We start from the raw sequence: 57,671 nt of genomic DNA on the forward strand, positions 1-57,671 counted from the left end.
TCGACACCGGCATCGTGATCGACTGCGCCCATCCGGCCCTGCCCAGCCAGCGCGCGGTCGGCGCGGCGATGGCGCAGCCCAATCCCGGCCAGGCCTACGCCACGCGCGCGCGCCTGATGACCGAGGCCCGCCGCGCCTGCCGGCGCGAACACGCGGCGAATGTACGCCTGGTGCGCGAAGCGCCGCTGCCTGCACAACATCGCCTCGCCGGCAGCGTAAGCTATCCGTGAGCGGCGACGCGGGAGCGTCCTGCCGCGCTCGTGAGGCGGCGTGGCGAAAGCGACGGCGCCGCCGGACCTGGGGGACGACCGACGTGATCGAACCGACGAGCGACGTCGATGCGCCAGCGCCGCGCTCGGCCGACGCGATGTTCAGCGCCGTCTACGCGCGCCTGAAGGCGATGGCCGGGCGCCAGCTGGCGCGCGAGCCACGCGACGCGATGCTGGACACGACGATGCTGGTGCACGAGCTGTACCTGCGCGTGAACGCGAACCGCGAGCTCGCCTTCGAGCACGACGCGCAGTTCTTCTCCTACGCCGCGCGCGCGATGCGCCACCTGCTGCTCGATCGCGCGCGCGACCGCCTGCGCCTGCGCGCCGGCGGCCAGTGGCAGCGCGTGACCTTGACCGGTGGCGACGAAACGCTGGCGTTGGAAACCGCCGAGCAGGCGCTGGCGCTCGATTCCGCGCTGGAACGGCTCGCCGCCAACGACGCGCGCGCCGCGCGCGTGGTCGAGCTGCGCTACTTCGCCGGGCTGACCGCGGAACAGACGGCCGAGGTCCTGCAACTGGCCCGGCGCACGGTCGACCGCGACTGGCGCTTCGCCTGCGCCTTCCTGAAGTCGGAAATCCAGTAGCGCCGTTGTCGCATTCCGCGCCGAACCGGCGTTCTGCGACACAAGGGGCACGAGGGGCACATCATGGGAACGGCAGAAGTTCCGCCGACGTTGCGCGAGCTGTTCGAGCGGGCCGTGCCACTGGCGCCGGCCGAGCGCGCCGCCTTCCTCGCCGCCTGCGCGGACGCGAACCTGCGCGAGCGCCTGCGACGACTGCTCGACGCCGACGATCGCGGTGCGGGATCGCTCGGCAGCAACGTGGAGACCGTCGCCGACCGGCTCGGCGAGGCCGACTGCACGCCGGTCCTGCCGGCCGGCACGCGCATCGGCCCGTTCGAACTGCTCGACGTGCTCGGCGAAGGCGGTTCCTCGACCGTGTTCCGCGCCGCGCGCACGCAAGGCGGCGTGCGCCAGCAGGTCGCGCTGAAGCTGCTGCGGCGCGGACTCTACTCGCCCGACGCGCAGCGCCAGTTCCGCCGCGAACGCCTCGCGCTCGCGCAGCTGCAGCATCCCGGCATCGCGCGCCTGATCGAAGGCGGCGTCACCGAGTCGGGCCTGGCCTACATCGCGCTCGACCTCGTCGACGGCATGCCGATCACCGACTACGCGCGCGCGCGCCGCCTCGACCTGCGCGCGCGACTCGGGCTGTTCCTGCAGGTCTGCCGCGCCGTCGAGGCCGCGCATCGTGCCCTGATCGTGCATCGCGACCTGAAGCCTTCCAACGTGCTGGTGACCGCGGCCGGCGAGGTCAAACTGCTCGACTTCGGCATCGCCAAGCTGCTCGAAGGCGACGACGAGACGCAGACGCGCCTGCCCGCGTTCACGCCGGCCTATGCCGCGCCGGAGCAGAAGCGCGGCGATCTCGTCACCACCGCCACCGACGTCTACGCGCTCGGCGTGCTGCTCGGCGAACTGGTCACCGGCGAACGCCTCGGCGACGGCCGCACGCCGTCGGGACAGGTCGGCGACCGCAACGAGCCGGGTGCGCTGCCGGCCACGCCGCCGGTCACGCGCCGGCTGCTGCGCGGCGACCTGGACACCATCGTGCTGAAGGCGCTCGACGAAGATCCGGCGCGCCGCTACGCCTCGGCCGGCGCATTCGCCGACGACGTCGAACGCCTGCAAGGCGGCCGGCCGGTGCTCGCGCATCCGCCGTCGCGCTGGTATCGCACGCGCAAGTTCGTCGCGCGGCACAAGGGCGGCGTCGCGACCACCTTCGCCTTCCTGCTCGCCGTCCTCGCCGCGCTCGGCGTGGCGACGTGGCAGGCGCACGTCGCACGGCAGGAAGCGCTGCGCGCCAACACCGTGCGCGACTTCGTGCTCGGCGTGTTCGGCGCCGCTCGCGCGCGCCTGCCGCGCGAGCAGCGACCCACGCCCGAGCAGCTCGTCGACGAGGCGCAGCGTCGGCTCGCCGCGGCCTCGCTCGACGCTCCGACGCGCGCACAAGTGCTGCTGACGCTGGGCGAGGTCAACCTGTCGCTGTCCGATCACGCCCGCGCCGAGGCGCAGCTCGCGCAAGCGGCGACGCTGGCATCGCAGGGCGGCGACGACGCCGGCGCGCGCCGCGCACGCCTGCTGCGCGCCAGCGCATTGCAGCGTTCCGGACGCAACCGCGAAGCCTTGCAGGCCGCGCAGGCGGAGATGGCGACGCTGCGCGCGCAGCCGTCGCGCGAACGGCTGCTCGCGCTGGACGTGGCGGCGTCGGCGGAGATGGCGCTCGGCGCCGCCACCGAAGCGCTGGCGCATCGCAGCGAGGCCGTCGCGGCGGCGGCGAACCTGCCCGACGCGGAGCGCGAAGACGCCTTGCTGGCCGAACTGGAACTCGGCAACGCCCTCACCGAAGCGCAACGCTATCCCGCCGCGATCGCCCGGCTCGAAGCGTCGCTGGCGCGCTGGCGCGAAGCCGGCTTGCAGGAAGACAGCCGCTACGTCGCCGCGCTCGGCAATCTCGCCGTCGCCACCGACGGCATCGGCGAGACCGCGCGCAGCGAGGCGCGCCTGCGCGAGCTGCTGGCGCTGAAGCAGCGCATCTACTCCGCACCGCACGATTCGATCGCCACGACGCTGCGCGACCTGGCGCAGATCGTCGGCCGCGACGTCGCGCGCAGCGCGGAAGCCGACGACCTGCTCGAGCAGGCGCTGGCGATGCAGCGCACCGTGTTCGGCGACGACCACGAGGAAATCGCCAAGACGTACGACGCGCGCGGCGAGGTGCTGATCGCGCAGCGCCGTCTTGGTGAAGCCGAAGCGTCCTATCGCGAGGCGCTGGCGGTGTGCGCGCGCGCCGCGATCAAGAGCGAGGTCTGCCCGCGCGCGCGCAACAACCTCGGCATGGCGTTGTACCGGCAGGAACGGCTCGACGAAGCCGAGGCCGAAATGCGCCGGGCATTGGCCGAACGCCGCACCCTGTTCGGCGAGGACCACCCCACCGTCGCCTATTCGCTGTCCACGCTGTCCGCCGTCGCGATGAAGCGCAAGGATGCGGCGCAAGGCGTGGAGTTGGCGGCGCAGGCGCTGCGCGCGATCGAGCGCAGCGGCCACGACGGCTCGCGCGAAGCGGTGCTGATCCGCAACACCTACGCGGCCGCGCTCTGGCGTGCCGATCGCAACGCCGAGGCCTTGCCCGAGATCGAACGGACGCTGCAGGACTGGCAGCGCGTCGCGCCGGAGGCCAAGTCGCGCCGCGTGGCGATGCTGGTGCAGAAGGCGCAGATCCTCGACGAACTCGGCCGCAAGGAAGACGCGCGCCGGAGCGCCGAGGAAGGCATCGCGCTCGGCGTCGCCGGCGAGGTGCTGCAACCCCTGACCAAGCAGCTGCTGCGCAAGCTGAGCGGCCGCGACGACGTCTATCCGGAAGTGGCGGCCGCCGCCGCGAAGTAGATCGCTCGCCCGCCGGCGAGGGGCGAGCGAACGCGCCTTTTTCTTGCGGCACGACGACATCCATCGAATGGCACATTCCGGCGTCGGCCGGCGTTCCTCGTCGATGTCCGCTGCGGATACACGGGGAAACCGCCATGCATCGTCGTTCCAATCCACGCGCGCGCATCGCGCCGGCTGCCGGCATCGCGGCGGCGCTGACGTTCGCCACCGCGTTCGCCGACGCCGCCGTCTTCACCGTCGGCACACCGTCCGGACCGGGACAGCCGTGCACGCACGGCACGATCCAGTCGGCGATCAATGCCGCCAACAATTCGCCCGGCGCCGACACCATCCGTCTGACGCGCTCGCTGACCTACGAACCGGAAGCGAACACGATCGATACCGCGCAGGACGTCACCATCGAAGGCGGCTACGCCGATTGCAGCGCGAGCGCCGACAACACCAACACGATCGTCAGCGGCGCGGGCGGCGCGCAGGCGCCCGTGTTCACCATCAATGCCGGCACCGGCGCGTGGATTCACCTGCGCCGCCTGACCATCAGCGGCGGCGACGAGGACGGCACCGGCAAGGGCGGCGGCATCTATTTCAAGGGCGACGGCCTGCTGGAAGTCCGTGACAGTTTGATCACGCAGAACACTGCCGGCAGCGGCGGCGGCATCTACGCCGAAGGCACCGGCACGAACGCCGAGCTCGCCGTCGGCAACGACGTGGTCATCTCCAACAACACCGCACGCTACAACGGCGGCGGCATCGTGGCGGACGGGATCGAGATGTCGATGCTCGAGCCGAACAGCATCCTGCTCGGCAACCAGGCGCTGGGAACCGGCGGCAGCGGCGGCTACGGCGGCGGGCTGTACGTGTACTCGGGCGGGCTGTCGAGCTACGCCTCCATCGGCAGCGGGTCGCCCTTCTTCGGCGCCGTCTACAACAACCGCGCGCGCTACGGCGGCGGCGTGGCCGTGGGCGGCAGCGCCGCCGGCGGAAACCGCGCGGAGCTGAACGTGTACGCCACGGCGGACGGCGTTCCCGCGCGCATCGTCGCCAACTCCGCATCGGTCGCCGGCGGCGGCATCCACGTGCGCTCGGAGGACAGCGCCCTCGACGGCGACCTGTTCGCCAAGGCGCACCTGTTCAACGCCGCGCTGGAAGAGAACACCTCGCCCCAGGGCGCGGCGGTGCAGGTGCAGGGATCGGACACGATCGTGCTGGTCGAGAGCTTCGCCATGTTCACGTTCAACATCGGCGAATGGCCGGCGGGCGCGGTCCGCTGCACCGTCGGTGTCGCCTGCGGGCGCATCGCCGGCAACCTCGCCGTGGACGCCGCCAACCAGCCGACCCAAGGCGCCGTCCTCAACGCCGAACACGATGCCGTGCTGTGGCTGGGCAGCCTGGGCAGCGGCCTGGTCTTCGAGGGCAATCGCGGCGGCCGCCTGATCGACTCCGTCGACTCGGACGACTACAACCCGGTCGAGATCCGCAACGCGCTGATCACCGGCAACCAGGTCGGCCACGAGCTGGTGCGGTCGTCGGGCGGCGACGGATTGTCCGTCTTCGACTCCACCGTCGCCGGCAACACGGTCGGCGCGGGCAACCTGCTCGCGGCGACGGGCAAGGACGTGCAGCTTCGCCGCTCGATCCTCTGGCAACCCGGCCTCACCACGTTGGCGCGCAGCGGCGGCTCGCTCGCCGTGGAAAGCATGCTCGCCAGCGAAGTCGGCAGTTTCACCGGTGCGGTGGGCAGCGGCGTGCTGCCGATGATGGTCGATCCGCGCTTCGTCGATCCGCAGCACGGCGACTATCGCCTGCGCGCCGCCTCGCCGGCGGTCGATCTGGCCGCCGCCATCGCCGGCGACGATCGCGACGTGCTCGGCTTCCCGCACGACCAGGACCTGCCGGCGAAGGGGAACTTCGCCGGCGTGCGCGACATCGGCGCGTTCGAGCGTCAATCGCTGCAGCCGCTGGTGCTGAACGGCGATTTCGACTTCTCCGATCTGCGCCTGTGGACCTGGTTCGCCGGCCAGTGGGACGGCACCTTGAACGCGACCGGCGCGGCGAACTCGGGCTCGTGGAAGTTCTCCGATCCCGAGGCGCTGACGACGCAGCGCGAGGTCGGCCAGCAGTGCGTCCACCTGCCCGGACCGGGACGCTACCTGCTCAACGGCTGGGGCCAGGGCGGCGGCAATTCGATGCAGACGCGCGACAACGCGGTGCTGGTGTGGGAATTCCGCCGCCTCGGCGGCGAGGACTGCACCGCCGGCGCACCGGACCGCTCCGGCGAAATGTTCCTCGGCTCGGGCACGAGCTGGCAGCACCCCGCGCAGCCGACCGCCATCGACGTGCCGCCCGCCGATTTCTATTCGAGCAGTTCGATCACCGTGCGCCTGGTCGCGCGCCAAGGCGGCGTCACCGGCGCCGGGCCGCTCAGCGCCTGGTTCGACGGCATCACGCTCGACTTCGACGGCGATCGCATCTTCGCCGACGACTTCGACTGACCTCGAATGATGCTTCCCTCATCCACATCCGCCTCGGAGCCCCGCATGCGCGTCTTCGTGTCCTGCGCCATCCTGCTCGCCTTCGCCGGCACGGCGACGGCGCAGAACCTTCTCGTCAACGGCGAGTTCGACAGCGACCTGTCCGGTTGGCTGATCGACGCGGCGGCATCGCCCGCGCCGGTGTGGGAAGGCTTCGACGTCGACGATCCGGCGCGCTCGGGCGCCGTGCGCGTCGGCAACGCCTCGCCCGAAGCGATGAACCGCCTTTACCCGCTGGAGCAGTGCATTGCGCTGACCGCGCCCGGTCCGTACCGGATCGTGGCGCGGGGCTACATCCCGCCCGGTCAGGGCGCCGGCAAGCTGGTGGTGAGCTACTGGCTTTCGCTGGACAACCCCGACTGCCCGCAGTGGCAGGGCAGCCAGTCGGGCGGCGGAAATTACATCACCACGATCGGCGGCTGGGGACGCTACGAACAATCGATCACGGCGACGATGCCCTCGCCGATACCGCCGAACGCGCGCATCAAGATCTCGCTCGGCGTGGAGAAGGACGCGGCCGGCGGCGAGTTCTTCGGCTATTTCGATGCGATATCGGTGTTCGGCGACGCGGTCTTCGCCGACGGTTTCGATACACCGTGAGCGCAGTGCAGGCCTGTCGGCATCGAGTCACGTCGCGCGCGGATCCCAGCGGCATCCGTCGCGCCGCGGACCGCGTCGTGCGCGAACCCGCTCGGCGTTCCCGCGTTCCGATCGGCCTTCTGCTCGCGGCCTTCGCGTCCGCACCGCTGCTCGTCGCCGACGCCGCGGCGCAAAGCTGCGCCGCGCCGCTGAACATCGCACCGAACACGCCCTACGTCTTCGACACGTGCTCGGGCGACGTCGGCCTGAGCGTGGCCTGCGGGATGTTCGCGCTCACCGGTCCGGCCGGCATCGTGCATCTCAGCCTGCCGTATCCGGCCGGCACTCTTTTGGTCACACCGTTTTCCGCCACCTACGACCCGGCCCTGTTCCTGCTGCAAACGCGATGCGGCAGCGCGGCGTGGTGCGGCGCCGTCGTGGACGACGCGCCGCAGGGCGGCAGCGAATCGATGGCCCTCGGCGACGTCGACTCGGGCGAGTACTACCTCGCGATCAGCACCTGGTACGACCCGACGGCAGCGGCGTGCGGGCCGGTGATGATCTCCTACGAGCTCATGCCCGAGCAGCAGGCGCTGGCGAACGACGGCGTGTTCCGCAGCGGCATCACGGCGCTGCCCGACCCGTAGCGCGTCGCGCCGCGACCGCCGATGCGCCGGCGCCGGCGCCGCGCCAACATGACTGCGGATTCATGCAAAGCCGTGCCGGTCATGGCATTGTCATCGATTCGTCATGGAAATCGTCGCCGACATTCCTGCGCCGCCGCGGCGCCTCTACGTGCGCGAAACCGCGCGCGCGTTCGCCTGCGCGCTGGCGATCCTGTTCGCCGTCGGCCAGCTCGACCCGGGCATCGACCTGTATTCGCTGCCGCAGCACGACATCGTGCAGCGCCTGGTGCTGAACGCGCTGCCGGCGCTGACGCTGTTCGGTCTGCTGATCGCGATGACGCGGCGCGTGCTGCTGCCCTGCTGGCTCGTGCTGCTCGCGATCGGCGCGCTGTACGCGGCGAACAGCGCCAAGCTCGGCCGCCTGCAGGCGCCGCTGCTGCCGGGCGACCTGCGTTTCCTGACCGAGCCGGGACCGGCGCTGCGGCTGTTCTCGCAGTACCTGCACTTCGATGCGATCCATCTCCTCGTGCTCGCCGGCGCGCTCGCGCTGAGCTTCGCGCTCTGCCGCGAACGCCGTCTGCAATCGCTGTCCGGCTGGCGTGCGCCGCTGCTCGGCGCGCTGGCCCTGCTCAGCGGTCTGGGCCTGCTGGCCGGTTCGACGCCGTGGCGGCGCCTGTACCAGTCGACCGAGCTCGCCTTCCAGCCGTGGGCGCTGACCGAGAGCGTCGTGCGCACCGGCCTGATCGGCAGCCTGCTCGTCTACCACTGGGAAATCACCGGCAACGGCGTGCCCGCCGCCGACCGCGAGGCCGCGGTGGCGCTGCTGCGCCGGCACGCGCCGACGCTGCGCAGCGCACTCGCCGCGTCGACCTTCGAGCGGCCCGACATCGTCGTCGTGCAGAGCGAATCGCTGTTCGATCCGGCGCGCCTGCGCGGCGTGCTCAGCGGGCGCTATCTGCACGAGTACCGGCGGCTCGCACAGCGCGCGACCTACGGCGACATGGTCGTGCCGACCTACGCCGGCGGCACCATCCGCACCGAGTTCGAGGTGCTGACGGGAGCGCCGCTGCGCAGCCTCGGCGGCGTGCAGTACCCGTGGCTGGAACTCGACGGCGAAACCTACCCGGGTATCGCGCATACGCTCGCCGCGCAGGGCTATCGCACGCTGGCGATCCATCCGAACGCGGCCGCGTTCTGGAATCGCACGCAGGCCTACGAGGCGCTCGGCTTCGAGCGCTTCGTCGACGGCGCCGCATTCGCCGATGCCGCGATCGTCGGCCTGTTCACCGCCGATGCGGCGCTGACCGATCGCGTGCTGGCCGAACTCGCCGACGACGGCCCGCCGCAATTCGTCTTCGCGATCAGCATGGAGAACCACGGCCCGCACGACTGGCGTCCCGACCTCGACGCGCAGCGCCTCGCCGCGCTGCCGATGCCGGAAGGGCTCGACGCCGGCGCACGCGAATGGTTCGCGAACTACCTCTACCTGCTCGACGACGCCGACCGCGAACTCGGCCGTCTCGCCGACGCGCTGCTGCAGCGCCAGCGCCGCACCCTGCTGCTGTTCTACGGCGACCACCTGCCCGATCTGGCGCCGGTCTACGCCCAGCTCGGTTTCGACGACGGCCGCGAGGCGACGCGGCAACCGGTGCCGTGGCTGCTGCTCGACAGCGCGACCGAGCACATGCGCCATCTGGACGCGCGCAGCTGGTCGCTGCCGGCTCTGCTGCTCGACGCCGCCGGCGTCGCCGACGACGCCTACTTCGGCGTGCTCGCGGCCCTGCTCGACGACGAGGATTTCGATCCCGACAACGCCGACGCCTCGGCCGGCCTGGACGCGCTGGCGCGGCTGCACCTGCGCGGCGAGCTGGAGCCGGTGGTCGCCGAGGCGCTGGATTCGATCGACGCCGACGACATCGGCTGACGTCCGCGCATCACCCCGGATGCGGCCGGCCTCCTGCAAGGTCGCTCTTCGCGCCGATCCGTTGGATTCCTGCCCGCACGACGCCGGGCGCCGAGCGCGCCTCACGGCCGCGGCTACGGCCGTTCGCAGCAATAGCAACCGCGACGCGTGTCGACGGGTACCCAGCAACGGGCCCGTGCGTCAGTCGGTCACTGTCGCGAAGGCGGCGGCCGGCCGAGACTGCGCGGCTCGCGCCGGGCGCCATCGCGCACGGCCTCCCCGTCTCCAACCAGGTCGCCGATGCCGCGTCTCCATCCACTCGCCGCCGCCTTCGCGGTCCTGCCCCTGGCGGCGCCGGCCGAGGAATTGCCGCAGGTCGACCTCGAACGCGTCGTCGTCACCGCCTCGAAAGGCGACGCCGCCGGCCTCGCGCCGGACACGCCGGGCCCGGCGTTCGGCATCGACGCCGACGCGCTCGACGCGTTCAACGTGGCCAGCAGCGAGGATGCGCTGAAGTACGCGCCGAACCTCGCCGTGCGCCGACGCTTCGTCGGCGACAACAACGCGATCGTGTCGGTACGCAGCACCAGCTCGCGCCAGTCCGCACGCACCCTGGTCTATGCCGACGGCCTGCTGCTCAGCAACCTGCTCGGCTCGGACTTCGGCTTCGCGCCGCGCTGGTCGGCGGTCGCGCCGGCGGAGATCGGCCGCGTCGACGTGCTGTACGGCCCGTACTCGGCGGCGCTGCCGGGCAACTCGCTCGGCGCCAGCGTCTTGATCACCACGCGCATGCCGACGCAGTTCGAGGCCGACGCGAGCGCGCAGTGGCTGCGCCAGACGTTCGACCTGTTCCGTACGCGCGGCGACTACGACGGCTCGCACGAGAGCGCCTACGTCGGCAGCCGCAGCGGCGCCTGGTCGTACCTGCTCAGCGTCGATCACCTGAAGAATGCCGGGCAGCCGCTGAGCTTCTACACCGCGACGGCGTCGAGCACGCCGGCCGGCGACGGCGACGTCGCAGTGCGCGGCGCCTCGCCGTACGTCGACCAGTTCGGCCGCCGCGGCTACGCCTTCGGCGTCAACGGCGAAGGCGAGACGCGCATCGACAACACCCAGCTCAAGCTCAAGCTCGCCTACGACTTCGCACCGGCGACGCGGCTGTCGCTGAGCGTGGTCGACTGGCGCCAGGATTCGAGCAACCGCACCGGCAGCGACCTGCGCGACGCCGACGGGCGCGTCGTCAGCAGCGGCGCCGTCGCCGTCGACGGCCGGCACTACGTGCTGCCGGCGAATGCGTTCGCGCCCGGCGACGGCGACGGCGAGAGGCGCCTGTACGGCCTCTCGTTCTCGTCGCGGAACGACGGCGGCTGGCGCTACCAGGCGACCGCCTCGCTGTTCGACGTCGCGCGCGACGTGTCGGCGACCTCGGCCGGCGCCGGCGAAGGCGCGGGCCAGGTCACCTACGGCGACGGCAGCGGCTGGCGCACGTTCGATCTGCGCGTCGACCGCGTACGCGACGGTGACGCGCATGCGCTCGCGTTCGGCTATCACTACGACCGCTACGTGCAGGACAGCCGCACCTTCGATGCGACCGACTGGCGCGCGCGCAGCCTGACCGCGTTCGACAACGCATTCGCCGGCAAGACGCAGACCCAGGCGCTGTTCGCGCAGGACGCCTGGCGTTTCGCGCCGCGGTGGAAGCTCGTCGCGGGCGTGCGCGTCGAGCGCTGGCGCGCGTTCGACGGCCTGCGCGCGCAGGACGCGACGCGACTCGACTATGCCGGCCGCTCGGACACGTACTGGTCGCCGAAGCTGGCGCTCGAACGCGAACTCGACGCCGGCTGGAACGTGCGCCTCTCGCTCGGCCGCGCGGTGCGGCTGCCGACCGTCGGCGAACTGTTCCAGGGCCGCATCACCGGCGGCGCGCTGGTCAACAACGACCCGAACCTGGAACCGGAACGCTCCTTCTCCAAGGACCTCACCGTCGAGCGCGCGCTGGAAACGGGCACGCTGCGCTTCTCGCTGTACGAGGACGACGTGCGCGACGCGCTGTTCAGCCAGACCAACACGACCGTGTTCCCGACCGTGACCAACATCCAGAACGTCGACCGCGTGCGCACGCGCGGGCAGGAAATCGCCTGGGACGCGCGGGATCTCCTCGCCGGCTTCGACCTCGGCCTCAGCGCCGCGCACAACGACGCGCGCACGCTCGCCAACGCGAAGAACCCGGCCAGCGTCGGCAAGCGCTTCTACCGCATTCCCGAATGGCGCGCGGACGCGGTCGGCACGTACCGCTTCGGCGACGCGGTCGCGCTGACCCTGGCCGCGCGCTACTCCGGCCGGCAGTACAACACGCTCGACAATTCCGACGTGCATCCGGACACGTTCGGCGGCACCAGCGCCTACTTCCTCGTCGACGCCAAGCTGAAAGTGCGCCTCGGCGCGCAGGCCGAACTCGGCTTCGGCATCGACAACGCCACCGACCGGCGCATCTTCGTCTATCACCCGTATCCGGGCCGCACGTTCTACGCCGAAGGCAAGGTGTCGTACCGATGAGCGCGATCGGCGTCGACGCACGACCCGCGCGCGGACTGGACTACCGCACGGTCTGGCGCTGGCATTTCTACGCCGGCCTGTTCTGCATTCCGTTCGTGCTGTGGCTGGCCGCGACCGGTTCGATCTACCTGTTCAAGCCGCAGATCGAAGCCTGGCTCGACCGCCCCTACGACCATCTCGCCGTCGATGGCGCGCGCGCTGCGCCGCAGGCGATCGTCGCCGCGGCACTGGCCGCGGTGCCGGGTTCGGCGCTGAATGCGTACGAGCTGCCGCCGTCGCCGGACGCCGCGGTGCGCGTGCTGGTCGGCAGCGGCGAGCGGCTGGTGCGCGTCTACGTGCATCCGCAGACGCTGGCGGTCCTGAAGACCGTCGACGAGGACCAGCGCCCGATGCGTCTGATCTTCCGCCTGCACGGCGAGCTGATGCTCGGCGACCGCGGCTCGATGATCGTCGAGCTGGCCGCGTCGTGGGCGATCGTGATGCTGCTCAGCGGACTGTGGCTGTGGTGGCCGCGCGACGGCGCGGGCGCGGCCGGCGTGCTGTATCCGCGCCTGCGCGCGGGTGGGCGGCGCTTCTGGCGCGACCTGCACGCGGTGACCGGCGTGTGGGTGTCGCTGTTCGCCTTGTTCCTGCTGTTCTCGGGCCTGCCGTGGGCGAAGTCCTGGGGCGGCCTGCTGAAGGAAGTGCGCAGCCTCGGCAGTGCGACGGTGGTGCGGCAGGACTGGAGCACGGGCCGTTCCGGCGAACTGGCCGAGCGGCGCGCGGCGAACGCATCGACGGGCGGCGAGCACGCCGGGCATGGCGCGCATACGGACGCATCGCTGCCGCACGACTACGCCGCGCTCGATCGGCTGGTGCCGCTGGTCGAGGCGCAGCGCCTCGCCGCGCCGGTGCTGATCGCACCGCCGTCGCGGGCGAACGCGAACTGGAGCGCACGCTCCGACGCGCAGAACCGGCCGCTGCGCGCGAACCTGGCGCTCGACGGCGCGCGCGGCGCGATCGTGCAGCGCACCGACTTCGGTCAACGCGCCCTGCTCGACCGCGTCGTCGGCGTCGGCGTCGCCGCGCACGAGGGCCAATTGTTCGGCTGGCCGAACCAGGCGCTCGGCGTGTTCACCGCATTCGGCCTGATCGCCGTCAGCGTGAGCGCGATCGCGATGTGGTGGAAGCGCCGCCGCGCCGGCGTGCTCGGCGCGCCGCCGGCACACGCGGCGCGGCGGCTGTCGTGGCCGTTCCTCGGCCTCGTCGTCGTGTTCGCCATACTGCTGCCGCTGTTCGGCGCTTCGTTGCTGGTGGTGATCGCGCTCGAACGCTGGGCGCTGCGGCGCTCGGTGCGGCTGACGCACTTCCTCGGCTTGCGCACCGCGTGACGACGACGCGGGGTCCGGACCTGTCGATGCCGCTTCGAGCGGACCGCGCCGATAAGGTACGGCGCGGTCCGTTCGCTGCGGTCCTCAGTCGCCGTCGAAGCCGTCGATGAAGATCGCGTCGAGCTTCAGGCGGAACGCGCCGCGCCCGTGCGTGCAGGCGAGCAGAGTGCCGGTCGCGTGATTGGCGACGAGATCGAACACCGCGACGTTCGGCAGGCCGTTGGTGTACGGATTCCAGGTGGCGCCGCCGTCGACGGAGAGATACACACCGATGTCGGTGCCGGCCCAGAGCGTGTTCGGCGCGACCGGATCGAACGCGATCGCGCTGACCGGCACGTCGGGCAGGCCGATCGAGGCGTCCGTCCAGGTGCTGCCGCCGTCGACCGACTTGCGGATGTTGTGCGCCGGCATCGCGCCGCTGAAGCCGGCGCGCGACTGGAACACGATCTGCGGGTTGCGCGGATCGACCTTGATGTCGGAGACGAACAGTCCGATCACCGCCGGCAGCGCGTCGACTTCGACGAAGCTGGCGCCGCCGTCGGTCGAGCGGAACACGTGACCGTCGCTCGAACCGGTGAAGACGACCTGCGCGTCGAGGCCCGGCGCCGGATTGGCCACCGTTTCGATCGCACTGATCGCACCGCCGTCGCCCGCGCCGATCGTACCTCCGGTGAGATCCTGGCCGCCGGTGCCGGCGCCCAGCGCAGAGAAGATGCCGGGCTGGCCGTTGCCGTTCTGGTCCACCGTCTGCGCGAAGAACGCCGGCGCCTTCCACAGGCGGTTGGTGCCGAAGTACAGCGTGTCGGAATGGCCGCGGTCGAGATGGATCGGCGCGTAGAACAGCACGCGGTCGCCGAAATCGATACCGTTGCCGACGGATGGATTCGAATCCGCCGTCGAGGCGAAGTAGTTGCCCTGCGTCGTCGCGAAGCCGCTCGTCGTGAAACCGACGCCGATCAGGTAATTGCTCTGGTTGAAGTAGGTGTGCACCAGGTTCTGCGGATTGCCCTGGTCGATCTTGGCGTAGCCGCCGTCGCCGAAATCGAGGTGCGGCCAGCCGACGCTGCCGGCCCAGCCGTTGGTGCCGTTGTCCTGGGTGCCGCCGTAGGCGCCGTTCGGGTCGGTCGGGTGCAGGTCGCAGCCCTGGAACTGGGTGATCTGCAGCGTGGTGTTGAGATTGACCCAGTTGTCGCCGCCGTCGGTCGAGCGCCAGATGCCGCCGTCGTTGCCGACCCAGATCTCGTTCGGATGGCCGGGCCAGTTCTCGATCGCGTGCACGTCGGCGTGCAGCGCGGTGGTGCGGTCGGCGCTGCGGATCTTGCTGACGAAGGTGGTGCCGCCGTCGTCGGAGCGCATGAACATGCTCGGCACGTTCTCGACGCCGTCGTTGGTGCCGTCGCTGGTGCCGGCGTTGCCCGCGCCGCCGGTGTAGAGCACGTTCGGATCGGTCGGCTCGACCGCGAGCGCCAGGTCGTAGAAGCATTGGCCTTGGCAATAGCCGCGCGCCGCGGTCAGCTCGGTCCAGGTCGTGCCGCCGTCGGCGGATTTGAAGATCTTGCCGCCGCCGATGCCCGAATTCGCTTGCGAGTTGCCGATGTAGAGCACGGCGTCGTTGCTGTCGGGGTCGGTCGCGCCGGCGATCCACGCACGGCCCCAGCTCGCGTTCGCATCGAGCGGCGGCAGTCCGCCGGTGCCGGCGACCTGGGTCCAGGTCACGCCGCCGTCGTCGGAGCGCTGCACGCCGCCGGTCGTGGCGCTGACCGCGTAGCCGGCGGCCCAGAAGCGCGTCGAGACGGCCGGGTCCTGGATCAGGCGCGACATCGCGTCGTTGGTCGCCTGGGTGGTCATCTTAGTCCAGGTCACGCCGCCGTCGGTGGAGCGGAAAATGCCGCGCGGCGGCAAGGTCGGGCCGGTGACCGCGCCGCTGCCGAACACGCCGCTGCCGGTCACGGCGAGCACGTTGTTCGGATTGCTGCGGTCGACGACGATCGAATTCACGCTGCGGTTGGTGAACAGCGCCGAGCCGTATGGGCCGGACCAGGTACGGCCGGAATCGGTGGACTTGTAGACGCCGACGCCGGCGTACGAATCGGCGCTGTAGTTGCCTTCGCCGGTGCCGACGTACAACGTGGCCTGGTTGCGCGGATGGGTGCCCGGCGCGATCGCGATGGCGCCGATCGCGAGCGACGCCAGCTCGTCGGTGAGCGGGCGCCAGGTCGCGCCGAGATTGTCGCTGCGCCAGATGCCGCCTTGCGCGCCGCCGACGAAGACCACGTTGTCGGTGGCGTCGATCGCGATCGAACTGACGCGGCCGGACACCGGGCTCGCGATCCACGGACTGGTCGGTGTCTGACCGCCGACCAGCGGCGCCGGACCGATCGGTTCCCACGCCTCGGCGTGCTCGTAGGCCGCCGGCAAGCCATGGCCGCGATTCATCGCAGCGAGGCGCTGCTGCATTGCGGTCGCGCGCGCGGCGGCGGCGTTGAAGTCCGCGGTGGGCCCGCGCCGACGCGAGTCCATGTAGGCCAGACGGCCGGCGAGCGGCCCTTCTTCGGCGCGAAGCGCCTGTGCCGATTCCTGCGCGTCGGTGTCGGCGGCGAGAACGGGTTGAGGGGCGGCGAGACCGGCGACGACGGACAACCCCATCGCGGCCGCGAGCCGCGATGCCTGCTTACCAAGCTTCATTTGGACACTCCCGGATTGGATCCACCCCAGACGATGGCCCCAGTACTGCGCTTTCCGAAAAGAAGTCCGCTTGCACCCCGACAGGCAGGAATGGATCGCGCCGCGGCGAGCGAACGGGCGGCAATCTAGCAAATTCCGACCCGAAACTACGCCTGTAGACTGATCAATTCAGCGCATTTGTATCAGTCTACAGGCGGATATCTCAAGCGATTTCCGCGACGCCCCCATCGAACACGAGCAGGCCGCCCGGCCGCAGGTAGGATTCACCCCCGCATGAACGACCCGTCGCCGAGCCTGCTGCGCAACCTGGTCATGCTGCGCTGGCTCGCGGTCGGCGGGCAGGCCGTCGCGATCGTTCTGGCCGTGCATCTGCTCGGCATTCCGCTGCGCGCGGCGCCGCTGTGGGGCGGTGTCGCCGCGCTGGCCGCGTTCAATCTGTGGGCCGGCTGGCGCGCGCGGCGCAGCGCCGAGGTGGGCGCCGGCGAAATCGTCGCGCAAGTCGCCGTCGACATCGCCGTGCTGGCCTGGGTGATCGCCTGGAGCGGCGGCGCGATGAATCCGTTCGCGCCGCTGTTCCTGCTGCCGATCGCGCTGCTCGCCGTCGCGCTGCCGATGCCCTGGGTGCTGCTGACGGCGGTGCTGTGCGGCCTCGGCTACGCCGCCTCGGCGCTGTTCGGCGTGCCGCTGCCGCACGTGCACGGTGCCTTCGCCGATCCGTTCAACCTGCATCTGGCCGGCATGGCGGTGATGTTCGCGGTGTCGGCGCTGGTGGTGGTGTTCTTCCTGACGCGGCTGGCGCAGGCGCTGCGCGAGCGCGAACGCGAACTGGCGCGGCTGCGCGAGCAGTTCGCGCGCAACGAAGGCATCCTCGCCCTGGCGACGCATGCGGCGGCGGTCGCGCACGAACTCAACACGCCGCTGGCGACGCTGACGCTGATGCTCGAAGACCGCCTCGACCAGACACCGACCGGCGCCGATCGCGGCGAACTCGAAACGATGGCCGCGCTCGTCGACGCCTGCCGCGATCGCGTGCGCGAGCTGGCCGCGCCGGCCGATCGCGCGGGCGCCGACGAACGTCCGCTCGCCGCCGCGATCGAGGCGCTGATCGAGCGCTGGCGGCTGCTGCGGCCGGCGATCGAACTCGAACGCGAAGGCGACCTCGCCGATGCGCCGGCCGCGCGCCTCGCGCCCGGCGTCGGGCACCTGCTGATCGCGCTGCTGAACAACGCCGCCGACGCGAGCGAGGCCGCCGGCGAACGGCGCATCGCGCTGCATCTGGCCAGCGACGGCGTCGCGCTGCACGGCTCGGTGCGCGACTACGGCGACGGCATTTCCGAACAGGCCGCGCCCGGCGCGCTGTTCCGCAGCACCAAGCCGGACGGACTCGGCGTCGGCCTGGCGCTGTCGCATGCGACGGTCGAACGCCTCGGCGGCGAGCTGTCGCTGCAGGCGGCGCCGGGGCGCGGCACGCGCGTGTCGTTCCGCCTGCCGCTGCAGATGGAGACCGTCGCGTGAACGGGCTCCTGGTCGACGACGACGTGCTGTACGCGCAGACCCTGCAGCGTTCGCTCGCGCGCCGCGGCGTGGCGCTGCGCATCGCGCACGACGCCGCCTCGGCGCTGGCGCAGGCGCGCGAACGGATTCCGGATTTCGTGCTGCTCGATCTGAAGCTCGGCCACGAATCAGGCCTCGCCCTGATCGAACCGCTGCGCGAACTCGGCGAGCGGACGCGCATCGTGCTGATGACCGGCTACGCCAGCGTCGCCACCGCGGTCGACGCGATCAAGCGCGGCGCCGACGACTACCTGGCCAAGCCGGTCACCGCCGAGGCGCTGCTGCGCACGCTGCGCGGCGAGACGGTGCAGGCGCAGGCGGAAGCGACGATGACGCCGCTGGCGCGACTGGAGTGGGAGCACATCCAGCAGGCGCTGAAGGAAACCGACGGCAACATCGCCGCCGCCGCGCGCCTGCTCGGCATGCATCGACGCTCCCTGCAGCGCAAGCTCGCCAAGCGGCCGGGGCCGGAACGGCGCGCGCCGGAAACGCTCGGCGACTAGGCCGCCGCGGCGCGCCGGCCGAGAAGCGCCTGCGCCGCCGCCTCGCCGCTCTCGACACCGCCTTCCATGAAGCCCTGATTCTCCAGCGCGCAGTGCTCGCCGGCGAAATGCAGGTCGCCGACGCGCTCGCCGAGCGCGCCGCGCAGGCTCGTCCACTGGCCCGGCCGGAAGCAGGCGTAGCTGCCCTGCGCCCACGGAAAACTAGGCCAGTGGAAGCGCGCCTCGCGCGCGTCGGCACGCGCGGCGGCGATGCCGGGAAAGATCGCCTCGAGCTGGCTCGCGGCGAGATCGGCCTGCTGCCGCGGCGTGCCGCGGCCGATCTCCACGCCGTGACGGCCGCCGGTGAAATTGGTCAGCAGGCCGGCGCTGCCGGGCTGCCTGCGGCTGGTCTCCCAGGTCGTCTGCAGCGGCAGGTCGCTGTAGGTGCTACCGCTGCGTGCGTGACGGGTGTGCCAGACGCGTTCGCCGAAGCCGATCATCAGCTTCGCATTGGTGCCGTAGCCGAGCTCGGCGATCGCCCGCCGCTGCGCCGGCGGCAGTGGCGCATCGAGCCGCACGCGGCGCAGCGTGGTGAACGGCAGCGCCAGCACGACGCGACGCGCGCGCACCTCGAACGCGCCGGCGCCGCGCGCGAAGCTCAGCGTGTAGACGCCGTCGGCCGATTGCCGCAGCGCTTCCAGCACGGCGCCGCAGGTGATCGCATCGTCGAGCTTCGCGCCGAGCCGCTGCACGATCTGGTCGTTGCCGCCGTGCACGTGGAAGCGCTCGTCGCTGTCGCCGAACACGCGAAAGCGGTCGGTTCCCGGATCGATGAAGGTGAGGAAGTTCAGCGCGGACTGCTCCTCGCACTCCAGGCCCATTTCGGTCGTGAACGCGACTTCGATCAAGGTGCGCAGCCAGCCGGAAGCGCCGTTTCGATCGAGCCATTGCGCCATCGACTGCCGGTCGAGCGCCTCGGCGCCGCGCGGCGCGGCGGCGGTGATCTCGCCTCCGCCCAGGCGCTCGACGTCGCGGCGGATCGCTGCCGCGAGTGGCGCGAACTCGTGCAGGATCGCCGCTTCGTCGTAGCGGCGTCCGCCGCAGAACCAGACCTCGCCGTCGGCCGCGGTCGGATCGTCGGCGAGGTCGTCGAGCGCGAGGCAGAGTTCGGCGGCGAGCGCGCGCATGCGGGTGTGGCCGCTGTCGATCAATTCGCCGCCGAGTTCGCAGACCTGGCCGTCGGCGAAATGCCCGCGCAGGCTCCAGATGCGGCCGCCGACGCGCTCCTGCGCCTCGTACAGCCGCACGCCGACGCCGGCGCGACGCAACCGGTGCGCGCAGGTCAGGCCGGCAATGCCGGCGCCGACGACGACCACGTCCTCATCGGCGCTGCGCCGCAACGGCGGCGCGCACGCCGCGAGCAGCAGGCCGGCCGCGACGCCGGCACCCTGGCGCAGGAAACGCCGCCGCGCGCGGTCGATGCGCTGCGCGCGCTCGCGCTCGATCGCTTCGGCCAGTGGCTCGCCGGAAACACGTGCGCGCTCGGCCAACCCTGCCGAGCGACGCAACAGCTCGGCCAACGCAGTCCGCGCCATCGTCCCCTCCCCCGTCCGCCGCAGCGGTTCATGGAAAGAGAACGTCATTTCGCGCCGCTTCGCGACATTCGGCGCGAAGCGGTCCGCCCCGCGCCGGCTCGGGCCGGCGGCCTCGCAGCCGCCGGCGTCTACGCATGCCGATCGCCGGCGCGGACCTCGCCTCCGCTCAGTCGAATCCGTCGGCGAAGACGCGATCGGTCGGCGCGTCGCCGAGCAGGCGCAGCACGGCGAGATCGCCGAGCGGATCGCTGCGCTCGGCGCGGCCGGCGACGACCAGGCGGCCGTCGGGCTGCTGAACGAGGCAACCGGTTTCGCTGCCGGCGCCGTCGGGGGCAAGGTCGGCGATCAGCAGTCCGCCGTCGGCGAATCCGGTGTCGAGGCGGCCGTCGGCGCCGGCGCGCAGCACGAAGAACTGCTTCTTGGTCTGCTCGGCGAAATAGGTCACCGCCACCACCGGCTTGCCGTCGGGCTGGATCAGCAGGTCGGTCGCGTCGACGCCGAACGCGTCGGACAGGATCGCCGGCTTCAGATAGCCCGGCGAGGCGGTGTCGCCGAAGCCCGCATCGGTGGCGCCGTCGGCGGCGAGGCGGCCGAGCACGAGCGCGGCGCGGCCGGCCGCGTTGGTGTACTGGCCGGCGAAGACGATGCTGCCGTCGGCGGCGAGAGCGAGGCGTTCGACGCCGTTGCGCGGCGAGGCCGCGCCGGTGTCGTTGAAGCTGCGCCAGCCGCGCTCGGCGAAGCTGGTATCGAAACGGCCGTCGGCGGCGAGGCGCGCGATCGCGAAGTCGCTGTTCGGGCCGCCGGTGCTGTAGCGGCCGCCGACGACGATGCGGTCGTCGGCGGTCAGCGCGACGTCGTCGAGGCTGCCCGCGTGGGTGGCGTCGTCCCAGTCGATCGCGCGCACGCCGGCGTCGCCGAAGCCGGCGTCGAACGAACCGTCGGGCAGCAGGCGCACGACCGTCGCGATCGTGCGGCCGAAGTCCTCGACGTTGGTGCCGGCGACGACGATGCGGCCCTGGCTGTCGACCGCCAGCGCGTCGAATTCGGTGTACGGCAACACGGTCTTGCCCTGTGTGCCGAAGCCGGTGTCGAAGCTGCCGTCGGCGTGCAGCTTGAGCACGAAGCCGGTCGCCGGCGCTTCGGCGACCGCGGTGCCGGCGGCGAGGATCGAGCCGTCCTCCAGGCGATACATCGACTGGATCGACTGGATGCGCGTGTTCGGCACCAGATCCGGCAGCACGACCACGCCGGGGATCGAGGTGTTGCCGAAGCTAGTGTCGACGCTACCGTCGGCGTTCATGCGCGCGAGCATCGCGCGCAGCTTGAGCTCCCACGGCAGCTTCGGGTTGAACTGGCCGCGAAAGCCGCCGAACAGCAGCTTGCCGTCCGGCAGCACGGCGCTCGCGTACGGGTACAGCGTGCGTGCCTCGACGTCGTCCGGCGTGACGAAGGCGCGGCCGCCGTCGCCGAAAGAAGGATCGGGCGCGCCGTCGGCGGCGCGCGCAGGCAGGCAGAACGAAACGGCGAGACAGGCAGCGAGAAACAGGGATCGGTGCATCGACGGACTCCGGGAACGGGAGCCACGACCTTGCGTTCCGACCGGCCGGAGTGCATTCGAATCGTGTTCGGATCGCATCAAAACCGTCTCAGATCAACGCAGCGGCAAACAAAAAGCCCCGCATCGCTGCGGGGCTTTTCGTGTGAAACATCGGCGCTGGTGTTCCCTCGCCACACCGGCGAGGGAACGCTGCGGCGCGTCGGACTTCTTAGAAATCCATGCCGCCCATGCCACCCATGCCGCCACCGGCCGGGCCGTGGTTGTGGGCTTCTTCCTTCTTCGGCGCTTCGGCGACCATCGCCTCGGTCGTGATGACCAGGCCGGCGATCGACGCGGCGTTCTGCAGCGCGGTGCGCGTGACCTTGGTCGGGTCGAGGATGCCGAGCTCGACCATGTCGCCGTACTCGCCGCTGGCCGCGTTGTAGCCGAAGTTGCCCTTGCCCTCGGCGACCTTGTTCAGGATGACCGAAGCCTCTTCACCGGCATTGGTGACGATCTCGCGCAGCGGCGCTTCCATCGAGCGCTTGGCGATCTGGATGCCGTGGTTCTGGTCTTCGTTGTCGCCCTTGAGCTTGGACAGGCCGGCCAGCGCGCGGATCAGCGCGACGCCACCGCCCGGCACCACGCCTTCCTCGACCGCCGCACGCGTGGCGTGCAGGGCGTCTTCGACGCGCGCCTTCTTTTCCTTCATTTCCACTTCCGTCGCGGCGCCGACCTTGATCACCGCCACGCCGCCGGCCAGCTTGGCCACGCGCTCCTGCAGCTTCTCGCGGTCGTAGTCGGAGGAGGTCTCCTCGATCTGCGCCTTGATCTGCTTGATGCGCGACTGGATCGCCGCCGCTTCGCCGGCGCCGTCGATGATGGTGGTGTTCTCCTTGGAGATCAGCACCTTCTTCGCGCGGCCGAGGTCCTTCAGCGTGGCCTTCTCGAGCTGCAGGCCGACTTCCTCGGAGATGACCTGGCCGCCGGTCAGGATCGCCATGTCTTCCAGCATCGCCTTGCGGCGGTCACCGAAGCCCGGCGCCTTCACGGCCGCGACCTTGACGATGCCGCGGATGGTGTTGACGACCAGGGTCGCCAGCGCCTCGCCTTCGACTTCCTCGGCGACGATCAGGAGCGGCTTGCCGGCCTTGGCGACGCCTTCGAGCACGGGCAGCAGCTCGCGCACGTTGGAGATCTTCTTGTCGTACAGCAGCACGTACGGGTCGTCGAGCTCGACCTGCTGGCTCTGCTGGTTGTTGATGAAGTACGGCGACAGGTAGCCGCGGTCGAACTGCATGCCCTCGACCGTGTCGAGCTGGTTCTCGAGACCCGAACCTTCCTCGACCGTGATCACGCCTTCCTTGCCGACCTTGTCCATCGCCTCGGCGATCAGCTTGCCGATCGCGTCGTCGCCGTTGGCCGAGATCGCGCCGACCTGGGCGATCGACTTGGAGTCCGCCGACGGCTTGGACAGCTTCTTCAGCTCCTCGACCGCGGCGATCACGGCTTTGTCGATGCCGCGCTTGAGGTCCATCGGGTTCATGCCGGCGGCGACGGCCTTGAGGCCTTCGCGGATCAGCGCCTGGGCGAGAACGGTGGCGGTGGTGGTGCCGTCACCGGCGACGTCGGAGGTCTTGGAAGCGACTTCCTTGACCATCTGCGCGCCCATGTTCTCGAACTTGTCGGCCAGTTCGATCTCCTTGGCGACGGACACGCCGTCCTTGGTGATCGTCGGCGCGCCGAAGCTCTTCTCGAGCACGACGTTGCGGCCCTTCGGGCCGAGGGTGGCCTTGACCGCGTTGGCGAGGGTGTTCACGCCGCGCAGGATGCGCGCGCGGGCGTCTTCGGAGAAACGGATTTCTTTGGCTGCCATGGTGGAGCTCCGGGATTCGTGATTCGTGATGGGGGATTCGGAAAAAGCGGGAGCGGGACTTGAGGTGACGGGATCGGACTCGGAGCAGACTCGCTCTTACGAATCACCAATCCCCGATCACCAATCCCGGCCCTCTCACTTCTCGACGACGGCGATCAGGTCTTCTTCGCGCATGACCAGGAGCTCCTGGCCGTCGACCTTGACCTCGGTGCCGCTGTACTTGCCGAACAGCACGATGTCGCCGACCTTGACCGCCATCGGGCGGACCTTGCCGTCTTCCTGGATCTTGCCGGTACCGGCGGCGACGACTTCGCCCTTGATCGGCTTTTCGGCAGCGGCGTCGGGGATCACGATGCCGCCAGCCGACTTCGTTTCGGCTTCCAGACGCTTGATGATGACGCGGTCGTGCAACGGGCGAAGCTTCATTGGAGAGTCTCCGTCAACAGGTTGATGTGAAAGGGGTTTGGAAAGATTGTTAGCACTTGAATCTTGTGAGTGCCAAGTTTAGCGGCGAACGATTCCCGAAGAAAGGCTCCGCCGACCCGGAACGACAGATGCAGCCGGCGCCGGGGGTTTCAAGAGGTCCGTTTTCGCGCACCGGACGATGGCGGCGTCCCGCCGCGACATGCGCTCGTCACGGGCCACGGGCTAGACTTCGATCCGCGTCTACGCTCGGACGCCTGTTCCTGGGGAAAATCCGCATGTCCTTACACCGCGACGCCCTGCGGGCGTCCTTGTCTTTGCTTTTCCTCGCGGGCGCCGTGCCCGCGTCCGCCCAGTACGTCGCCCTGACCGGCACGCCGGCCACGCAGACGTTCGACTCGCTCGCCTCCAGCGGCACCGGTTCGACGCTGCCGGACGGCTGGTACTTCCTCGAGACCGGCAACAACGCCAACACCAGCTATGCCGCCGACGACGGCAGCTCCAATTCCGGCAACACCTACAGCTACGGCGCCGGCGGCAGCAGCGAACGCGCGCTCGGCCTGCTGCGCTCCGGCTCGTTGTCGCCGATGGTCGGCGCGCGCCTGCGCAACGAATCCGGCGCGGCGGTCAGCGAGATCGCGGTCAGCTACACCGGCGAGCAGTGGCGCCTCGGCGCCGCCGGCCGCGCCGACACGCTGCACGTGCAGTACAGCCTCGATGCGACCTCGCTCGGCGACGACGCGGCCTTCTGGACCGACGTGCCGGCGCTCGACTTCTCCTCGCCCGTCACCAGCGGCACCGCCGGCAAGCTCGATGGCAACCTCGCCGCGAACCGCACGGCGATTTCCGGCTCGATCACGGGTCTCGACCTCGCCCCGTCGGCGACGGTGTGGGTGCGCTGGCTCGACACCGACATCCCGGGGCCGGAAGACGGTCTCGCGCTCGACGACGTCATCTTCGCGATCGCCGGCGATCCGCCGGTCGACGTGCCGCCGACCGTGGTCGCCGTCGCGCCCGCCAACGGCGCGACCAACGTCGGCCTCGGCGCCGTGCTCAGCGTGACCTTCAGCGAAGCGGTCACGGTGACGGCGCCGTGGTTCACGATCGAGTGCGCGACCTCCGGCAGCCACACCGCCACGGTCAGCGGCGGCCCCGGCGCCTACGCGCTCACGCCCTCGCCGGCGTTCGCCGCGAACGAGAGCTGCACCTGGACGACCCTCGCCAGCGGCGTCGTCGACCGCGACGGCACGCCGGATGCGCTCGCCGCCGACTACGTCGTCACGTTCACCACCGCCGATCCGGCCAACACGCCGCCGACGGTGCTCTCGACGACGCCGGCCAACGGCGCGACCAACGTCGCGCTGGCCAGCGACGTGCGCGTGACCTTCAGCGAAGCCGTCACCACGACCAATGCGTTCGCGCTGGCCTGCGACGCAACGCCGATCGCACTCGCCGAGACCGGCAGCGGCGACTCGCGCACGCTGACCCCCGACACCGTGCTGCCCGCCGGCGCGACCTGCACCTTCACCGTCGATGCCGACGGCGTGCGCAACGTCGGCGGCATCGCGATGGCCGCCGACTACGCGGCGACCTTCCACGTCGCCACCGGCACCGTCGAGGGCTACTACGCGCAGGTCAACACCAGCAGCCCCGACCAGCTGCGCTGCTCGCTGCACGCGACGATCCGCGGCCACACCGCGTATCCGTACAGCGGCTCGGGCACCAACACCTGGACGATCCTCGAACTCGCGCAGGAAGACCCGAACAACGCCGGCAAGATCGTCGACGTGTACCGCAACCGCTCCTACACCAAGGTCAGCGACCGCGCCGGCACCGGTTCGGGCCTCACCTACAACCGCGAGCACACCTGGCCGAACTCGCTCGGCTTCCCCGGCGCGACCGGCAACCTCGGCAAGCCGAACGCGCCGTACACCGACACGCACATGCTGTGGCTGTCCGACACGCAGTGGAACTCCGACCGCGGCAACAAGCCGTTCGCCAACTGCGCGACCAATTGCGGCGAACGCACCACCGAGGCGAACGGCGGCGTCGGCGGCGGCAGCGGCATCTATCCCGGCAATTCGAACTGGGTGAAGACGCCGGACGGCAACCAGGGTTCGTTCGAAGCCTGGAACCATCGCAAGGGCGAGATGGCGCGCGCGATCTTCTACATGGCGATCCGCTACGAAGGCGGCGTCGATCCGGTCAGCGGCCAGAACGAGCCGGAACTCGAACTGACCGACGACCGCAGCCGCATCGTGCAGATGAACAACTACTCGCAGACCGCCTACATGGGTCTGTTGAGTGACTTGCTCGCCTGGCACCAGGCCGATCCGCCGGATGCGTCCGAACTGGCGCGCAACGAGGTGATCCAGAGCTTCCAGGGCAATCGCAACCCGTTCGTCGACCATCCGGAATGGGCCACGCGCGCCCTGTTCGAATCGGTCTCGCCCACGACCTGCGTGCTCAACCCGCCGGTCGACACCGACTCGATCTTCAAGAACGGATTCGAAGCCGCGCCGTAACCGCTTCACCCACGCCCCTCCGCATGGAGGGGCGTGGTCTTTCCTCGAAGAAGCCGTTGCCCGCGCGCCGGATCGCTGCGGAAGCAAGCCCGGCCTCGCCTTCGACTCACCTACACCGTTTGCCTCACCGAGCCTTCTGCGTCACCACCTGTTCGATCGGTTTAATACGAAAGAATTCGTTGACCGCAATGGGCCGGCGTGCTCGAATCTCCGCCCATCGAACCGGCGGGGATTGGGAATGAGGATCGGCCTTTCGCTCCTGCTTGCGACGCTGACCGCCGGTACCGTCGGCGCGAAATCGCCCGACGGGTTGGTGCTGGACTTTCGCGCCGCCGAATCCGTCGAACTGCTCGGCACATCCGTCGCCGACTACGTCGCTTCCCCGCCGTTCCACGAAGGGCCGGGCTGGAATCTTTCGATCGAAACAGCCTCCGGCGAGGGGGCCTGGACGAAGCGTATTCCGGTGCCGCGCACTTTCCACGGCGCAGCCGAGGATGGTGTGCGTTTCTCCGTGGTCGTGCCGCGACCGTCGCCCGGATCGCGAGCGGTGCTGCGCGATGCGCAAGGGAATGTGATCTGGACTCGCGCGATCGACACCGGGTTGATCGCGCAAGCCGACGGCGAGGGAGCGCGCGTCCGGCGCGAACTGGCGTCCGCCTACGCCGCGACCGCGAAACTGATGCGCTCGACACCGGGCCGGCTCGCCCCGTCGCGATCGAAGCCTCCACGTTCCGGCGATCCTGATGCGCCGCGCGATCCGCAAGTCGCAGGCTTGCGCTCCGTCGGAGCGGCAGCCGATTCCGTAGCGGCCGCCGACGAAACGACGTTCCTGGTCTCCGGCCGCGTCGACGTCGATCACCTCGTCCTCGTGCGTGCCTACGACGCGGACACCGGACGCTTCGTGCTCTCGACACGACAGGAGCCGGCGATCGGCCAGTTCGAGATGCCGCTGCCGGCGGGCAGCTACGTGTTCGAGGTCGACGACAACCTGATGAACTTCGATCACGTGCTGTTCTATCGCACGCCGCTTCGAACCGCTCCCGTGTCGATCGCCAGCGATACCACGCTTGCCGACATCGTTCCCGACGACGCCAGCGGCGACTTCGTCCTCTCCGCCGAGCTGCCCTGCCCGCAGGCGCAGCCGCCGCTGACGCACTTCACCGTCACGGCGACGTCGGCGGACGGCGCGCGGATCGAACGCCTGATCGAAGCCGAAACCGCGACGCCGGCCGACCCGGCCGGAAACTGCACGGCGCGCTACCGGATCCAGCTCAGTCCTGGCACCTATGCCGTCGAAGCGGCTCCGCTCGGCTGGGAGGGAAGACGCTACGACACGGTGCGCGTCGCGAAGAATGCGCGTGTCGAGCAAGTCGAGACGTTTTCCGCAGCGGAACGGACCTTGGTCTGGCGCGGCCAAGTCGTCACCGAATCCGGCCGGCCGATTCCGAGCGTGCTGCTCTGGCACAACCGGTTGCTGATCAACGACAAGACGTTCCAGGTATCCACGGACGCGCTCGGGCGCTTCGAGACGCCCTACCGCCGGGGCTGGGCGGCGCAGTTCGAACCCAACGACGGTCAGGCCTACGATTCCACCGCCAGCACGATCATGACCGTGGGAGCGGCTCCTCCGCCCGCGTCGGTCGTCCTGCACGAGCTGGCGTTTCAATCCATCGACGAAGGCGGCCTGCTGCGCCTGTACGGCGACGGCGACCGCGCGGCACGCTTCAACATCCTGTTCCTGGGAGACGGCTACGCGCAGGCACGCGAGTCGTACACCGACGTCAACGGCAACGGCCAGTGGGACGGTTTCGCCTGGCAGGACCTGGATCAGGACGGTGTCGTCAGCGCCGGCGACAATGTGACGGCTTACGGTTCGCCGACGCCCGACTCCCTTCCGAACGGCTCCGTCCCGGCCGACTTCAGCGAGCCATTCACCGATCTGAACGGCGACGGCATACTCAGCAGCGACGACGGTGCGCTCTTTCACCGCAGCGCGCGCGAATTCATGCGCGCCCTGCTGGGCTCGGACGTCTGGAGCGAGCATCGCGACGCCTTCAACGCCTACGCCTTGTTCGAACCGTCCGAGCAAGCCGGCTACAGCATCGTGACGGAAAACGGTGACGCCGTCCTCGCGCGCCGGACGCGCTACGGATCGACGCTCAGGCTCGGTAGGCGGACTCTTTTCGCCGACGACGAAGCCTTCATGCACAGCGCCTTGGCCGCCCTGCCGGAGCTGGACGTCGTCGTACTCCTGATCAACCAGCCCGTCGCCGACTATGCGCGCGGCAACACCATTCCCTCCGACCCGGGCAGCATCTTGTGGACCGCGGGCTTCAATACGGACTGGTCCTTTGCTGGCGGCGGCGCCGGGCCGGCTCATGAATTCGGGCACTTCGTCGGCAACTTGTGCGACGAGTACAGCGAATTTCCCGGCGTACACCCCCTGGCCGGCTTCGCCGACAGCGGATGTCCGAATGCGAGCTACTCCGCAAATCTCGCCGATATCCCATGGGCACGATGGATTTCAGCGGATACGCCGATTCCCACGCGTGATCTGACGTCATCGCTGGGCGTCTACGAGGGCGCCGTCTACTATCCCGGAGGCGCGTACCGGCCGTCGATCGAGTCGATGATGCGCAACCATCGGATTCTGCCGATCTTCAATGCGCCCTCGCGCGCCGCACTCGAACGCGCGATGGCGCTGCGCATGCAACCGCTGCCTGCGCCCGCGCATTCGGAACGTCCCGCTCCGCACGCGCCTCCTCCGCGCGACTAAGAAGCAAGGACTTTCCGAGGCGGCGCGGCGCCGCGACTTCCGGCCGGCTCGCGGGAGTGTGCGAACATGGAGCGTTCGCGCATCCGCCGTCGATCGCATGTCCACCGTCGTCGCCCTCTGCAGTTGTCCCGACTCCGAAACGGCCGCGCGCATCGCGCGCGTGCTGGTCGAGGAACGCCTGGCCGCCTGCGTGCAGGCCCTGCCCGGCATCGTTTCGACCTACCGCTGGCAAGGTGCCGTGCAGCAGGAAACGGAAGTGCTGCTGCTGATCAAGACCACGCGCGAGCGCTTCGACGAGCTGAAGGCGCGCCTGCCGGACTTGCATCCGTACGATGTGCCCGAATTGATCGCCGTGGACGCCATCGACGGCCTCGGCGCGTACCTGGATTGGATCGCGGCTGCGACATCGCGACAATGAACGTCCTGAAAGCCGCGCGGTCCAAGCGCGGTCCTGTTCCCCGCCCACCGTCCTTCCGGAGTGTTTCGCGATGCGCAAGCTGTTGACCGGCCTCATTCTTTCGCTCGGCCTGGCCGGTTTTGCGCAGGCCCAGTCCGACGACGGGCTGCTGCCGGTCGAGCAGGCATTCAAGCTGACCACGCGCGCCGCGGAGCCCGGCAAGATCGCCCTGCACTGGGAGATCGCCAAGGACTACTACCTGTATCGCTCGCGCATCAAGACGAAGACGACGCAGGCCGGATTGACGCTCGGCGCGCTGGAGCTGCCGGCCGGCAAGCAGAAGAACGACGAGTTCCTCGGCGAGGTCGAGATCTACCACGACTCGGTCGACGCCACGCTGCCCTACAGCTTGGCCGATGCGGCGACCAAGACGCTGTCGCTGACCGTCAACGTGCAGGGCTGCCACGAGGTCGATCCGAAGATCTGCTATCCGCCGCACACGACGACGGTGACCTTGGACGTGCCGGCCGGCGGCGCGACGGCGGCAGCGGCCCCGGCCTCTGCCGGTTCCGACACCGGCCTCAAGAACGGCGCCACGCAGCCGCTGATCGCGCTCGGCGGCGCGCCGGGACTCGGCGGCGCCGCCGACCGCACGCCGCTGCCGCCAGAACAGGCCTTCGTGTTCGAGGCGATCGCGGCGAGTCCGACCTCGCTGCTCACGCGCTGGACGATGCCGAAGGGCTACTACCTGTATCGCGACAAGAGCTCGGTCATGCTGAGCAGCGGCGACGGCGTGCGCATCGGCGCGCCGCAGTGGTCGCCGGGCGTGCCGCATCGCGACGAGCATTTCGGCGAGGTGGTCGTCTACTTCGACCAGGTCGAACTGCCGCTCGCGCTCGCGCGCGAACGCGGCGCGGCGCAGACGATCAAGGTCCACGCCGAATACCAGGGCTGCCAGGACGACGGCATCTGCTATCCGGTGATGACGCGCGACGTCGACGTCGACCTGCCGGCGGCGACGCCACAGGAACTCGAAGCGGCGAAGGCCTCCTTCGTGCCGGCGGCGGCCCAGTCCTCGCCCGACACCGACACACAGGCCACGGCCGCGAGCGGCAAAGACGGCAGCGCCGGCGAACAGTCCGAGGAGCAGGCGCTCGCCGCCAACCTGTCGAGCAACCGCCTGCTCGCCCTGCTGTCGTTCTTCGGCTTCGGCCTGCTGCTCGCGTTCACGCCGTGCGTGTTCCCGATGGTTCCGATCCTCTCCGGCATCATTGCCGGTTCCGGCGAGAACGTCTCCACGCGCCGCGCCTTCGTGCTCTCGCTGGTCTACGTGCTGGCGACCTGCGTCGTGTTCACCATCGCCGGCATCGTCGCCGGGCTCGCCGGCGCGAACCTGCAGGCGGCGTTCCAGAAACCGTGGATCCTGTGGAGCTTCGCCGGCCTGTTCGTGCTGCTCGCGCTGAGCATGTTCGGCTTCTACGAGCTGCAACTGCCGAGCTCGCTGCAGACCAAGCTCGCCGACATCAGCAATCGCCAGAAAGGCGGCTCGCTGATCGGCGTGGCGATCATGGGTCTGCTCTCGGCGCTGATCGTCGGGCCCTGCGTCGCGCCGCCGCTGGCCGCGGCCGTGCTCTACATCAGCCAGACGCGCGACCCGGTGTTCGGCGGCCTCGCGCTGTTCGTGCTGAGCCTCGGCATGGGCGCGCCGCTGGTCGTGTTCGGCACCGCCGCGGGACGCTTCCTGCCGCGCGCGGGCGCCTGGATGAATGCGGTCAAGGCGGTGTTCGGCGTGCTCTTCCTGGGCCTGGCGATCTGGATGCTGAGCCGCATCCTCGACGGCGTCTGGATCATGCTGATGAGCGGCGCGGTGCTGATCGGCTCGGCGGTCTACCTCGGCGCGCTGGAACGCCTGCCCGACGGTGCGTCCGGCTGGAGCCGCCTGTGGAAGGCGCTCGGCGTGATCCTGCTCCTGCTCGGCGCGGCCGAACTGATCGGCGCCGCCGCCGGCGGGCGCGACGTGCTGAAGCCGCTCGGCGGCATCGTCGCCAGCGCCGGCAAGGAAAGCGCCGGCGGCGAGCTCAAGTTCCGCAAGATCAAGACGATCGCCGACCTCGACCGCGAGGTCGCCGCCGCCGCGCAAGGCGGCCGCCGCGTCATGCTCGACTTCTACGCGGACTGGTGCGTCAGCTGCAAGGAGATGGAGAAGTTCACCTTCACCCAGCCGGCGGTGCAGAAGAGCCTGGCCGATTTCGTGCTGCTGAAGGCCGACGTCACCGCCAACGACGAGGCCGACCAGGCGCTGCTGAAGCGCTTCGCGCTGTTCGGCCCGCCCGCGACGATCTTCTTCGCCGACGGCGCCGAGCGCCGCCCGCTGCGCCTGATCGGCTTCGAGAGCGCCGACGATTTCGTCGCACGCGTCGGCAAGGTGCAGTGAGTCCGTTCAACCGCACGAACCTGCTGATCCTGGCCATCGCCGTGGCCGGCGCGGCCGGCGGCTTCCTCGCCGGCGGCTGGCTGCGGCCGTCGCCGCCGCAGCTCGCGGCGCCGCAGGCACTGAAGGTCGGCGACGCGATCACGCCGGTGAGCCTGCCGGACCTGGCCGGCAAGCCGCGCGCGCTGGCCGAATGGCAAGGCAAGCTGATGCTGGTGAATTTCTGGGCCAGCTGGTGCGGCCCGTGCCGCGAGGAAATGCCGCTGCTCGACCGCAGCCAGCAGCGCTACGCCGAACACGGCCTGCAGATCGTCGGCATCGCGGCGGATTCACCCGAGGCGACGCAGGCGTTCCTGAAGGAATATCCGGTCACCTATCCGATCCTGGTCGACGATCCGGCACGCGGCGGCGACGTCGCGCTGGACTACGGCAACCTGCGCGGCGTGCTGCCGTTCACGGTGCTGATCGGCCGCGACGGCCGCATCCTCGCGCAACGCGCCGGCAACTTCAGCGAAAGCGCGCTGGAGCAGTGGCTGGCGCCGCATTTCTGAGCAAGACCGGGCCTCCTGCCGCGGCTTGCAACAAACGGCCGCGGCACGTGGCGCGCAGGAGCGCGCCCGAACAGCGAAGCTGGCCCGCAAGCGAGCGCCATGGATGGCGCGAGTAAAGCCGCGCCACGTTTGCACGCAGCGAGCGCGCTGCGCTCGCTGCACGGCACGTCCTTGTGCCAAAGAGCGATTAGCACTCCTTCTGGCTCGAATTCCGGCATTTCCCGGCAAACGTCGTCGAACTGGACAGACCGGGCATCGTCGTCCAGACTAGCGGCTTCGCTTTTTTGACGAATCCATCGGCGACTCCGTTCGTGGCGAAGATCCTGGTCCTGCACGGCCCCAATCTGAACCTGCTCGGCACGCGCGAGCCGGCGGTGTACGGGCGCGCGACGCTGACCGACATCGACGCCGGCCTCGCCCAGGCGGCACACGCCGCCGGACACGAACTGTCGAGCCTGCAATCGAACGCCGAGCACGTGCTGATCGATCGCGTGCAGGCCGCCGCCCACGACGGCACCGCGTTCATCCTGATCAATCCGGGCGCCTTCACGCACACCAGCATCGCGCTGCGCGACGCGCTCGCCGCGGTGGCGATCCCGTTCGTCGAGATCCATCTCAGCAACGTGCACGCGCGCGAAGCGTTCCGTCGCCACTCGTATTTTTCCGACCTCGCCGTCGGCGTCATCGCCGGCTTCGGCGCGGACAGCTACCGCCTCGCGCTGAGCGCCGCCTTGCGCCGGCTCGAGGCCTGACCTTCTTCCCCAAGACTTTCAGCCGGGAGTCCGCATGGACCTGCGCAAGATCAAGAAGCTCATCGACCTGCTCGAGGAATCCAACCTCGCCGAACTCGAAATCAAGGAAGGCGAGGAGATCGTTCGCCTGTCGCGCATTCCCAAGGGCATGGTCGCCTCGCTGCCGCAGGCCGCGCCCGTGCAGCACGTGCGCGTCGACACGCCGGCGCCGGTCACTGCGCCGGCCGCCGCCAGCGAAGCCCCCGCGGCGCCCGCGGCCGGCGGCAAGTCGCTGCCCGACGGCCACGTCGTCAAGGCGCCGATGGTCGGCACCTTCTACGCATCGGCCAATCCCGAGGCCGCCGCGTTCGTCAAGGTCGGCCAGTCGGTCAAGGCCGGCGACACGCTCGGCATCATCGAGGCGATGAAGATGTTCAACCAGATCGAAGCCGACGTCAGCGGCACCGTGCTCGCGATCCTCGTCAACAACGGCCAGCCGGTCGAGTTCGACGAGCCGATGTTCGTGATTGGGTGAGCGGCCCAGCGGTGAGCGGCGAGCGGAGAAAGCTTTCTCCGCTCGCCGCTCACCGCTCACCGCTCACATGCCCCATGACACCAACCGAAGCCTCCCATGCTCGATAAAGTGGTAATCGCCAACCGTGGCGAGATCGCACTGCGCGTGCTGCGCGCCTGCCATACGCTCGGCATCAAGACGGTCGCGGTGCACTCGACCGCGGACCGCAACCTCAAGCACGTCGGCATGGCCGACGAATCGGTCTGCATCGGTCCGCCGCCGGCGGCCGAAAGTTATCTGAACGTGCCGGCGATCATCGCCGCCGCGGAAGTCACCGACGCGCAGGCGATCCATCCCGGCTACGGCTTCCTGTCCGAGAACGCGGACTTCGCCGAGCGCGTGGAGAAGTCCGGCTTCATCTTCATCGGCCCGACCGCCGACGTGATCCGCCTGATGGGCGACAAGGTCGAGGCGATCCGCGCGATGAAGGCAGCCGGCGTGCCTTGCGTGCCCGGCTCCGGCGGGCCGCTCGGCGAGGACATGGTCGCCAACACGAAGATCGCGCGCGAAATCGGCTACCCCGTCATCATCAAGGCGGCCGGCGGCGGCGGCGGACGCGGCATGCGCGTCGTGCACACCGAGGCGCACCTGTCCAACGCGATCCAGATGACCAAGTCCGAAGCCAAGGCCGCGTTCGGCAACGGCGAGGTCTACATGGAGAAGTTCCTGGAGAATCCTCGCCACGTCGAGATCCAGGTGCTCGCCGACGGCCAGGGCAACGCGATCCACCTCGGCGAGCGCGACTGCTCGATGCAGCGCCGCCACCAGAAGGTCGTCGAGGAAGCGCCGGCGCCGGGCATCAGCGCCGAGCAGCGCGCCGAGATCGGCAAGGTCTGCGTCGAAGCCTGCCTGCGCATCGGCTATCGCGGCGCCGGCACGTTCGAGTTCCTGTACGAGAACGGCCGCTTCTATTTCATCGAGATGAACACGCGCATCCAGGTCGAGCATCCGGTGACCGAACTGATCACCGGCGTCGACCTCGTGCGCGAACAGCTGCTGATCGCGGCCGGCGAGAAGCTCTCGATCCGCCAGGAAGACGTCGTGCTGAACGGCCACGCGATCGAGTGCCGCGTCAACGCCGAGGATCCGGACACGTTCATGCCCAGCCCCGGCACGGTCAAGCGCTTCGAGGCTCCGGGCGGCCCCGGCGTGCGCGTCGACACGCACGTCTACGACGGCTACCGCATTCCGCCGAACTACGATTCGATGATCGGCAAGCTGATCGTGCACGGCCGCGACCGCGCCACCGCGATCGCGCGCATGCGCATCGCGCTGTCGGAGATGGTCGTCGAGGGCATCAAGACCAACGTGCCGCTGCAACAGCGCATCATGGCCGACGGCGGCTTCCAGGCCGGCGGGCAGAACATCCATTACCTCGAGCGGCGCATCGCCGAGGCGAAGGAAAAGGCGATCGGGATCGGCTGAGTCCGAAACCGGATCGTCCGATGCTCGTCATTCCCGCGAAAGCGGGAATCCATTTCCCCTCGTCCGGATCGAACCGCACGACTCGTTGGCCGGCTGCTGAAAAGCGATTCTCGCCTCGGCGGGAGTGACGGCGGAGAGCAACATGCCCTTTCTCGAACTCTCCCTGATGTTGCGCTCGTCGGATCAGGAACGCGTGGAACTCGCGCTGGAGGAAGTCGGCGCGCTCAGCGTGACCCTGCTCGACGCCGAGGCCGACACGCCGAACGAGCGCGCGATCCTCGAACCCGGCGTCGGCGAGACGCCGCTGTGGGGCGAGATCGTGCTGCAAGCGCTGTTCGATCCGGAGGCGGACCGCAGCGGTCTCGTACACGTGCTGACCGACCTGCTGCCGGATCTCGCGCCCGAGCGCATCGCGTTCCGAGAAGTCGCCGACCAGGACTGGACGCGCGTGTGGATGGACCAGTTCCAGCCGATGCGCTTCGGCCGGCGCCTGTGGATCTATCCGTGGAACGTGGAGCCGCCGTCGGACGATGCGGAGGCGGCGATCGTGCGGCTCGATCCGGGCCTCGCCTTCGGCACCGGCACGCATCCGACCACGGCGCTGTGCCTGGAATGGCTGGACGGCATCGATCTCGTCGGCAAGACGGTGATCGACTACGGCTGCGGCTCGGGCGTGCTCGCGATCGCCGCGCTCAAGCTCGGCGCGGGGCACGTCGCCGGCGTCGACAACGATCCGCAGGCGATCGAAGCCAGCCGCGACAATGCCGCGCGCAACGGCGTCGGCGACCGGCTCGATCTGTTCATGCCGGAGGACTTCCCCGGCGCCGCGGCCGAAGTGTTCGTCGCCAACATCCTCGCCGGCCCGCTGGCGGAACTCGCACCGCGTTTCGCCGCCTGCGTGGACACGGGCGGCGCGCTCGCGCTGTCGGGCATCCTGCAAGGCCAGGCGCAGGAACTGGTCGCGCGCTACGCGGAGTGGTTCGACGATCTCGTCGTGACGACGCGCGAGGACTGGGTGCGCATCACCGGCCGGCGCCGCTGACCTGCCGGTCCGCGCCCGACGCGGATCACGACCGCGATCGCCGCACCGCCGTACAATCGAGGCATGTACGCGCAGTGCCCCGAGTGTCTGACGATCTTCAAGCTCGGCATCGCCGAGCTCGCCGCGGCGCACGGCAAGGTGCGCTGCGGACACTGCGCGGCCGAGTTCGACGCGTTGCGCACGCTCGCCGAGCAGTTGCCGCCGGAGCCGATCGAATACCTCGACACGCATCCGGTCGAACCGGCGCCGCCGCAGCTGGATCTGCCGGTGTTCCGACCGAACCCGGCGCAGGGAATGCTGTTCATCAGCCAGGCCGAGCGCGCGCTCGCCGCCGAACGTTCGACCTTGCCGGCGTTCGCCGCCGCGCGGCGGCGCGAACGACGCACCGGCAACGCGCCGTGGCTCGCCGGCTGCGCGCTGCTCCTGCTCGTGCTCGGCGGCGAGATCGCCTGGGCCGAGCGCGTGCGCTGGATCGACGACGCGCGCGCGCGGCCGTGGCTCGACGCGCTCTGCGCGAAGCTCGACTGCCGTCTGCCGCTGCGCCGCGACGCGAACACTCTGAGCCTGCTCGCGCGCGACATCCGCCCGCATCCTTCGGTCGAAGGCGCCTTGATCGTTTCGGCCACCTTGCGCAACGACGCGGATTTCGCGCAACCCTATCCGACCGTCGGCATCACGCTCTCGGATCTCGACGAGAAGCGCATCGCGATGCGCCGCTTCGCGCCGCGCGAGTATCTCGGCGACACGCGCACGATCGAGCAAGGCCTCGCCGCCGGCGCCAGCACCGCGCTGGTGTTCGAGATCGCCGATCCGGGCCGCAACGCCGTCGCTTTCGAGTTCAAGTTCGAGTAACGACGCGGTCGAGCGGGCGTCTGCTCAGCGATCGCTTGAAGAAGCGCGCGCAACCGCCATCGCCGCAACGATCTCTTCGCGACACACGATCCGCAACACCGGATTTCACATTCGCAGGACTTACCAAGCCGCGTCGGCGGCGCTACTATCCCCTTCCGACGCGCGCGCCGTTTCGCCGTCGGCCCACTCAAGGAAGTCGGTTTCATCTGAAGGGGCCCTGTTCGCTGTGAACGCCGCAAGTCTTTCGCGCGCCGATGGCGCGCACGAACCCGCCTTGCAACCCGCGCTGCGCGACTGCGTTTCGCGCGCGGTACGTCGCTATCTTTCCGACGTCGAGTCCGAGCCGGGCGAAGGCTTGCACGCGCTGGTCATGTGCGAGGTCGAATCGCCGCTGCTGCGCGAAGTCATGACCTGGTACGGCGGCAACCAGAGCCGCGCCGCGGCGGCGCTCGGCATCAATCGCGCGACCCTGCGCAAGAAGCTGCAGCAGTACGGCCTCGCCGACTGAACGGCCCGCACGAGCGGCCCGGAAGCGCGAAGCCCGTCGCGACGCTACAATTCCGCTCTTTCCAGCGGCCTGCCCCACCCTCATGTTCGATGCGACCCTCGTTCCAGCGCGGCGCGCGCTGCTCAGCGTTTCCGACAAGACCGGACTGATCGATCTCGCGCGTGGCCTAGACGCGCTCGGCGTCGCCCTGCTGTCGACCGGAGGCACGGCGAAGACCCTGCGCGAGGCCGGCCTGCCGGTCACCGACGTCAGCACGCTGACCGGCTTTCCGGAAATCATGGACGGCCGCGTCAAGACGCTGCACCCGCGCGTGCACGGCGGCCTGCTCGGCCGGCGCGGCGTCGACGACGCGGTGATGGAGCAGCACGGCATCGAGCCGATCGATCTGCTGATCGTGAATCTGTATCCGTTCGAGCAGGTCACCGCGTCGCCGGATTGCACGCTGGCCGACGCGGTCGAGAACATCGACATCGGCGGTCCGGCGATGCTGCGCGCCGCGGCGAAGAACCACGAGCACGTCGCGGTCGCGGTCGATCCGGCCGACTACGCCGAGGTGCTCGAGGCGCTCGCGCACGGCGGCACCTCGCTGGTGCTGCGCCGCCGCCTCGCCGCCAAGACCTACGCGCACACGGCTCGCTACGACGGCCTGATCGCCAACTGGCTCGGCACCCGCGCCGACGCCGACAAGCCGGAAGCGTTCGCGCCGAACCTGCGCCTCGCCTTCGAGCGCAAGCAGACGCTGCGCTACGGCGAAAATCCGCATCAAGGCGCGGCGCTGTATGTCGAACGCCATCCGCCGCGCGGCACCGTCGCCGCGGCGCGCGTGCTGGCCGGCAAGGAACTCTCCTACAACAACATCGCCGACGCCGACGCCGCGCTCGAATGCGTCAAGGCGTTCCGCAAGACGCCGGCCTGCGTCATCGTCAAGCACGCCAATCCGTGCGGCGTCGCGCTCGGCGCGAACCTCGCCGAGGCCTACGAGCACGCCTACGCGACCGATCCGGTGTCCGCGTTCGGCGGCATCATCGCGTTCAACGGCCGTCTCGACGCAGCCACCGCGAAGACGATCGTCGCGCGCCAGTTCGTCGAGGTCGTCGTCGCGCCCGCGTTCGACGCCGACGCCATCGCGGCGATCGCGGCCAAGCCCAACGTGCGCGTGCTGGAAACCGGCGACTGGGACGAACTGCCGCCGCACGCGCAGGACTACAAGCGCATCGCCGGCGGCCTGCTGGTGCAGGACGCCGACCGCGACACGCTGCTGCTGTCCGACCTCAAGGTCGTCTCGAAGCGCACGCCGGACGCGACCGAGCTGCACGACCTGCTGTTCGCCTGGCACGTCGCGATGTACGTCAAGTCGAACGCGATCGTCTATGCGCGCGGCGGCCGCACGATCGGCATCGGCGCCGGCCAGATGAGCCGTGTGATCAGCGCGAAGATCGCTGCGCTGAAGGCGACCGAGGCCAAGCTCGAGGTTCCCGGCAGCGTGATGGCGTCCGATGCGTTCTTCCCGTTCCGCGACGGCATCGACGCCGCCGCCGCGGCCGGCATCCGCGCGGTGATCCAGCCCGGCGGCTCGATGCGCGACGCCGAAGTCGTCGCCGCGGCCGACGAGCACGGCATGGCGATGGTGTTCACGGGGGTGCGGCATTTCCGGCATTGACGCCGCTGCGCGGCGTCAACCCCAAAGTTCGCATAACAAACTTTGGCCCCCAGCCTTGCTCTTCCACACCCCCATTCGCGCCGTTGGCGCGAATCGCCCCCTGACTCAGGGGGCATTTCCGGCAGGAATCGCCCCATGAAAATTCTCGTCATCGGTTCCGGCGGCCGCGAGCACGCGCTGGCCTGGAAGCTGAAGCAGTCGCCGCGCGTCGGCGAAGTCATCGTCGCACCGGGCAATGCCGGCACCGCGCTCGAACCCGGCGTGCGCAACGCCGACGTCGCCGTCACCGACGTCGACGGCCTGCTCACGCTCGCGCTCGACGAGGATGTCGCGCTGACCGTGGTGGGCCCCGAGGCGGCGCTCGCCGCCGGCGTCGTCGACCGCTTCCGCCTCGCCGGCCTGCCCTGCTTCGGTCCGACGCGGATCGCCGCGCAACTGGAAAGCTCGAAGGCGTTCGCGAAGGACTTCCTCGCCCGCCATCGCATCCCGACCGCGCACTATGCGGTGTTCACCGATCTCGAGCTCGCCCTGGCGCACGTGCGCGCGAAGGGGGCGCCGATCGTGATCAAGGCCGACGGCCTCGCCGCCGGCAAGGGCGTGATCGTCGCGCTGACCCTCGCCGACGCCGAGCAGGCGCTGCGCGACATGCTGGGCGCGCACACCTTCGGCGACGCGTCCGCGCGTGTCGTGATCGAGGAATTCCTCGACGGCGAGGAAGCCAGCTACATCGTCATGAGCGACGGCACGCACGTGCTGCCGCTGGCGACCAGCCAGGACCACAAGCGCCGCGACGAGGGCGATCTCGGCCCGAACACCGGCGGCATGGGCGCCTACTCGCCGGCACCGGTGGTCACGCCGGACGTCGAGCGGCGCATCCTCGAGGAAATCGTGCTGCCGACCGTCGCCGGCATGGCCGCGGAAGGCGCGCCGTTCGTCGGCTTCCTCTACGTCGGCCTGATGATCGACGCGGGCGGCGCGCCGAAAGTGATCGAGTTCAACGCGCGCCTCGGCGATCCGGAGACGCAGCCGATCCTGCTGCGCCTGAAATCCGACCTGGTCGAACTGGCCGAAGCCGCGCTGGACGGATGTCTGGACGTAAAGACGGCCGAATGGGACGCGCGCCCGGCGCTCGGCGTGGTGGTCGCCGCAGCCGGCTATCCCGGCAAGGTACGCAGCGGCGACGCGATCGCGGGACTCGACGCGCCGCCGCCCGCCGACGCCAAGGTGTTCCACGCCGGCACGCGCCTGGACGAGGCCGGCCGCGTCGTCACCGCCGGCGGCCGCGTGCTGACGGTGTGTGCGCTCGGCGCGGACGTCGCCGCGGCGCGCGAGCGCGCCTACGCGCTGGCGCGCACGATCTCGTTCGACGGCGCGTTCTACCGCCGCGACATCGCCTACCGCGCGCTGCGGCGGGAATGAACCGCCGCGGCGCGCGCCGCGCGCCTCAGGGCTGCTTCGGCGCCGGCGCCGGAGCGGGCTTGGCGGCCGGCGGCGGGCCGCGATCGGGTTCCAGCCGCGCCGGCCGATAGATGTCGGCGTTCGCCGGCCACGGCCGCTCCGGCAGCTTCTTCGCCTGCAGCAGCTGCAAGGTTTCGCGATAACCGGCCAACTCGCTCTTGCCACCGCCGCGCAGCACCACGAACATCGCGCCCTGCTGCGTCGCTGCCGCTTCGTCCCACTTGCCGTTCGCCGCCAGCGCGAGCGCGTAGGCTTCGCCGACCTGCGGCGATTCGCTGCTCTTGTAGGCCTTGCCGGCGTAGTCCAGCGCCATGCGCTTCTCGTCGGCGCTCGCCGCCGGACAGGTGCTCGCCAGGCGCGCGAACAGTTGCAGCAGATAGCCGTCGTTGGCGTTCTTGGCCAGCGCGCCGTTGACGTCCTTCAATCCGGCGGCGCAGCGGCCGGCGGAGACCTCGGCGGCGACCAGGCGCGCCCAGCTTTCGCCGCTGGCGGGGCTCAGCTCGGCCCCCGCGCGGTACTGCGCGATCGCAGCGTCGTAGCGGCCGCTGCGCATCAGCAGGTTGCCGAGCGACACCCGCGCGCCGAGCAGCTTGGGATCGAGGCGGATCGCTTCCTCGTAGCCACGCTGCGCGCCCGCGTCGTCACCGGCCATCTCGCGCACGGCGCCCTGGCTGAAGTGCGCGACGGCGTTCTTGCCGTTCGCCGCGATCGCCGCCGCGATGCGAGATTCCGCCGCCGGGATGTTGCCGGAGATGGCCTCGACGCGCCCGTACAACGCCAGAATCTCCGCGTCGTTCGGCGCGAGCTTGAGCGCCTTGTCCAGGCTCGCGCGCGCCGCCGCGTACTGGCGTTGGCTGAGCTGCACCACCACGTCGTTCAGCGCCTGTGTCTTGGGATCGGCCGGCTTCGACGGCGCCTGCGCCTGCGCCTGCTGCGCGCCGCGGCCGAACAGTCCGCTGCCGAGCGGGTCGTACAGCGAAGGCGGATTGTTGCCCGCCTTCGCGCGCGCCTCCGCGGCGGCCTTCGCGTCGCCCGCGCCGGCGTAGGCGTCGGCCAGCTGCGCGTACAGCTTGTTCGCGTCCGGCGCCAGCTTCAGCGCGTGGTTGAACTGCTCGATCGCCTCGGGATAGCGCTTCTGCCGCAGCGCGATGTCGCCGAGCATCGCGTACGGAACGGCCTGGTCCTGCTTCTGCGCCGTGTACTCGGTCAGCATCTTGCGCGCGCCGTCGAGATCGCCGCTGGCGATCCGCTGGTTCGCCGCGGCGGTGCGGATCGGCAGGTAGTTCTGGTCGAGCGCGTAGGCGTTCTCGAACGAGGACTTCGCGCCGACCGGATTCTTGTCGCCGAGCGAGATGATGCCCTGCAGGTAGCGCCAGCGGCTGTCCTTGGGCGCCAGCAGCACGGCATCCTCGATCGCCACCGAGGCGGCCGCGTAGAGTTCGTTGCGCGAATAGACCGCGGCGAGCAGCGCATAGGCTTCGGCGAGCGGATCGCCGGCCAGGGTCGCGCGGACCTTGTCGAATTCCTCCCGCTCCTTGCGCAGCGTCTCCTGCTTCTGCGCCGGCAGCTTGGACAGGTCCGGCACCGGCACCGGCTTGAGCAGGGCTTCGGCGTGCAGCGTCGGCAGGGCCAGCGCGAGGCCGGCGGCGAGAACGAGTTTGGACAGCGACGGTAGGGGCATCGGCGGATACCGCGGCAACGCGGTCGGCAAGGAACGAGCCGCGCAGTTTACCTGCTCGTCGCGGCCGGCGCGGCGACCGGCGCCGGCAGGCAAAGTTCGGCCCCGCCGCGTCGCCAATTCATGCGACGTCCTGCTAGATTCGCCCGAATCCCCGGGAAGCGGCGCACCATGAGCGGCTCCAACCAGTTCGATCTGCTGCGCAAGCGCCGTTTCGCGCCGTTCTTCGCCACCCAGGCGCTCGGCGCGTTCAACGACAACGCCTTCCGCCAGGCGATGATCGTGCTGATCGGCTTCCACCTCGGCCTGTCGGTGGAGAAGGCCGGCACCTACGCGATGATCGCGCCGGCGATCTTCATCCTGCCGTTCTTCCTGTTCTCCGCCAGTGCCGGCCAGATCGCCGAGAAGTTCGAGAAGACACGCCTGATCCGCTACATCAAGCTGTTCGAGATCGGTGCGATGCTGCTGGCGGTATACGCGTTCCACGCGCACCAGGTCTGGCTGCTGTTCGTCGTGCTGTTCCTGATGGGGCTGCATTCGACCGCGTTCGGGCCGATCAAGTACGCGATCCTGCCGCAGGCGCTCGAACCCCAAGAGCTGATCGGAGGCAACGGCCTGGTCGAGATGGGTACCTCGATCGCCGTGCTGCTCGGCATGATGGCCGGCGGCGCGCTGATGGCGCTCGGCGACTTCGGCACCACCGCCGCTTCGGTCCTGGTGGTCGCGATCGCGGTGGCCGGCTATCTCACCAGCCGCGCGATCCCGCCGGCGCCGGCGACCGCGCCGGACTTGAAGTTCAACTACAACGCGGCCGGCGAGACCGTGCGCGCGATGCGCTACATCGGCGCGAACCGCACGATCTTCAATTCGGTGCTCGGCATCTCCTGGTTCTGGTTCTTCGGCACCGTGTTCACCTCGCAGCTGCCGGCCTACACGCAGGTCTTCCTCGGCGGCGGCGAGAGCGTGCTGAACCTGACGCTGGCGCTGTTCTCGATCGGCGTCGGCGTCGGCTCGCTGCTGTGCGAGCGGCTGTCCGGCCACAAGGTCGAGATCGGCCTGGTGCCGTTCGGCTCGATCGGCATGACCTTGTTCGCGCTCGATCTGTATTTCGCGCGACCATCCCCGTCCGACGTACACGGGCTCGGCCTCGGCGCCTTCATGCTCGCGCCGGGGCACTGGCGCATCGTGCTCGACCTGGTGCTGATCGGCGTGTTCGCCGGCCTGTTCATCGTGCCGCTGTTCGCGCTGGTGCAGAGCCGCAGCGAGCGCAGCGAACTGTCGCGCGTGATCGCCGGCAACAACATCTTGAACGCGCTGTTCATGGTGCTCGCGGCGGGCCTCGGCCTCGGCCTCACCGCGCTCGGCTTCACTATCCCGCAGATCTTCCTGACCGTCGCGCTGCTCAACGCGGCCGTCGCGATCTACATCTACGCGCTGGTACCGGAATTCCTGATGCGGTTCCTGTCGTGGGTGCTGGTCAACACGCTCTACCGCATCAAGGTCGAGGGCCTCGACCGGGTGCCCGACGCGGGTCCGGCGCTGCTGGTGTGCAACCACGTCAGCTACATGGACGCGCTGATCGTCGGCGGCATCGTGCGGCGGCCGGTGCGCTTCGTGATGTACTACAAGATCTTCAACGTGCCGCTGCTGAATTTCATCTTCCGCACCGCGAAGGCGATTCCGATCGCCGGCGCGAAAGAGGACGCGGCATTGCTCGAACGCGCCTTCGACGAGATCGACCGCGCGCTGGCCGAGGGCGAGCTGGTGTGCGTGTTCCCCGAAGGCGGGATCACGCGGGACGGCGAGATCGCGCCGTTCCGCGGCGGCGTCGACAAGATCCTGGCGCGGCGCCCGGTGCCGGTGGTGCCGATCGCGCTGCGCGGCCTGTGGGGCTCGGTGTTCAGCCGGCGCGATTCCGCGCTCGGCCGCGCGCGGCTGCCGCGCCGGTTCTGGTCGCGCATCGCGGTCGCGTTCGGCGCGCCGCTGCCGGCCGCCGACGCCGACGCGGCCACGCTCGAGCAACGGGTACGCGAGCTGCGCGGAACCTGGGCGTGAGCCGACGTCTGCTGCTGCTCAGCGTTTCCGCCGGCGCCGGTCACGTGCGTGCGGCCGAGGCGCTGCGCGTCGCCGCCGAGACGCAGTTCGACGCGCAGGCCCTGCACCTGGACGTGATGGACTACGTGCCGACCGCATTCCGCACGCTCTACACGGACCTGTATCTGAAACTGGTCGAGCACAGCCCCACGGCGTGGTCGATGCTGTACCGGATCATGGATCGCACGCCGCCGAGCGCGCCGCTGGCGCGCCTGCGCCGTGCGATCGAACGCCTGAACTCGCGCGCACTGCGCCAGGCGATCGCCGAATTCGCGCCGGACGCGGTCGTCTGCACGCATTTCCTGCCCGCCGAGCTGCTGCTGCGCGAACGCCGTCGAGGCCGTCTGGCCGCGCCGGTCTTCGTCGTCGTCACCGATTTCGACTTGCACGGCCTGTGGGCGGTGCCGGAGATGGCGGGCTACTTCGCCGCCAGCGACGAGGTCGCGTTTCGCATGCGGGCGCGCGGCCTCGCCGCGGCGCGCGTCCACGTCAGCGGCATTCCGATCATGCCGGCCTTCGCGCAGCCGCCCGACCGCGCCGCCTGCGCGGCCGAGTTCGGTCTGGACGCGTCCCGGCGCGCGATCCTGCTGATGGGCGGCGGCGCCGGGCTCGGCGGCCTCGACGAGGTCGCCGGGCGCCTGCTCGCGCTCGACGCCGACTTCCAGCTGGTCGCCCTGGCCGGACGCAACGCGAAGATGCTCGAGCGCCTGCGCGCGCTGGCCGCCGCGAACCCGCAGCGCCTCGTCGCCCAGGGATTCACCGATCGCGTCGAGCGCCTGATGACGGCTTGCGATCTGGTCATCACCAAGCCCGGCGGCCTGACGACCTCCGAGTGCCTGGCGCTCGGCCGCCCGATGATCGTGCACGCGCCGATTCCGGGCCAGGAAGAGCGCAATTGCGACTACCTGCTCGAACAGGGCGCCGCCTTGAAGGCGGTCGACGCGACCGCTCTGGACTATCGCGTGCGCGAACTGCTGGCCGAGCCGGAACGGCTCGCCGCGCTGGCGCAGCGCGCGCGGGCGCTCGGCCGTCCGCTGGCGGCGCGCGACGTGCTCGAAAGCGTGCTGCGGGAATCCGCTTGAAACACGCCCGCCGCGCGGCGGGCATCGAGGCGACGACGGCAACGCGGACGCCCCGGTGGCGGATGAAACCGAGCGTGCCTCGAACGGGTCAGCCCGCCCAACCGGCGAGCACGCAGAGCGCGATCAGCGCGACCCAGACGTAGAGGATCCGGCGCAGCACCGTGCGCGCATCGGCGAGTTCGACCATCGGATCGTCCACGTCGGTCGCGTAGCCGTCGCCGGCGATCACGTCGGCGTCGATGCCGGCGCGCGCGAGGGCGCCGAGGAAGCCGAGGTCGAGCGTGAAATACCCCTGGCCGTGCGCGGCGTGGTAGTCGCGCCAAGTCTTGATCACGGCGTCGAATTCCGTCGCCAGGGCCAGCGTCAGCGCGACCAGGTGCGACGGCGCCCAGTCGAGGATCAGCGCGGCACGCTCGAACAGCGCGCGCCGCTCGGCGTCGATCTCGGCGGTGAACGCCGGATGCCGCGCGAGCAATTGCACGACGCGATAGGCGAGCGCGCCGGCGGGACCGAGGATCACGAACCAGAACAGCACGCCGAACCAGCGCGACAGCCCCGAGGCGAACACTGCCTCGACCAGCGGCGTGGATTGCAGCGGCAGAGGCTCGGCGCTCGGTACCGGGCGCAGGCCCTGCGCGGCGGCGTGGCGGCGGTCGCTGTCGGGCGCCTTCAGCACCGCTTCGATATCGGCGTCGAGATCGCGCGGACCCCAGCTGTAGAACAGCACGAACACGCCGAAGGCGAGCGCGGGCAGGCCGAACAGCACCTGGGCGAGCGCGGTTTGGATCAGCGCGCACACCACGAGCACGATCAGCGGCAGCAGCCACGGCGTCGGCGTGCCGTTCGCGCCGCTCCACTGCGCGAGCCAGCGCTTGAGCCAGGAGAAGTCGCGCAGGCGCGCCAGATCGGGCAAGGCGTGCGCCGCCGCAAGAACCAGCACGATCGCCAGCAGAGTTTGTGCCATGAGCCTTCCCGGTTGCGCGCCGTCGCCGCGGTGCGGCGCTCGTCTTCATTCTAGCGGAGCGCGCGCGCGGCGCGGCGCGCTCAGGCGCGCGGTTTGACCCAGGGTTCGTCGGTCAGCAGGTCGGTGAGTTCGAGCCCGCTGCGCGCGCGCAGCCAGTCGGCGATCAGCTCGTGCGAGACCGACACGCGCGGCGGCAGCACCAGACGGCGCTCGGCCAGGCCGCGCACGAGATCGTCGATGTCGAACCAGCGCGCGTCGCTGAGTTCGGCGCCGAGCCGGATCGTCGGGTCGATCGCCTCGGCGCTGAAGCCGAGCATCAGCGAGGAAGGAAACGGCCACGGCTGCGAGGAATGGTAGGTGCAGGCACCCACGCGCACGCCGGACTCCTCGAAGACCTCGCGGCGCACGGCGTCCTCGAGCGACTCGCCCGGCTCGACGAAACCGGCGAGGGTCGAATAGCGATGTTCCGGCCACGTCGCCTGCCGGCCGAGCAGGCAGCGATCGCCGAAGCCGACGATGACGATCATCGCCGGATCGACGCGCGGAAAATGCTCGATCGCGCAAGCCTCGTTCGTGCACAGCGCGCGATGGCCGAGCGCGGTCAGCCGCAGCGGCGCCGCGCAGCTCGAGCAATAGCGCGTGCGCGCGTGCCAGTACGCGTAGGCGCGCGCGTAGGCGAACAGGCCGGCGTCGAACGCGGGCAGGCGCATGCCGGCGCCGCGCAGGTCGATGAATTTCGCGCCGAGCTCGGCGGCGACGCGTTCGGCACGGTCGACGTCGACGCGCAGCGACAGCAGCGGGCCGCCGACGTCGGCGCCGAGATAGGTCGGCACCACATCGGGCGCCAGCGCGCGCTGCTCGTGCGCATCGAGCAGGCGCAGGCCGCCTTGCGCGGGGATGTACAGCGTGCGGCCGTCGTCGGCGACCAGGATGAAACGTGCACGCGCGTCGGCGAGCTGCGCCGCGCCCCAGTCGGCGTCGTCGCGAGACTCGGCGTTGCGTTCCAGCGGGTGGCCGGCGAAGACGTTGACGCGGGCGCTCACGGGGCGCTCAGACGGTGAAGGACGAACCGCAGCCGCAGGTCGTCTTCGCGTTCGGATTGCGGATCACGAATTGCGCGCCGGTCAGCGACTCGGAATAGTCGATCTCGGCACCGGCCAGGTATTGCAGGCTGAGCGGGTCGACCAGCAGGGTCACGCCGTCGCGGTCGACCGCGAAATCGTCCTCGGCGCGCGCCTCGTCGAAGGTGAAGCCGTACTGGAAACCCGAACAGCCGCCGCCGCTGATGTACACGCGCAGCTTCAGTTCCGGGTTACCTTCCTCGGCGATCAGCTCGCGCACCTTGCCGGCGGCCGCCTGCGTGAACACGAGCGGCGCCGCTTCGGCGTCGAGGTAGCTGGGGGTGGTGGTCTGGTTCATTTCGGCGAATGCGCGCGGGTGCGGCAAAGATCGCGCCGCGGCGCGCGCATTTCAAGCCTCGGCGACCGCACCGGTCAGTTCCGGCGCCGGCAGGCGGCGCGGCGGCTCGCTCTGGTACAGCATCTGGCCGTTGATCTGCGCGCCGGCCGCCATTTCGAGCAGCTTGTAGTGCACGTTGCCTTCGATGCGCGCGTTGCCGGCGATCTCCAGGCGCTCGCCGACGAAGATGTCGCCCTTCACGGTGCCGTTGATGACCGCGTTGGCGACGCGAACTTCGCCGTTGATGCGGCCCTTCTCGCTCAGGGTCAGCACCGAATCGCCGCCCTCGGCGGAGACCGCGCCGTCGATCACGCCTTCCAGATGCAGCCCGCCGCCGAAATGCACGTCGCCGCGAATCGTGGTGCCTTCCGCGATCAGCGTGCTGATCGCGGCAATGGCGTGCTTGCCGTTGCCCTTGTTGCTACTGCCGAACATCTTCTTTCCCCTCCGCCTCGCCATTGACGGCGTCCTTCCACGCGAATTCTTGCTCGACGCGACCGCCGTCGCCGTCGGCCCGCAACTTGACTCGATTGGGTGCGAAGCCGGGCGGGAGCATGATGGTACCGTTCACCTGCTGGAAATACTTGAAGCCGTACTCGATTCCGGCATTCTCGCGGCCCTGGTTCAATTCGCCCCAGTCGAGCGAGGCGAGCTTGCCATCCTTCACCCCCTCGATGACGAGCGTGAGGCGGCCCTTGATCTGCTGGCCGCGCTTGAAGTTCTGCGTCAGCGTCGCGCTGAAATTCCAGGCGCCGCTGTCACCGACCTGCTTCAACGCGAGCGCGTGCACGGCGAGGCCCTCGCGCTTGGCGCCGCCGACGAGACGGCCGTAGAAAGCGAGATCGGCGCGCAGCCCGTCGATCTCCTCGTCGCGCTCGCGCAGGGTCTGCTGCACGTCGGTCACCGCGGCCTGCGCGACCTGCTCGGAGCGCTCGAGCACCGCGATCTGCTTCTTCAATTCCTCGTTCTGCGTCTCCGCGGCGGCGAGTAGCGCGCGGCTGTTGTCCTTGCGCACGCCGCTGGCGAGGCCCGAGACCAGGGCGGCAACGATCAGCATCGAGCCGAGCCAAGCGACGCCGAGCAGCAGCCATTCGCGGCGCTGGCGGTTCGGATCGTGCTTGCGCACGACGAAGGGCGGAATGACGCGTGGCATCGCCTCAGGAATCGCGCGGACGAGGCCGAGGCTTATAGTCGCGCCCGCGAGGTCCGGTCAAGTTGCGGCGGCGCGCGTCGCTATACTCCTCGCCCTGCAGAGGAGCCGTCCATGTTGTGGTTGAAGGCGTTCCACGTGATCTTCGTCGTGACCTGGTTCGCAGGCCTGTTCTACCTGCCGCGCCTGTTCGTGTACCACGCGGAAGCGCACGAACCGATCGTGCGCGAGCGCCTGAAGACCATGCAGCGGCGCCTGCTGATGATCACCCACGTCGGCGGCGCGCTCGCCTTGCTGTTCGGCGCGCTCACGCTCGGCTGGTTCGCGCACGCGAGCGCAGCCTACCTGCAGCAGGGCTGGCTGCACGCCAAGCTGGCCCTGGTCGTGCTGCTGATCGGCTATCACGCGATGCTGGTCAAGCTGGTGCGCGAGTTCGCGCGCGACCAGGTCCGCCATTCCAGTCGCTGGCTGCGCCTGTTCAACGAAGTGCCGGCGCTGCTGCTGATCGCGATCGTGCTGCTGGTGGTGGTCAAGCCGTTCTGAAACCAATGTGCCGGAGCGTGCGCAGAGTTCACGATTTATCCGAACCCGCGCTGGTACATTCCTCGCCGATCGCACGAGGAAGCCAATGGCCGGGCGCGAGGTCGAGCGGCACAGTCCGCCAGCGTTGCTGCAGTCGCAGCTGCCGTGTCGGCTCGCGCGCCTGCGCCGGCGCGCGCAGCGCCTGCAGGACGGTTGGGACGTCAACACGCTGAGCCTGCTCGGCGAAGACGCGGGATTTCTCGCCGCCGCCCTGCGCGAATGCGGACCCGACGATCTCGTCGACGCGCTGGCGGAACTGGACGCCGCGATCGCCCCCCTGCTCGATCCGCCGCGGCCGCCGGACCAGGCGGGCATGGCGCGGATCGCCGCGCGCATCGAAGCGCTGCCCCAGCTCGACGCTCGCGCGCGGACCGACGTGGACACCGCCTCCGACAACGACCTGCTCACCGACGAGAACGGCTTCCTGCCGCTGGTCACGCCGCCGCCGGACTACTGGCAGCGTTTCGCGAAGGCGCCCGAGGCGCCGGTCGAACCGGTCGCCGCGCCTGTGCAGGCGCCGTCGATCGTCGTCGCCGGTGAGGCGACGCTGGACGCCCTGATCGCGGCCGTCGACGCCTACGTCGATCCGCGTGCCGGCGAGCAGGTCGTCGAGGCGGACGCCGCGCCGCCTCGGAATCTCGTTCCCGATTTTTCCGAGCATTTCTCCCCGGTGCCCGAGGAGTCCCTCGCTCCCGAACTCCGCGCCGTAACCGAACCGCCCGGCGACGATCTCGCCGAGCGCCTGCGCATCGCGCTCGACCGCAATGCCGCGGAACTCGCGTTCCAGGCCATCGTGCCGCTGCACGGCGAGGCGCGCGAACAGTTCCAGGTGCTGCTGCGTCTGCGCGACGGCGACGGCCGGGTGCACACCGCGGCGGAGCTGATTCCGGTCGCCGAGCGCGCCGGACTGCTCGGCGCGGTCGATCGCTGGGTGCTCGAGCGCAGCATCGCGTTGGCCGCGCAAAGCGCGCAGGCGCGGCGCGCGCTGCGCCTGTTCGTCAGCCAGACGCTGACGAGCGCGCGCAACGCCTGGGCGGCGACGCGGATCGAGCGCCTGCTCGGCGAATACAAGATCGCGGCGCCGGCAATCTGGCTGGAGCTGCGCGCGGACGAAGCGGACAGCGCCACCGCCGACGTCGTCCGCTACGCGAACGCGGTGCGCCGCCTCGGCTGCGGCTTCGTGCTGTCCGGCTTCGAGGCCGGCGAGCGCAGCGAACGCCTGCTCGACGTGCTGCCGGTCGACGCGGTCCGGCTATCGCCGCGGCACCTGCAGCTCTCCGACGCGGCGGAACGCGAGGAACTGCGCGAACTGGTCGAGCGGCTGCACGAACGCGGCCGGCGCGTGATCGCGCCGCGCGTCGAGGACGCGCGCGCCGCTTCGGCTCTGTGGGCCGCCGGAGTCGACTACGTGCAAGGCAACTTCGTGCAGCCGGCCGACAGCGATTTCGGATTCGACTTCCGCGGCTCGACGGCGTGAGGCCGGTCGTTGGCCGAGAAACGGGCGGCTGGACGTTCCACGCGCAGCGGCGGCTGGACTCGTCAAGGGCGAGCGTGGCCGCCCTCGCGTCCCGGCGTCCGAGCCAGTCGCTGGATCGCCGCGGCGCCGCGCGGAATCAGCTGTCGATCTTGGTCTGAAGGTACGGCACTTCGCCGAGCTGGCCGATCAGGTTGAGCTGCGTTTCGAGCCAGTCGATGTGCTCCTCTTCCGACTCAAGGATGTGTTCGAACAGCTCGCGGCTGACGTAGTCGCCGAGCCGCTCGGCGTCGGCGATGCCGGCCTTCAGATCCGGCACGGCCTGCAGTTCGAGCTTGAGGTCGCAGGCCAGCGCTTCCTTCGGCGACTCGCCGATCAGCAGCTTGCCCAGCGATTGCAGGTTCGGCAGGCCGTCGAGGAACAGGATGCGCTCGATCAGCTTGTCGGCGTGCTTCATCTCGTCGATCGATTCCTTGTACTCGTGCTCGGCGAGTTCGGCGTAGCCCCAGTTCTTGTACATGCGGTAATGCAGGAAGTACTGGTTGATCGCGGTGAGTTCGTTGTAGAGCACCTTGTTCAGGTGCTTGATGATCTCGGGATGGCCCTTCATGGCGAACTCCTGTAGCGGCGGGGCGCTCGTCGACGCGGCAAGGCACGCAGGCGCGAGCGGAACGCGGCGACTATATCGCGCGCCCGAGGAGCGTGAGGGAACGAAAATCGCACGCATTTGCGCGTGCGAGGCGCGTCGTGCGCGCGGCGTCAGGCCGCGGCGGCGAGCAGCGGCAGATCGAGCGGCCTGGCCGGTACGGCGCTGTCGAGGATTTCGCGGGCGAGATCCTCGCAGGTGCCGCAGCAGTCGCCGCAGCCGGTGCGACGCTGCAGTTCCGCGAACGTGTGCGCGCCTTCGCGGGCGGCCTGGCGGATCGAGCGTTCGGTGACGGCGTTGCAGATGCAGACGTACATACGGGTATCCGGATGAGACGGCTGCATTGAAATGCAAATGCGAATGATTGTCAACAACCAGCCAGACTGGACATAGCCGACCTCCCGAGGGATTCAGCCGATCGACAGGTCCGGAGTGCGCCCCGCGCTCAGACGCCGACGGCGAAGCGCTCGTTCCATTGCTGGTCGCGCAGGGAAACGCTGCAACTGTCCTCGGCCAGCACGACCAGGTGGCGCAACGCCTGCTCGTAGACGCGCCGCTTGAAGTTGACGACGTGCGCCGCCGGATACCAGAAGTCGACCCAGCGCCAGATGTCGAACTCCGGCTTCTCGTTCGCGTCGAGGCGGAACGCGGATTCCTCGCCGACCATGCGCAGCAGGAACCAGACCTGCTTCTGGCCGATGCACACCGGCCGCTCGTGCCGGCGCACCAGCCGCGGCGGCAGCCGATAGCGCAGCCAGCCGGGAGTGGCTCCGAGCACGTCGACGTGATGCGGCAGCAGGCCGGTCTCTTCTTCCAGCTCGCGGTACATCGCTTCGATCGGCGTTTCGTCGCTGCGCATGCCGCCCTGCGGAAACTGCCAGCCGTCGCGGCCGACGCGGCGCGCCCAGAACACGTGTCCGTGCGCGTTGATCAGGATGATGCCTACGTTCGGGCGATAGCCATCGGGATCGATCACGGCGAAATTCCTCCGTGGAGCGGTTCGCAGGATCGCTCCGGCACTTGAGACGTGCCGTCTCGACGCGGGAAACGCGACACGGCTGCACCGCGTCCGTTTCCCGCAAACCGCGGCAGGATGCCCGGTTTCGCACACCACTCCATCACTGTCCCGATTCTTCCACAGCGTTCACTGGCGGGGCAAGGCGAGGAGGCGCGGCGACGGTGGCGCGAAAAACCGCATCGTGCGGACGCGGACGTCCGCACGACGTCGGACGTCCGCGCTGGCCGCACGCGCGGAGAGCCGCCGCCGAAGCGCGACGCGCCGCGCGCTAGCTGCCTTTGCCGCCGCCGAAGTGGTAGTTGAACTCCAGCCACCACTGGCGGCCGTAGGCGTCGTACCAGGCCTGCGTGTAGGCCGGCCAGCCGGCGCTCTTGTCGACCGGAATCGAATTGCGAAGATTGTTTACGATCAACGACAGCTGCGCACGCTCGCCGATGTCGTAGCTGACGCTGCCGTTGATCAGCGTGTACGGCTTGCGCTGGCCCTCACCGTCGTTGCGCGGAACGCGACCGTAACGCGTGCCGTTCACCGTCGCGCTCCAGTCGCCGAGGTTCCAGCTCAGCGCGGCGTTGATCTTGGTGCGCCAGTCCTGCTGGTAGGTCACGCTGTTGATGTAGTCGCGCGTCGGATCGCCGGGGAACTGCTGGTAGTCGTGGCTCAGAACGCGCGTGATGCCGGCGTGGAACAGGAACTTGCCGTAGCGATCGGTCGTCCAGCGGTAGTTGCCGCTGAGATCGATGCCGGAAGTGCGCTCGGTCGCGGCGTTGATCGGATTCAGCAGCAGGTTGGTGACCTGGTTCGGATTGACCGGCGCGTTCGGCGCATTGCGCACCACGCGCGCGATCGAATCGCGGCAGATCGCCGAATTGCGGTCGACCGGCACGCCGGCCTCGGTGCGTCCGAGCAGGCAGTCCGCCTCGGTGCGCAGGATGATCTCCGAATCGAGATTGGTCACCGCGTCCTTGATGCGGATGTGGTAGTAGTCGGCCGACACGTCCAGGCCGTCGAGCGGCGACCAGACGAAGCCGTAGGTGAACGACTTGCCGTTCTCCGGCTTCAGCTTCAGATTGCCGGAGCTGCGGAAGTTCATGTTGTACTGGACGTCGCAGTTGTTGTAGCTCTGGCCCTCGAGCGCGCACTGGTAGAAGTCGGTGTTGCCGGGCTCGTAGCCGACCGTGCCCTTGGCGAACAGGTAGTTCATGTCCGGCGCGCGGAACGACGTCGAATAGGTGCCGCGCAGCAGCAGCGACTCGAACGGGCGGTACTCGAAACCGAGGTTGTAGGTGCTCTTGGCGATGCTTTCGCCGGAATAGGTGTAGCGGTCGTAACGCGCCGCGGCGATGCCGGTCAGCTGCGAGAAGATCGGCACGTTCAGTTCGAGGCCGGCGGCGTAGCGTTTGCGCTCGCCGCCGTCGTCGTGCGCCTCGGACGAGTTCCAGATCTCGCCGGCGTTGATGCGCGGATCGGGCCGGTTGCTGTAGCCCTGGCGACCGGCTTCGACCACCGCGGCGACGCCGATCGGGCCAGCCGGCAACTGCAGCAGCTCGCCGTTGACGCTGAAGCTCGCGTCCTCGGTCCAGGCCTTGTCGCGTTCGAGCGTGCGCGTGGTGAGGCGGCGGAACAGCTCCGCATTCAACGGCGTGGTCAGGCGCGAGGGATCGGCGTGGTAGGACGGAAACGTCTCGCCCTCGTACTCGTGCGTGCCGGTCTGCGGACCGAGGAAATACTCGTCGACGGCGCTGCGGAAGCCGAAACGGCCCTGGTCGCTCTTGTAATCCGAGCGGTTCAGCGCGGCGACGTACTTCCAGCCCGAATCGCCGAACGAACCGCGCACGCCGAGCGTCACGTTGAACTGGCGCTGCAGGAAGGTGCGCGCGCTGACCGTGCGGCTGCCGGCCTCCTCGGGCGTGACCAGCCGCGTCCAGCTTTCCAGCCGTCCGGTCGCGTCGTTCCAGAACGCGGCCGGCGAGGTCCAGTTCGGGTTGCGCACGACGGTGGCGATGTCCGACCAGCCGGCCATGAAGTCGCCGAACAGCTGCGTGTCCTCGTTCAGCGCGTAGGTCAGGCTGGCGTAGCCGGTGGCGAGCTTCTTCTTGGTCTGGATCGTGCGGTTGCTGTAGTAGTGCTCGCTGCTGCAGTAGCTGCCGTCGTAGCGCGGACGCTCGAACGCGCGCAGGCTGCCACCCATCAAATAGCCGAGCGCGTCGCAGTCCAGCGGGTAGTACTCGCGACCGGCCGGATTGCGGATGCCGATGATCTGCGGCGGCGGCTGGCCGCTGCCGTCGTAGCGCGTGTAGGAGTTGGCGAAGCCGCGCTGCCCGTACCAGATCGGCTCGCGATTGCTGAGCTCCAGTCCGAACACGCCGTTGAGGTCGCCCCAGCTGCCGCCGCCGATCAACTGGAAGCGCTGGTTGTCGCCGCCGCCGCGCTGCGTGCCGCCGACGCGCAGGTTGAAGTCGACGCCTTCGTGCTTCTCCTTCAGGATGATGTTGACCACGCCGGCGATCGCGTCGGAACCGTAGATCGCCGACGCGCTGCCGCTGAGGATCTCGATGCGGTCGATCATCACGCTCGGTACGTTGGAGAAGTCGACGGCGTTGACCGAACCGTTGTAGGCGATCGGGTAGTCGGCGATGCGGTGGCCGTTGACCAGCACCAGCGTGTAGTTCGGTCCGAGCCCGCGCAGGCTGATCACGTTCGCGGCCGGCGTGAAGGTGCTGCCGAAGTCCTCGCCCTGCACGATGCCGGTGTTCTGCGTCAGCTGGGTCAACACGTCGAACACGCTGCGAAAGCCGCCCTTGTCGATGTCCTCGCCCTTGATGACGATGACCGGCGCCGGCCCCTCGACCTGTGCGCGCGGAATGCGCGAACCAGTCACGGTGATCGACTCGAGCTGCTGCGAAGGCGCCGACGCCGGCGCGCGCGCGGCGGTGTCGTCGGTGTCCTGCGCGATCGCGCTCAGCGGCAAGGCCAGGGAGATCGCGACCGACAGGCCGCGCCGGAGGATCGGGCGTACGCTCATGGTGTGGGCTCGTGGGAAAGATAAAGTCGGGCATCGCGCGTTCGAACGACACGCGCGAGCGAAACGAACGCCAGCGTAGCGACCGCTCCCCGTTCGCGCGCCCAACGGGATGGAATATCGTGATGACGCGGCGCAACATTCAGCGAACCGCATCGCAATCGGCGACACCGACCCTGGACGTTTAACGCCTTGCATACCAATCGGCCGCCATGCTCGCAGGCCCGTCCTGCCGGTTGCGCGATGTCCGACGACGCCTACACCTTCGGGCTCGAAGAAGAGTTCTTCCTGGTCAACCCGGCCACGCGCAACGCCGCCACGCGCGTCCCGAAGCTGCTGCTGAAACTGTGCCAGCAGCGCTTCGGCAGCTACGTCGAACACGAACTGATGCAATCGCAAGTCGAGATCAGCTCGCCGGTGTTCGAGCGCGACGAGGAGGCGCGCGCGGAAATGCGGCGGCTGCGACGCGGCGTCGCCGAGATCGCCGCGGCGTCGAACCTGCGCCTGGTCGCCGCCGGCACGCATCCGCTCAGCGCCTGGCACCAGCAGGCGCATACCGAGAAGACGCGCTACGCGCGCATCGTCGACGATTTCCAGATCCTCGGTCGGCGCAACCTGCTCTGCGGCCTGCACGTGCACGTCGCTCCGCCGCCGGGCGTCGACCGCGTCGCGCTGATGAACCGCCTGATGCCGTGGCTGCCGCTGTTCCTCGCGCTGTCGACTTCCTCGCCGTTCTGGAATCGCCGCCGCACCGGCCTGCTCAGCTATCGCCAGTCGGCCTACGACGAATGGCCGCGCGCCGGTATCCCGGACTTCTTCGCCGACGAAGCGGAGTACGGCGCGTTCCGCGACCTGCTCGTACGCGCCGGCGCGATGGCCGACGGCAGCTATCTGTGGTGGGCGATCCGCCCCGCGCAGGGCTACCCGACACTGGAACTGCGCATCGCCGACTGCTGCACGCATCTGGACGACGCGCTGGCGCTGGCGGCGTTGTTCCGCTGCCTGGTCCGCGCGCACGTGCGAAATCCCGAACTCGGCACCGTGCGCAGCGCGCTGACGCGCCGACTGATCGACGAGAACCGCTGGCGCGCGAAGCGATTCGGTCTGGAAGCGCAATTCATCGACGAACGCGACGGCTCGACGCGCACCTGCGCGCAGTGGCTCGACGCCGCGCTGGCCCTGGTCGCCGAGGATGCGCGCCGGTTCGAATGCGAGGCGGCGCTGCGCCACCTCGGCACGATCTTCGCGCGCGGCACCAGCGCGCACGAACAGCTGGCGATCTATCGCGCGCGGCGCGAAGACGGCGCGAGCGGAACCGAGGCGCTGCGCGCGGTGGTCGATTGGCTGATCGGGGCGAGCGTTCTTTAGCGCGCGGCGCGTTCGCGGATAGACGCCCACCGCTCGAGTGCCCTGCGCGTTCGAGCGGCTACGCGAATTCGTCCACGCGCGCGATCCATCCGCACACGCACCGCGCTCACCGAAAACGAAACCGCGCCACGCCGACGCTTCTTCAGGCGCCGCCCAATTCGACCTTGCGCGCCCCGCGCTTGCGCACCCACGTCGACGTCAACGCTCCATCCGCGCTCCGGCGCTTCTCGACCTCGAACAGTCCGGTCGCCGCGATCAGCTCGCTGAGCTTGCGGAAGCCGTAGTTGCGCGCGTCGAACTCCGGCGCCTGCTTGGCGATCGTGCTGCCGACCGTGCCGAGCTGGGACCACCCGGCGTCGTCCGATCCGGCCTCGACCGCGTTGCGCAGCAACGCGACCAGGCGGCCGTCCTGTTTCAGCTGCGCGCTGCTGCGCGGGCCGGTGGCTTCGTCCTCGTCTTCCTTGTCGATCAGGATCTCGGTGTAGATGAACTTGTCGCAGGCGGACACGAACGGCGCCGGCGTCTTCTTCTCGCCGAAGCCGTACACCACCAGGCCGGCCTCGCGCACGCGCGCGGCCAGGCGCGTGAAGTCGCTGTCGCTGGAGACGATGCAGAAGCCGCCGAGCTTGGCGCCGTAGAGCAAGTCCATCGCGTCGATGATCAATGCCGAGTCGGTCGCGTTCTTGCCGGTGGTGTAGCGGAACTGCTGGATCGGCTGGATCGCGTATTTCAGCAGCGCCTCCTTCCACCCTTTCAGCTGCGGCCCGGTCCAGTCG

At 69.7% G+C, this 57,671-nt stretch carries 46 protein-coding genes (2 of these 46 cut by a window edge); 29 read left to right on the forward strand and 17 right to left on the reverse strand.

Annotated features, from left to right (window positions below):
- The 9 genes from J7520_RS15585 to J7520_RS15625 form a co-directional block, all read left to right on the forward strand.
- Nucleotides 1–230: the 3' portion of a hypothetical protein gene (locus J7520_RS15585; protein WP_291190060.1), read on the forward strand. The gene continues 73 nt to the left of window position 1, outside the view; the window shows 230 of its 303 coding nt (coding positions 74–303); its start codon lies off the left edge, out of view; the stop codon is at nucleotides 228–230.
- An 83-nt stretch (nucleotides 231–313) separates the two neighbouring features.
- Entirely contained in the window at nucleotides 314–856 is a 543-nt protein-coding gene (locus J7520_RS15590; protein ID WP_291190062.1) for an ECF-type sigma factor, read from the forward strand.
- Between the two features lie 63 nt (nucleotides 857–919).
- Nucleotides 920–3,715 carry a tetratricopeptide repeat protein gene (locus J7520_RS15595; protein WP_291190065.1) on the forward strand — a complete coding sequence of 932 codons (2,796 nt, stop codon included), beginning with the start codon at nucleotides 920–922 and terminating at the stop codon, nucleotides 3,713–3,715.
- A gap of 134 nt (nucleotides 3,716–3,849) precedes the next feature.
- Nucleotides 3,850–6,207, forward strand: coding sequence for a hypothetical protein (locus J7520_RS15600; RefSeq protein WP_291190068.1), 2,358 nt, complete (start codon nucleotides 3,850–3,852; stop codon nucleotides 6,205–6,207).
- Nucleotides 6,208–6,252: 45 nt separating this feature from the next.
- The gene (locus tag J7520_RS15605; RefSeq protein ID WP_291190071.1) at nucleotides 6,253–6,846 is read left to right on the forward strand and encodes a hypothetical protein; all 594 of its coding nucleotides are present in this window, start codon (nucleotides 6,253–6,255) and stop codon (nucleotides 6,844–6,846) included.
- Nucleotides 6,847–6,923: 77 nt separating this feature from the next.
- Nucleotides 6,924–7,472 (forward strand): hypothetical protein, encoded by a 549-nt coding sequence (locus J7520_RS15610; protein ID WP_291190074.1) that lies wholly within the window; start codon nucleotides 6,924–6,926, stop codon nucleotides 7,470–7,472.
- Between the two features lie 103 nt (nucleotides 7,473–7,575).
- The gene (locus J7520_RS15615) at nucleotides 7,576–9,375 is read left to right on the forward strand and encodes an LTA synthase family protein (protein ID WP_291190077.1); all 1,800 of its coding nucleotides are present in this window, start codon (nucleotides 7,576–7,578) and stop codon (nucleotides 9,373–9,375) included.
- A 279-nt stretch (nucleotides 9,376–9,654) separates the two neighbouring features.
- Complete coding sequence (locus J7520_RS15620) at nucleotides 9,655–11,910, forward strand: TonB-dependent receptor (protein WP_291190080.1); 2,256 nt, start codon at nucleotides 9,655–9,657, stop codon at nucleotides 11,908–11,910.
- Nucleotides 11,907–13,280 (forward strand): PepSY domain-containing protein, encoded by a 1,374-nt coding sequence (locus J7520_RS15625; protein ID WP_291190083.1) that lies wholly within the window; start codon nucleotides 11,907–11,909, stop codon nucleotides 13,278–13,280. Before J7520_RS15620 ends, J7520_RS15625 begins: the two co-directional genes overlap by 4 nt.
- Before the next feature lie 84 nt (nucleotides 13,281–13,364).
- On the opposite strand, the gene J7520_RS15630 is transcribed toward J7520_RS15625, so the two are convergent.
- Nucleotides 13,365–15,965, reverse strand: a complete 2,601-nt coding sequence (locus J7520_RS15630) for a sialidase family protein (protein ID WP_291190087.1) — start codon at nucleotides 15,963–15,965, stop codon at nucleotides 13,365–13,367.
- A gap of 273 nt (nucleotides 15,966–16,238) precedes the next feature.
- Between J7520_RS15630 and J7520_RS15635 the strand changes: the two genes are divergently transcribed.
- Complete coding sequence (locus J7520_RS15635; protein ID WP_291190091.1) at nucleotides 16,239–17,480, forward strand: ATP-binding protein; 1,242 nt, start codon at nucleotides 16,239–16,241, stop codon at nucleotides 17,478–17,480.
- Nucleotides 17,477–18,022: a response regulator gene (locus J7520_RS15640; protein ID WP_291190094.1), complete on the forward strand. Its 546-nt coding sequence runs from the start codon at nucleotides 17,477–17,479 to the stop codon at nucleotides 18,020–18,022. Before J7520_RS15635 ends, J7520_RS15640 begins: the two co-directional genes overlap by 4 nt.
- Here the strand turns inward: J7520_RS15640 and J7520_RS15645 are convergent.
- From J7520_RS15645 to groES, 4 genes are all read right to left on the reverse strand, one after another.
- Nucleotides 18,019–19,596 (reverse strand): FAD-dependent oxidoreductase, encoded by a 1,578-nt coding sequence (locus J7520_RS15645; protein WP_291190097.1) that lies wholly within the window; start codon nucleotides 19,594–19,596, stop codon nucleotides 18,019–18,021. The genes J7520_RS15640 and J7520_RS15645 overlap by 4 nt on opposite strands.
- A gap of 166 nt (nucleotides 19,597–19,762) precedes the next feature.
- Nucleotides 19,763–21,154, reverse strand: coding sequence for a hypothetical protein (locus tag J7520_RS15650; RefSeq protein WP_291190100.1), 1,392 nt, complete (start codon nucleotides 21,152–21,154; stop codon nucleotides 19,763–19,765).
- A 208-nt stretch (nucleotides 21,155–21,362) separates the two neighbouring features.
- A complete protein-coding gene (gene groL / locus J7520_RS15655) occupies nucleotides 21,363–23,009 on the reverse strand; it encodes a chaperonin GroEL (RefSeq protein WP_291190103.1) in 1,647 nt (548 codons plus the stop codon).
- 135 nt (nucleotides 23,010–23,144) lie between these two features.
- Entirely contained in the window at nucleotides 23,145–23,435 is a 291-nt protein-coding gene (gene groES / locus J7520_RS15660) for a co-chaperone GroES (protein ID WP_291190108.1), read from the reverse strand.
- A 335-nt stretch (nucleotides 23,436–23,770) separates the two neighbouring features.
- On the opposite strand from groES, the gene J7520_RS19920 reads away from it, so the two are divergent.
- Nucleotides 23,771–25,957: an endonuclease gene (locus J7520_RS19920; protein WP_345776921.1), complete on the forward strand. Its 2,187-nt coding sequence runs from the start codon at nucleotides 23,771–23,773 to the stop codon at nucleotides 25,955–25,957.
- 124 nt (nucleotides 25,958–26,081) lie between these two features.
- Here the strand turns inward: J7520_RS19920 and J7520_RS15675 are convergent, their stop codons facing one another.
- On the reverse strand, nucleotides 26,082–26,816 hold the full coding sequence (locus tag J7520_RS15675) for a hypothetical protein (protein WP_291190110.1): 735 nt from the start codon (nucleotides 26,814–26,816) through the stop codon (nucleotides 26,082–26,084).
- Between the two features lie 9 nt (nucleotides 26,817–26,825).
- Between J7520_RS15675 and J7520_RS15680 the strand changes: the two genes are divergently transcribed.
- From J7520_RS15680 to purD, 12 genes are all read left to right on the forward strand, one after another.
- The gene (locus tag J7520_RS15680; protein WP_291190113.1) at nucleotides 26,826–28,733 is read left to right on the forward strand and encodes a M64 family metallopeptidase; all 1,908 of its coding nucleotides are present in this window, start codon (nucleotides 26,826–26,828) and stop codon (nucleotides 28,731–28,733) included.
- Nucleotides 28,734–28,830: 97 nt separating this feature from the next.
- Complete coding sequence (cutA, locus tag J7520_RS15685) at nucleotides 28,831–29,151, forward strand: divalent-cation tolerance protein CutA (RefSeq protein ID WP_291190117.1); 321 nt, start codon at nucleotides 28,831–28,833, stop codon at nucleotides 29,149–29,151.
- 70 nt (nucleotides 29,152–29,221) lie between these two features.
- Nucleotides 29,222–31,564 (forward strand): protein-disulfide reductase DsbD, encoded by a 2,343-nt coding sequence (dsbD, locus tag J7520_RS15690; protein ID WP_291190120.1) that lies wholly within the window; start codon nucleotides 29,222–29,224, stop codon nucleotides 31,562–31,564.
- A complete protein-coding gene (locus J7520_RS15695; protein ID WP_291190123.1) occupies nucleotides 31,561–32,112 on the forward strand; it encodes a TlpA disulfide reductase family protein in 552 nt (183 codons plus the stop codon). Before dsbD ends, J7520_RS15695 begins: the two co-directional genes overlap by 4 nt.
- Nucleotides 32,113–32,423: 311 nt before the next feature.
- The gene (aroQ, locus tag J7520_RS15700; protein ID WP_291190127.1) at nucleotides 32,424–32,864 is read left to right on the forward strand and encodes a type II 3-dehydroquinate dehydratase; all 441 of its coding nucleotides are present in this window, start codon (nucleotides 32,424–32,426) and stop codon (nucleotides 32,862–32,864) included.
- Nucleotides 32,865–32,898: 34 nt separating this feature from the next.
- Complete coding sequence (gene accB, locus J7520_RS15705; protein ID WP_291190130.1) at nucleotides 32,899–33,378, forward strand: acetyl-CoA carboxylase biotin carboxyl carrier protein; 480 nt, start codon at nucleotides 32,899–32,901, stop codon at nucleotides 33,376–33,378.
- 96 nt (nucleotides 33,379–33,474) lie between these two features.
- Nucleotides 33,475–34,842 (forward strand): acetyl-CoA carboxylase biotin carboxylase subunit, encoded by a 1,368-nt coding sequence (gene accC, locus J7520_RS15710; RefSeq protein WP_291190133.1) that lies wholly within the window; start codon nucleotides 33,475–33,477, stop codon nucleotides 34,840–34,842.
- Nucleotides 34,843–34,984: 142 nt separating this feature from the next.
- Nucleotides 34,985–35,884 carry a 50S ribosomal protein L11 methyltransferase gene (prmA, locus tag J7520_RS15715; protein ID WP_291190135.1) on the forward strand — a complete coding sequence of 300 codons (900 nt, stop codon included), beginning with the start codon at nucleotides 34,985–34,987 and terminating at the stop codon, nucleotides 35,882–35,884.
- A 63-nt stretch (nucleotides 35,885–35,947) separates the two neighbouring features.
- Entirely contained in the window at nucleotides 35,948–36,736 is a 789-nt protein-coding gene (locus J7520_RS15720; RefSeq protein ID WP_291190138.1) for a zinc-ribbon and DUF3426 domain-containing protein, read from the forward strand.
- 274 nt (nucleotides 36,737–37,010) lie between these two features.
- Nucleotides 37,011–37,244 carry a helix-turn-helix domain-containing protein gene (locus J7520_RS15725; protein ID WP_291190142.1) on the forward strand — a complete coding sequence of 78 codons (234 nt, stop codon included), beginning with the start codon at nucleotides 37,011–37,013 and terminating at the stop codon, nucleotides 37,242–37,244.
- 82 nt (nucleotides 37,245–37,326) lie between these two features.
- Entirely contained in the window at nucleotides 37,327–38,904 is a 1,578-nt protein-coding gene (gene purH, locus J7520_RS15730) for a bifunctional phosphoribosylaminoimidazolecarboxamide formyltransferase/IMP cyclohydrolase (protein WP_291190145.1), read from the forward strand.
- A 135-nt stretch (nucleotides 38,905–39,039) separates the two neighbouring features.
- Nucleotides 39,040–40,323, forward strand: coding sequence for a phosphoribosylamine--glycine ligase (purD, locus tag J7520_RS15735; RefSeq protein ID WP_291190148.1), 1,284 nt, complete (start codon nucleotides 39,040–39,042; stop codon nucleotides 40,321–40,323).
- A 25-nt stretch (nucleotides 40,324–40,348) separates the two neighbouring features.
- On the opposite strand, the gene J7520_RS15740 is transcribed toward purD, so the two are convergent.
- Nucleotides 40,349–42,043: a tetratricopeptide repeat protein gene (locus tag J7520_RS15740; protein ID WP_291190151.1), complete on the reverse strand. Its 1,695-nt coding sequence runs from the start codon at nucleotides 42,041–42,043 to the stop codon at nucleotides 40,349–40,351.
- Between the two features lie 168 nt (nucleotides 42,044–42,211).
- Between J7520_RS15740 and J7520_RS15745 the strand changes: the two genes are divergently transcribed.
- Together J7520_RS15745 and J7520_RS15750 are read left to right on the forward strand one after the other, a co-directional pair.
- Complete coding sequence (locus J7520_RS15745; protein WP_291190154.1) at nucleotides 42,212–44,095, forward strand: MFS transporter; 1,884 nt, start codon at nucleotides 42,212–42,214, stop codon at nucleotides 44,093–44,095.
- Nucleotides 44,092–45,216 (forward strand): glycosyltransferase, encoded by a 1,125-nt coding sequence (locus J7520_RS15750; protein WP_291190157.1) that lies wholly within the window; start codon nucleotides 44,092–44,094, stop codon nucleotides 45,214–45,216. The genes J7520_RS15745 and J7520_RS15750 overlap by 4 nt, the downstream gene beginning before the upstream one ends.
- An 88-nt stretch (nucleotides 45,217–45,304) precedes the next feature.
- Here J7520_RS15750 and J7520_RS15755 read toward each other — a convergent pair whose 3' ends face one another.
- The 5 genes from J7520_RS15755 to J7520_RS15775 form a co-directional block, all read right to left on the reverse strand.
- Nucleotides 45,305–46,180 (reverse strand): beta-lactamase induction protein, encoded by an 876-nt coding sequence (locus J7520_RS15755; protein WP_291190160.1) that lies wholly within the window; start codon nucleotides 46,178–46,180, stop codon nucleotides 45,305–45,307.
- 80 nt (nucleotides 46,181–46,260) lie between these two features.
- On the reverse strand, nucleotides 46,261–47,223 hold the full coding sequence (nudC, locus tag J7520_RS15760; RefSeq protein ID WP_291190163.1) for an NAD(+) diphosphatase: 963 nt from the start codon (nucleotides 47,221–47,223) through the stop codon (nucleotides 46,261–46,263).
- A 7-nt stretch (nucleotides 47,224–47,230) separates the two neighbouring features.
- Nucleotides 47,231–47,599, reverse strand: coding sequence for an iron-sulfur cluster insertion protein ErpA (gene erpA, locus J7520_RS15765; protein WP_291190166.1), 369 nt, complete (start codon nucleotides 47,597–47,599; stop codon nucleotides 47,231–47,233).
- Between the two features lie 51 nt (nucleotides 47,600–47,650).
- The gene (locus J7520_RS15770; protein WP_291190169.1) at nucleotides 47,651–48,073 is read right to left on the reverse strand and encodes a polymer-forming cytoskeletal protein; all 423 of its coding nucleotides are present in this window, start codon (nucleotides 48,071–48,073) and stop codon (nucleotides 47,651–47,653) included.
- Entirely contained in the window at nucleotides 48,060–48,791 is a 732-nt protein-coding gene (locus J7520_RS15775; RefSeq protein ID WP_291190172.1) for a DUF6776 family protein, read from the reverse strand. The genes J7520_RS15770 and J7520_RS15775 overlap by 14 nt, the downstream gene beginning before the upstream one ends.
- A 111-nt stretch (nucleotides 48,792–48,902) precedes the next feature.
- On the opposite strand from J7520_RS15775, the gene J7520_RS15780 reads away from it, so the two are divergent.
- Together J7520_RS15780 and J7520_RS15785 are read left to right on the forward strand one after the other, a co-directional pair.
- Nucleotides 48,903–49,331, forward strand: a complete 429-nt coding sequence (locus J7520_RS15780) for a CopD family protein (protein WP_291190175.1) — start codon at nucleotides 48,903–48,905, stop codon at nucleotides 49,329–49,331.
- Nucleotides 49,332–49,416: 85 nt separating this feature from the next.
- Entirely contained in the window at nucleotides 49,417–50,847 is a 1,431-nt protein-coding gene (locus tag J7520_RS15785) for an EAL domain-containing protein (protein WP_291190177.1), read from the forward strand.
- A 136-nt stretch (nucleotides 50,848–50,983) separates the two neighbouring features.
- On the opposite strand, the gene bfr is transcribed toward J7520_RS15785, so the two are convergent.
- From bfr to J7520_RS15805, 4 genes are all read right to left on the reverse strand, one after another.
- Nucleotides 50,984–51,454 carry a bacterioferritin gene (bfr, locus tag J7520_RS15790; protein WP_291190179.1) on the reverse strand — a complete coding sequence of 157 codons (471 nt, stop codon included), beginning with the start codon at nucleotides 51,452–51,454 and terminating at the stop codon, nucleotides 50,984–50,986.
- 149 nt (nucleotides 51,455–51,603) lie between these two features.
- Nucleotides 51,604–51,807 carry a (2Fe-2S)-binding protein gene (locus J7520_RS15795; protein WP_291190181.1) on the reverse strand — a complete coding sequence of 68 codons (204 nt, stop codon included), beginning with the start codon at nucleotides 51,805–51,807 and terminating at the stop codon, nucleotides 51,604–51,606.
- Between the two features lie 128 nt (nucleotides 51,808–51,935).
- Nucleotides 51,936–52,466: an RNA pyrophosphohydrolase gene (locus J7520_RS15800; RefSeq protein WP_291190183.1), complete on the reverse strand. Its 531-nt coding sequence runs from the start codon at nucleotides 52,464–52,466 to the stop codon at nucleotides 51,936–51,938.
- A 310-nt stretch (nucleotides 52,467–52,776) separates the two neighbouring features.
- Nucleotides 52,777–55,530, reverse strand: coding sequence for a TonB-dependent receptor (locus J7520_RS15805; protein ID WP_291190185.1), 2,754 nt, complete (start codon nucleotides 55,528–55,530; stop codon nucleotides 52,777–52,779).
- Nucleotides 55,531–55,770: 240 nt separating this feature from the next.
- Between J7520_RS15805 and J7520_RS15810 the strand changes: the two genes are divergently transcribed.
- Nucleotides 55,771–56,895: a carboxylate-amine ligase gene (locus J7520_RS15810; protein WP_291190187.1), complete on the forward strand. Its 1,125-nt coding sequence runs from the start codon at nucleotides 55,771–55,773 to the stop codon at nucleotides 56,893–56,895.
- Between the two features lie 142 nt (nucleotides 56,896–57,037).
- Here the strand turns inward: J7520_RS15810 and J7520_RS15815 are convergent, their stop codons facing one another.
- Nucleotides 57,038–57,671, reverse strand: the 3' portion of a protein-coding gene (locus J7520_RS15815) for an NYN domain-containing protein (RefSeq protein WP_291190189.1). The gene runs 125 nt beyond the window's last position; 634 of the gene's 759 nt are visible here — the last part of the coding sequence; the start codon falls outside the window, past its right edge; its stop codon occupies nucleotides 57,038–57,040.

Source organism: Dokdonella sp. (genome assembly GCF_017744955.1).
In the GTDB taxonomy this organism is placed as follows: Bacteria; Pseudomonadota; Gammaproteobacteria; order Xanthomonadales; family Rhodanobacteraceae; genus Dokdonella_A.

What these genes read in the sequence shown, in the direction of transcription:
- J7520_RS15595 (WP_291190065.1), top strand. Translation starts at nt 920, where the DNA reads ATGGGAACGGCAGAAGTTCCGCCGACGTTGCGCGAGCTGTTCGAGCGG.
- J7520_RS15600 (WP_291190068.1), top strand. Translation starts at nt 3,850, where the DNA reads ATGCATCGTCGTTCCAATCCACGCGCGCGCATCGCGCCGGCTGCCGGC.
- J7520_RS15605 (WP_291190071.1), top strand. Translation starts at nt 6,253, where the DNA reads ATGCGCGTCTTCGTGTCCTGCGCCATCCTGCTCGCCTTCGCCGGCACG.
- J7520_RS15615 (WP_291190077.1), top strand. Translation starts at nt 7,576, where the DNA reads ATGGAAATCGTCGCCGACATTCCTGCGCCGCCGCGGCGCCTCTACGTG.
- J7520_RS15620 (WP_291190080.1), top strand. Translation starts at nt 9,655, where the DNA reads ATGCCGCGTCTCCATCCACTCGCCGCCGCCTTCGCGGTCCTGCCCCTG.
- J7520_RS15625 (WP_291190083.1), top strand. Translation starts at nt 11,907, where the DNA reads ATGAGCGCGATCGGCGTCGACGCACGACCCGCGCGCGGACTGGACTAC.
- J7520_RS15630 (WP_291190087.1), bottom strand. Translation starts at nt 15,965, where the DNA reads ATGAAGCTTGGTAAGCAGGCATCGCGGCTCGCGGCCGCGATGGGGTTG.
- J7520_RS15635 (WP_291190091.1), top strand. Translation starts at nt 16,239, where the DNA reads ATGAACGACCCGTCGCCGAGCCTGCTGCGCAACCTGGTCATGCTGCGC.
- J7520_RS15645 (WP_291190097.1), bottom strand. Translation starts at nt 19,596, where the DNA reads ATGGCGCGGACTGCGTTGGCCGAGCTGTTGCGTCGCTCGGCAGGGTTG.
- J7520_RS15650 (WP_291190100.1), bottom strand. Translation starts at nt 21,154, where the DNA reads ATGCACCGATCCCTGTTTCTCGCTGCCTGTCTCGCCGTTTCGTTCTGC.
- groL (WP_291190103.1), bottom strand. Translation starts at nt 23,009, where the DNA reads ATGGCAGCCAAAGAAATCCGTTTCTCCGAAGACGCCCGCGCGCGCATC.
- groES (WP_291190108.1), bottom strand. Translation starts at nt 23,435, where the DNA reads ATGAAGCTTCGCCCGTTGCACGACCGCGTCATCATCAAGCGTCTGGAA.
- cutA (WP_291190117.1), top strand. Translation starts at nt 28,831, where the DNA reads ATGTCCACCGTCGTCGCCCTCTGCAGTTGTCCCGACTCCGAAACGGCC.
- dsbD (WP_291190120.1), top strand. Translation starts at nt 29,222, where the DNA reads ATGCGCAAGCTGTTGACCGGCCTCATTCTTTCGCTCGGCCTGGCCGGT.
- accB (WP_291190130.1), top strand. Translation starts at nt 32,899, where the DNA reads ATGGACCTGCGCAAGATCAAGAAGCTCATCGACCTGCTCGAGGAATCC.
- accC (WP_291190133.1), top strand. Translation starts at nt 33,475, where the DNA reads ATGCTCGATAAAGTGGTAATCGCCAACCGTGGCGAGATCGCACTGCGC.
- prmA (WP_291190135.1), top strand. Translation starts at nt 34,985, where the DNA reads ATGCCCTTTCTCGAACTCTCCCTGATGTTGCGCTCGTCGGATCAGGAA.
- J7520_RS15720 (WP_291190138.1), top strand. Translation starts at nt 35,948, where the DNA reads ATGTACGCGCAGTGCCCCGAGTGTCTGACGATCTTCAAGCTCGGCATC.
- purH (WP_291190145.1), top strand. Translation starts at nt 37,327, where the DNA reads ATGTTCGATGCGACCCTCGTTCCAGCGCGGCGCGCGCTGCTCAGCGTT.
- purD (WP_291190148.1), top strand. Translation starts at nt 39,040, where the DNA reads ATGAAAATTCTCGTCATCGGTTCCGGCGGCCGCGAGCACGCGCTGGCC.
- J7520_RS15740 (WP_291190151.1), bottom strand. Translation starts at nt 42,043, where the DNA reads ATGCCCCTACCGTCGCTGTCCAAACTCGTTCTCGCCGCCGGCCTCGCG.
- J7520_RS15745 (WP_291190154.1), top strand. Translation starts at nt 42,212, where the DNA reads ATGAGCGGCTCCAACCAGTTCGATCTGCTGCGCAAGCGCCGTTTCGCG.
- J7520_RS15755 (WP_291190160.1), bottom strand. Translation starts at nt 46,180, where the DNA reads ATGGCACAAACTCTGCTGGCGATCGTGCTGGTTCTTGCGGCGGCGCAC.
- erpA (WP_291190166.1), bottom strand. Translation starts at nt 47,599, where the DNA reads ATGAACCAGACCACCACCCCCAGCTACCTCGACGCCGAAGCGGCGCCG.
- J7520_RS15770 (WP_291190169.1), bottom strand. Translation starts at nt 48,073, where the DNA reads ATGTTCGGCAGTAGCAACAAGGGCAACGGCAAGCACGCCATTGCCGCG.
- J7520_RS15775 (WP_291190172.1), bottom strand. Translation starts at nt 48,791, where the DNA reads ATGCCACGCGTCATTCCGCCCTTCGTCGTGCGCAAGCACGATCCGAAC.
- J7520_RS15780 (WP_291190175.1), top strand. Translation starts at nt 48,903, where the DNA reads ATGTTGTGGTTGAAGGCGTTCCACGTGATCTTCGTCGTGACCTGGTTC.
- J7520_RS15785 (WP_291190177.1), top strand. Translation starts at nt 49,417, where the DNA reads ATGGCCGGGCGCGAGGTCGAGCGGCACAGTCCGCCAGCGTTGCTGCAG.
- bfr (WP_291190179.1), bottom strand. Translation starts at nt 51,454, where the DNA reads ATGAAGGGCCATCCCGAGATCATCAAGCACCTGAACAAGGTGCTCTAC.
- J7520_RS15795 (WP_291190181.1), bottom strand. Translation starts at nt 51,807, where the DNA reads ATGTACGTCTGCATCTGCAACGCCGTCACCGAACGCTCGATCCGCCAG.
- J7520_RS15805 (WP_291190185.1), bottom strand. Translation starts at nt 55,530, where the DNA reads ATGAGCGTACGCCCGATCCTCCGGCGCGGCCTGTCGGTCGCGATCTCC.
- J7520_RS15810 (WP_291190187.1), top strand. Translation starts at nt 55,771, where the DNA reads ATGTCCGACGACGCCTACACCTTCGGGCTCGAAGAAGAGTTCTTCCTG.